Source organism: Leeuwenhoekiella polynyae (assembly GCF_004104075.1).
GTDB lineage: Bacteria > Bacteroidota > Bacteroidia > Flavobacteriales > Flavobacteriaceae > Leeuwenhoekiella > Leeuwenhoekiella polynyae.
In genome coordinates, this window is sequence record NZ_QOVK01000007.1 from 115344 (window position 1) to 173014 (window position 57671).

Sequence of the window (57671 nt, forward strand, 5' to 3'; positions counted from 1 at the left end):
GTTTTGATACCCTTAAGATTTGTACACAATACAAATACAAGGGCGAAGTTATAGATCACTTACCTTATAATATTGAGCCTGAAAACGTAGAGCCTGTTTATTCAGAAATGAAAGGCTGGGAAGAAGATCTTACTAAAATGAAAGGTGATGAACAATTACCTAAAGAGCTCAATGCTTATATTGAGTTTTTAGAAAAAGAGCTGAATGTGCCTATTAAAATTGTTTCTGTTGGTCCAGACCGTACACAAACAATTCACAGATAGTCTGACAATTCTTATTGGAATATTTAAAAACCGAAGCAAAATGCTTCGGTTTTTTTATGCTTTATTTCTGAATTAATTATAATACTCGCAAACTCTTAAACCCTACATTTACAAAGTCTTAACAACGACAAATTATGAAACTTTTTCAGTGCTCCAACTGCAACAACCCAGTCTATTTTGAAAATACTTCTTGCGAAAAATGTGGTAACGATCTAGGCTACCTTTATGAAGATGAAAAAATCATTTCGTTCCCGATGAATAGCCTTCCGGTTGCTAATCCCGTAAATAAGGAACAAGTTCTGTTGTATTGCGCAAATTATGAGTTAGACGCTTGTAACTGGTTAGTCCCTGCTAAAAGTGATAATCCTTATTGCGAAGCTTGTAGTACCAATCATATTATTCCAGATTTGAGTTATCCTGAAAATAAACTCGACTGGCAAAAAATTGAAGCAGCAAAGCGCCGGTTATTTTACAGTTTACATAAGTTGAAACTTCCGGTGAAATTCATCATAGACGATGCTCCTTTTAACCTCTCCTTCGATTTTTTAGCTTCAGATCCTAATGATCCTAACGGTGTTAAGACTGGTCATAATAACGGACTCATAACCTTAAATATTCAGGAAGCAAATGCTGCTCACAGAGAATATATTAAAGAACAACTTTCTGAACGCTATCGTACTTTATTAGGCCATTTCAGACATGAAGTTGGTCACTTTTATTGGGATGTTTTGATAAAAAATAATCCACAGAACTTGAAAGAATTCAGAGCGCTTTTTGGTGACGACCGAGAAGATTATGGTGAAGCGTTGCAAAAACATTATAAAAACGGAGCCCCAGATAATTGGCGAGATAATTACATCAGCAGTTATGCCACAATGCACGCCTGGGAAGATTGGGCAGAAACCTGGGCACATTACTTACATTTGATGGACGTGCTTGAGACTTCGTTTAATTTCGGTCTTACACTAGACCCTGAAATTTCAAAAGTTCCCAACCTGAGGGTTGCTTGTGATTTTGATCCATATGATGGTGCAGATATGCGTAAGATCATTAAGCACTACTTACCACTCACCTACTCGATCAATTCTCTAAACAGAAGTATGGGCCACGCAGATGCTTATCCCTTTATTTTGTCAGAACCCGTGATCAAAAAGTTAAACTTCATTCATAAAGTTGTGCATTTATAAGTGTGAGGCTTGCTTGCAAAGCATTAATTTTAAGCTTAAAAGTGCTTAACTATGTATGAAGTAGAACTTACGGCTCGTCTTAAAAATTATGATCAAACCCGAGAGATAATTCAGAAATTGAATCCTATTTCTCAGTTTCAATTGGACTACGATGATCGCTATTTTGATAAGAACAATAAGCTAACAGCAGAAGATCAGGAGTTTCGCTTGCGCACTAAAACCAATTTAGATTCCGGCGAATCTAAACATTATTTAACTTTTAAAGACAAACCTTTTGATAAGGTCACACGTTCTAAACCTGAATACGAAACCATCGTTTTAGATCATCACAATTCTGAGCAAATACTGTTTCATTTAGGATATACAAAAACCGCTCACTACACCAAGCACTGTGAAGTTTTCAACCTAAATTATGAGGGCGCTGCTGTTGAAATTGCGCTTGTTCAATTTGATGAACTGCAAGATTCTTTTATAGAGATCGAAACTACAACTGCTAAACATGCTGAAACTGATGCACTTTTTGAAAAACTCTATCGCTTACTGGCAGACTTAGAACTCTCTAAAGATGACCTAACCGAAGATTTTTATATTGAAATGATAAAAGAAGCGCAATCGGTTTAAAAATAATAGCTTTCATATTTGACTAAAGGGAATACTTTAACCGCTGCTTTTTCCGTTATATTTGCATCAAATTATATTATGCCTGATTTTTTAAAAAACAGCCTCTTTTTTTTAATGTTTTTTCTCACTGCAAGCTCTTTTGCACAGGAAGGGAAAGAATTAGATATCACCTCAGATATTTCGCAAATAGATGAAGTAAAATATCCGGGAGCTCTGGTGATGTATAAAAATACCAATCAGGTTTACATTCAGCATGAAGGTATAGAAATGTGGTGTGATCTGGCGTTTCATTATAAAAATGAAAATTTCGTCCGCGCCATTGGTAATGTCCGTATGAAACAAGGCGACACCATAAGTATGCGCAGTAACTATGGGGAGTACAACGGTAATACCCAATTTGCCTGGGCATCAGGAGGAGTGAATTTAAAAACACCAACCGCCACTTTAGATACCGATACGCTCTATTTTGACAGAATCAAACAACAAGCCTATTACCGCACCGGCGGAACCCTACGCGATACCGCAAGTGTAATCAACAGTAAAATAGGTAGATATTTTTTAGACCAAGACAAGTATTCGTTTATTCAGGATGTGGTGGTCACCAACCCGGAATATGTTATTGAAAGTGACCAACTCGATTTTTATTCAGAAAGTGGTGTGGCATACCTGTATGGACCTTCAACCATTACCAGTGAAGCTAGCACTGTTTATTGTGAACGGGGTTACTATGATACCCGCAATGATAATGGATATTTTGTAAAAAATTCCCGAATAGATTATGACAACCGTACTGTTTTTGGAGACAGTTTATATTTTGACCGGCCTACCAATTTTGCTTCAGCAACTAATAATATTAAGGTTCTAGATACTGCTAACAATAGTGTCATTAAAGGGCATTATGCTGAAGTTTACAAGGATAAGGATTCGGTTTTTATTACTAAAAAAGCGGTTGCAATAACCGTTCAGGATAACGATTCGATTTACATTCACGGAGACCGCCTTGTTGTTACCGGAATTCCCGAAAAACGTATTGTTCGCGGTTATTACAATGTACGCCTTTTTAAAAGTGATCTAAGCGGAAAGTCAGATTCTATACACATCAATCAGCAAACTGGATTGACACAAATGATTGGTAAACCTATTCTATGGAGCGGACTCAGCCAGATGACCGGTGATTCTATCCATTTAAAAAGCAATACCAAAACTGAGCAGCTCGATTCACTAAAAGTCTTTGAGAATGCATTTATGGCGCAGCAAGATACCATTCCGCTATTTGATCAGAAGGAAAAAACAGGATTCAACCAAGTAAAAGGCGATGTGCTTTACGGTACATTTCTAGACAATGCGTTGCATCAAATAGATATTGTGAAAAATGCTGAGAGCATTAATTATATGCGTGGAGATGATGGTGTTTTACAAGGTATAGACAAAAGCAAATCGGCTTCAATCACCGCAATTTTAGAAGAAAATGAATTAGTTGAAATCACAAAATGGAAACAAGTTGACGGTGAGGTTTACCCGCTTTCTAAATTCCCAATCGAGTCTAGAGAGTTCCCGGGATTGAACTGGCGTGGTGATGAACGTTTGCTGACCAAAGAAGATATCTTTAAAGGAGAAGCTCCGTTTACACTCACTAAAATTGAAGGCATTCCACTACCGGAGATTGATGAAGATTTCTTTGACAATAGCATCCCTGATGAAGAACTCGATATTCCTGAGGCTTCAAAATTAAATCCTTCAGACTTTAAAAACCGGGAAGAAGATGCACCTTCGATAGGTGTCCCTGTTAATGACAAAGCAACGATTCAAGAAGGAACAGATTCCATAAAAACCCAAAAACCTCAACTCAAAGAACTACCCAAGCCAAAAGTTAAAGATTCAACAACTACAAATAATGAAGGCTGATTTCCTAAAATATCAAGCACAGACGAGTCCGCACCCTTTAGCAGTTGAAGTATCTCACGCAAAAGGCTCCTATATCTATGATATTTCGGGTAAGGCGTATCTAGATTTTGTAGCAGGTGTTTCAGCAGCAAGTTTAGGTCACTGCCATCCGGCAGTTGTTAATGCTATAAAAACGCAAAGCGAAAAGTATTTGCATGTGATGGTTTATGGAGAATATGCTCAAGATCCTGCTGTTCAACTAACCCGTTTATTAGCAGAAAATTTACCCGAACCCTTAGAGCAAACTTATTTAGTAAATAGCGGTACAGAAGCTATAGATGGCGCGATGAAACTGGCGAGAAGAGTTACTGGCAGAAGCGCAATCATTTCTGCTAATCAAGCTTATCATGGTAACACCTTTGGCGCATTAAGCTTAATGAACTACGAAGAGCGTGTGGCTCCTTTTAGACCGGTTGTAGGAGATATTTCGCATATAAACTTCAATAGTTTTGAAGATTTAAATAAAATTACAGAAAATACAGCCGGAGTTGTTTTAGAAACAATTCAAGGCGGAGCAGGATTTATTCAACCCGAACACGGCTGGCTTGCAGCAGTAAGAAAACGCTGTAAAGAAGTGGGTGCGCTTTTAATTCTTGATGAAATTCAGCCTGGCTTTGGCCGTACAGGGACATTTTTTGGTTTTCAAAATTATCAAGTAGTTCCAGATATTGTTGTAATGGGAAAAGGTATGGGAGGCGGTATGCCTATTGGTGCTTTTACTGCTTCAAAAGCACATATGCAACTCTTGTCAAATAACCCAAAAATGGGACACATTACAACCTTTGGTGGTCACCCTGTCATTGCGGCAGCTGCTTTAGCAACAGCAAAAACTATTTTAGAAAGTAATCTCATGGCGCAAGCTTTAGAAAAAGAAAAATTATTTAGAAGCTTGCTTAAACATAAGCTCATTACCGAAGTTCGCGGAAAAGGTCTGATGCTGGTTGCAATTACCCCTTCAGCAGAAATAACTACTGAAGCAATTTTAATGGCTCAAGAAGAAAGCTTAATTTTATTTTGGTTACTTTTTGAAACCCGTGCAATACGCATCACTCCCCCTCTAACCATCTCTGCTAAAGAGATAAAAGAGGGCTGTGAGATCTTGCTTAAGGTTTTAAATAAAATTGCGACTAAAATGGCATAATTGCACTTTTGGGCGTAATTGTTGATTACTTTGTTAACAACAATATAAAAAGCACAGCTGTCTGCCTGCTATCCTTTTTAAATTTATAAAGGCAGAAATTTTTTAAAAGCAACGTGTATGAAATTTAATCAAGAACACGAAGAAGATAATTTCCCGCTCACCCGTTTTGAATCTATGTTAAAGACTAATGATGTCCTTTTCTTCGATTCGGATGACTTTGAGAATATTGTTAATCATTATTTAGAGAACGGCAAGATTGCTTTAGCAAAAAAAGCCGTGAAATTAGGACTAGACCAGCATCCTTCCTCTTCAAATTTGAAGCTTTTTAAGATTGAAATTTTAATCTTTGAGAACAAATTAGAAGAAGCAGATCGTCTTTTAGCTGAATTATACGAATTAGAGCCTCAAAACGAGGAAGTCTACATTCAAAAGGCAAACATCTACTCTAAACAAGATGATCACACTAAAGCTATTGAGCTGCTTGAAACCGCATTAGAACTTACCGATGCTGATGCAGATATCTATTCTTTAATAGGGATGGAATATTTGTTTATGGATGACTTTCAGAATGCGAAGTTCAATTTTATGAAATGTCTAGAAGTTGATGAAGATGATTATTCTGCACTATATAATGTGATTTATTGCTTCGACTTTTTAGAACAACACGAGGAAGCGATAGATTACCTCAATATGTTTTTAGATAAAAATCCGTATTGTGAAGTTGCCTGGCATCAGGTGGGTAAGCAATATTTTGATCTAAAAAAGTATAAAAAAGCTTTAGCAGCTTATGATTTTGCAATCATAAGTGATGATACATTTATTGGTGCTTATTTTGAAAAAGGTAAGGTGCTTGAAAAATTAGGTCGGTATAATGAAGCAATAGAGAATTACCAGATCACGTTAGGTCTTGACGACCCCACCTCTTTTGCCTATTTAAGAATGGGTAAATGTTACCAGAAATTGCATTGCGATGATCTTGCCATCACCTATTTTTTAAAAACAGTAAAAGAAGATCCGCTTTTAGACAAGGGCTGGATCGCAATTACTGATTATTACACTAAAAAGATGGACTATCAAAATGCGCTTTATTACATCAATAAAGCCATAAATATTGATGGGGATAATGTTTTATACTGGAAACGCTACGCTAAAATAAATAACCGCTTAAAGTTTTATGAAGAAGCAGAACGGGGGTATAGCAAAACCTTAGAGCTGGGTAATTATGAGCTAGAAACCTGGCTAACACGTTGTGACATTTTAATTAACCTTGGTGAGTTAGAAGCAGCTATTACAAATTTATTTGAAGCGCTTGAATTCTACCCGGAGTCTGTACAAATAGAATTTAGGTTAGCTGGTTTATTCTTTACACAAGGTCAGGATGATAAAGGTCATTTTCATTTAGAAAATGCACTGCGATTAGAACCTGATTACGATATAATTTTAGAAGAATTATTTCCTTTTGTTTTCGCAAAACGCTCTGTAGTTCAAAAAATACAAAAGGCTAAAAAGAGCTAAATCAACTTTTATTTAAAATGAATTTAAAAGAGACTGTAAAAGCAGTCTCTTTTTGTTTTCTTACGAGTTTGAACTCCCAAGATTATAGATTTGTTTCTTACATTTGAAACCTAACCAAAATCAGCCAATGTCTGAAAAAAGATCACTTGCAAATTACGCACTCGTTACTTTAAAAGGTTTAGCAATGGGAGCTGCTGATGTGGTTCCGGGAGTGTCTGGAGGAACCATCGCTTTTATCGCAGGTATTTATGAAGAACTTATTGCTACGATAGACAAATTAGACATTGCGCTATTTAAAGTCTGGAAGAAAGACGGATTCAGTACGATGATAGAATCGTACAATCTTAAGTTTCTGGGAGCTTTATTTTTAGGTATAGGTCTTAGTATTTTGTCTCTTGCAAAACTCATTACTTTTCTTTTAGACGAGCATCCGCTTTTACTTTGGGGATTTTTTTTCGGTCTTATAATCGCTAGTATCGTTTACGTAGGAGGTCAAATTAAAAGTTGGAATTTTGGCGTTGTTCTCGCTGGATTTATTGGTATAGTCATTTCTTATTTTATCACAATCGCAGAACCTTTGAGTACAGGCGCAAGTTATTGGTTTATATTTTTGTCAGGTTTCGTTGCAATCATAGCTATGATACTTCCGGGGATATCAGGGTCTTTTATATTACTGCTTTTAGGTTCTTACAGCATTGTATTAGGTACCGTGCGTAATTTTGTAGATGCGTTGCTAGCTTTTGATTTTTCAGCATTAAAAAATGCAGCTATTAAGTTGCTGCTATTTATGTTAGGTTGTGTTGTAGGTCTTAAAGTATTCTCTAAGGTATTGACCTATCTTTTTAAGAATTACCAGAACCTAACACTGGCGCTACTTACTGGTTTTATGATAGGGGCACTCAACAAAGTTTGGCCCTGGAAAGAAGTCTTAAGCTTCCGAACCAATTCTGAAGGGCATCAGGTTCCGCTTTTAGAAAAGAGTATCTTACCACAAAATTATGAGGGAGATCCAAAAATCATTTTAGTTATCGTTTTGGCAGTGATAGGCTTTTTGACTATTTTCCTACTTGAACGCTTCGCGAATTCTAAGCAAAAAAATGGAATCTAAACCCCGCTCCTTTTCAGATAAAATCTGGCTGGTGCTTAAAGGTCTCGCAATGGGCGCGGCCAACAAAGTACCCGGTGTATCTGGTGGTGTGGTTGCTTATGTAGCGGGATTTTATGAAGAGTTTATATATTCGCTTCAGAAGGTTAATAAAAATGCATTTAAGCTGCTTATAAGCGGCAGGTTTAGAAGTTTTACCCGTTATGTAAATGGGAGATTCTTATTCCTTTTGATTTTGGGGATGATAATCAGCTATTTTAGTGTTTCAAAACTGCTGGATATTGCTATTATTCACTTTCCACTTTATGTGTGGAGTGCTTTTTTTGGAATGATTATTGGCAGTATTTACTATATCGCAAAAGACTTTAGCGATTGGTCTCAAAGAAATATCGTCATTCTTGCTTTAGGCATTATCAGCGGTATAGGAATAAGTCTGCTAGAACCCGCAACACAAAATGATAATCTTATTTTTGTTTTTTTCTGCGGAATAATCGGTGTTTCCGGGATGACACTTCCGGGATTATCGGGCTCTTTTATATTAATCCTACTGGGCAATTATGTATTACTCCTTGTAGATTCGGTAAACGCACTTTACGATACACTTTCAGATCTATTTCAGGCAGACTTTTCATTCATCAACGACCCCCATAGAATACGTTTGCTTAAAGTAATGCTCGTTTTCACATTAGGATCGGTTACTGGTTTAGTAACCTTATCTAATTTTTTAGGCTATCTGCTTAAACGCTATAAAAACCAAACCAATGCTGCAATTATAGGTTTTATAACCGGTTCACTGGGTGTGGTTTGGCCGTGGAAAACACCTGTTTTTGAGCGTAATAGTTTAGGTGAAATTAACTACGACCGGGTAGGTGATCCTATACTCACCAATTACGACCGGTTTTGGCCAGAAAGCTTTTCCATAGAAAACTGTTTAGCTACTATATTTGTTGTTTTAGGGATTTTAAGTGTTGTTGCTTTAGGCAAATACGGGGAAAAAACCCGTGCATAATTGCTTTGTAAGTCGCACTTTTACTTCTTATTAATTAAATGTTTAGCTGAACTAAACCAATTTTTCAACACTTCCCTAAAATTATGATTAAGCTAGGACTAATAGGAAAAAATATAGAATACTCTTTTTCTCGAAAATATTTTACCGAAAAGTTTAAGAACGAATCAATTGAAGGCTCTTATGTAAACTTTGACTGCGCTAACAAACAAGATGTCGCAAAATTACTAGAAGAACAAAATGATTGTTTAGGCTTTAATGTCACCATCCCATACAAACAGGATGTTATACCACTTTTAGATGAACTCAACAAACATGCGAGTTCTATTGGAGCTATTAATACGATAAAACGATTACCTAGCGGAAAGTTGAAAGGTTTCAATACTGATTACATTGGTTTTAGAAAATCGTTAAAGCCTTTTCTATCGCGTCAAACACATACAAATGCCCTTGTTTTAGGCACAGGTGGGGCATCTAAAGCAATTGCTTATGCTTTAGAATTAGAAGATATATCTTTCAAATTTGTTTCTCGCAACCCTAAAAAAGGTCAACTTTCTTATGATGATATTAATGGGGCTGTTTTAGCAAAACATACTTTAGTAATAAATACTACACCTTTAGGCACCTTCCCTAATGTAACTGACTGCCCTAAAATACCTTACCGCTTACTTACGCGCGGTCACCTACTCTACGATCTGGTCTATAATCCCGAAGAAACCCAATTTTTAAAGAACGGAAAACTTCACGGAGCGACAATTTCTAACGGATATGAAATGTTAAAACTACAGGCCGAAGCCGCCTGGACGATCTGGAACTAAAACGCCTTATTTCTTACAGCTCTTGTTAATTGCTCAGTTAATAGTATCTTTAACTACTTAATAACGCACCATAACATTGAAAGAAATGTCCGAAGAAAATAAAGCATCTAAAACTGATAATAAACCAGAAGAAACTGTAGAAAATCCTCAACAAAAGGAAACTGAAAAAGCTGCAGAAAGTACTCCAGTTAGTCAGGATCAGGAAGAAGTACAAGAAAATGAACTCACAACAGAATCTATTGAAGTAATTCAAAATGCAAAGACAGATGATAGTGATGATGATGACTTTATTGAAGAAGATACAGATGAAGAAGACGATGCTGACCCCGCTGATCTAGATGCTGCCTTAAATGAAGATAGCGAAGATGAAAGCGCTGCAGAGCGCCACAGTATTCCTAAAAAAGAATATGAAACGCTGAGCAAAGAGGATCTTATCAAAGAGCTCAAAAATCTTTTAAGCAATCATAAAGTGCAGGCGATCAAAGAACATGTTACTGAAATACGTGCTGCATTTATCGCTAAGTTTGAAGAAGAACAGGAAGAAGCCAAAGAAAAATTCTTAGAAGAAGGTGGTAATATTATCGACTTTAGATATTACAGTCCTTTAAAGAAAGAATTCAACTCTCTTTATTTTGAATACCGAGACAAACGCAACCATTACTACCAGAATCTCAGAAAAGATCTCAATGCAAATCTCGAAACCCGCAATGCACTAATTGAAGAATTAAAAGAACTTAAGAACGAGTTAGGTGGTGAAGAAAGCATCAATGCAACTTTTGACAAGTTTAAAGATATTCAAGAGCGCTGGCGCAATGCAGGTAATATTCCAAGAGATCGCTATAATTTAGTATGGAATAATTATCACCATCACATTGAGAATTTCTACGATTTCTTGCATCTGAACCGGGAGTTTAGAGACAAAGATTTTAAAGAGAACCTAGATAAAAAACTGAAACTCATCGAGCAGGCAGAAGAACTTGCACAAGAGTCTGATGTGAACAGAGCTTTCAAAGAGCTTCAAATGCTTCACAAGATCTGGAAAGAAGAAGTAGGCCCTGTATCAAGAGAATATCGTGAAGAGATCTGGGAAAAATTCAGCGCTGCAACACACAAAATTCATGAAGCTCGTCAAGAATATTTCAAAAATATAGACAAGATTTATGAGCAAAATCTTGAGAAAAAAGAAGAAGTAATTGCAGCTATCGAGAAAATTGCTGCGAACCCTGCTATTTCTCACAACGGCTGGCAAAAGCAAATGAAAGAAGTAAATGCACTACGCGAAAACTTCTTTAAAATAGGTAAAGTGCCGCGCAATGCAAACGAGCCTACTTGGAAAAGCTTTAAACAGGTTACTCGTGAATTCAATCACAATAAAAATGGTTTTTATAAAAACCAGAAAAAAGAACAATACGAGAATCTTCAGAAAAAGATGAAACTCGTTATGATCGCAGAAGACAACAAAGACAATGAAGATATAAAAGTTACCATTGATCTTATGAAGCGCATTCAGTCTGATTGGAAGAAAATCGGTCACGTTCCTCGTAAGGACAGTGATAAGATCTGGAAACGCTTTAAAAAAGCTTGTAATCACTTCTTTGACCGTCTTCACGCTGAGAAAAAAGAAGTTCTTGAAGAAGAAAAAGGTAATCTTGAAGAAAAGGTGGCTCTTCTAGATAAAGTAAAAGCTATTGAGCTTAGTGGCAAACACGAAGATGATTTAAAAACGATCAAGGAGCTTATAAAAGAATGGAAAGATACCGGTCGTGTACCGCATTCTAAGAAGAGTATTGAGCAAGACTTTAATAAGGTTTTAGACGGGTTGTTTAAAAAACTAGACCTTACCCGCAAAGAATCTGAATTGATCAAGTACGATAATCGTGTGGCTGCAATGGCAGATGAAGATAACAACCAGGCTTTAAACAAAGAGCGTTACTTTATCACTAAGAAAATTGACGAGGTAAAAGCAGAAATCAATCAACTTGAAAATAACCTTGGCTTTTTTCAGCACGTACCAGATGATAATCCCATGGTTAAGGAAGTACATAAAAATATAGCCGAACACAAGAAAACTCTGGAGATCTGGAAGGCTAAACTGAAGAAGTTAAAATCATTGTATTAATCCTTAAACTATGCAGTGCCCACTTTGTAACAGTACGGCTGCTTATTTTAAAACATATAATGATAGACTATATAACAGATGCACCTCGTGTGCATCTGTTTTTTTAGATACACGTGACTTACCACATCCTCAAGATGAAAAGCAACGTTATGATCTACACGAGAATACGCTACAAAATAAAGGGTACTTAGATTTTCTTTCTCCTTTGATTCAGGCTGTAATTGAACAAGAAGACATTTCAAAAATAGGTTTAGACTACGGAAGCGGTCCCAACCCGGTGCTCTCTAAAATTTTAAAAAGCAAAGGATATTCTTTATCTCAATACGACACTTTTTATTGTAAAGAAGAAGATAACTTAAATCAAAAATATGATTTCATTATCTGCTGTGAAGTCATAGAACACTTTCATAATCCTGCTGAAGAATTCAAACGTTTAAAAGCACTTCTAAAAGCAAACGGAAGCATATATTGTAAAACTGCTTTACTTGATAAGACTATAAACTTTGAGAACTGGTCTTATAAAAATGACTTTACGCATAGTTTCTTCTACACTAAGAAAGCATTAAACTACATTAAACAATTTTTAGGCTTTGTAGATCTAGTAGTACACAAGAATTTATTTATTTTAAAAGCATAAAAAAAGCGCAGCTTGCGCTGCGCTTCCTATCTATCTAAAACTAATATTCTATTAATTAGTCCTTGTATAGGTATAAAGAAGATACACCAGAAAGTACAGCACTTGAAGTAGGCGCTACATTACCTCCGTTTGAAGAAGATACATTTCCGTAAACATTTATCTTACCACCACCATTAGCAAGTTCTGCAATGTATACAGCATCTGTTTCGGCGTCATAAACTACATTTACAGGGTTACCTAGTAACGTTGCGTCACCTGCAAAGCGGATTTGATCTTCAACTGCTAAAGTTCCGCCATTTTCAACAGCATCAAATTTAGAATCAAAGTTTGTGATCACGTGAAAACCACCATCTGTATCAAAATCTCCTCCAGAAGCTGCAGCAATATCAGTCATAATCATAGTATCACCATCAAAATCTAAACCATGTGTACGTACGATACCTTCTACAGTGATACGCTTAGTAGGTGCTACTGTTGCGTCTGTCATATTGCTAGACGTAAAATTTGTAAATACCGAAAGATCACTGCTACTATCAACTACAGCATATAAATCATTACCTACAAATTCAATTCCCCATACTGCAAATTCAACTGTTACTGTGTTTCTTAGGGTAAATGAAGTTCCATCCTTTTCAAAAACAAAAAAGCGTCCGTTATCATTTGCATTATCAGAAACTACATAAATATTACCATTAACGGCAAGATCACGAGGACTTTGCAAAGCTGCAGGACTTGAGAAATCTAAAGTAAGATCAAGACTTGCATCTATCAGATCACTAATACTCAAATATGTCTGTAAAGAGGTTTGAGTTGCACCACGAGCAGCAATGGTAAAACTATCATCATCTGGAGAATAGTAAATACCTTCTGCATCTGTTGCTTCAGTAGAGTAAGTAGTTATTCCACCACGTAATAAATCATATTTAGTTACACTACCGTCTGTATGACTTGTAGCATAAAGATCCGCAGTGCCGTCAACAACTACAGTTGAGTCATCGTCATCATCACTACAAGATGTTAATGCAAAAAGGCCAATTGCCCCAACATAAAGAAATTTTGAAATGTTCATAAATTGAAAATTTTAGTTTATTATTTTGTTCACTCAAATAAACGTAAATGTTCAACACGTAATTTTAAACGTTTTCTTAATGAAAATCCTACAATTTTTTATTACAATGAAAATCAGCTTGTTAAAAACATTCAATTCTTAATTTTAACTCAGGTTTAGTAGAAGATTAGCATATTTTAATATATTGAAACAGCCTTTGATATTTAATTATTTAAGAATTTTCTGGGATTTTACCTTTTACTCCTTTGAAAAAATCAATTAAAGAAGCTAAATCTGCTTCACTATTTCCTGTAGGATAGAATAAATTACCTATATAATGCTCTTTTTTTCCAAAATCCATGGTAATGGGAAGAATAGGCACTCCGGCTTTTAGAGCTATATAATAGAACCCTGTTTTCCATTTTTCTACCTTTTTGCGTGTTCCTTCAGGAGAGAGTGCTAGACGGAATATATCATGTTCCTGAAACATTTCAGCAATTCGATCTACTTTATTCTGCTTATTGAAACGATCTAGTGGTATGCCTCCCACTTTTCTAAAATACCAGCCAAATGGCCATTTAAAAAGTTCTTTCTTTCCTAAAAAATTAATTTGAACCCCAATAATGCTTCTAAAAAGTAAACCCATATAGAAGTCGTGCCAACTGGTATGTGGCACTGCAATAACCACCATTTTCTTTACCTCCTCAGGAAATCGGCCACGTATTGACCAGCCTAAGGATTTATAGATGATTTTTGCAATAGAACGCATTAAGACCGCTGTTGTTTTTTTATAATTAGGCGTGCTTCCTCAAGATCTTGAGGAGTATCTATGCCAATTGCAGGTGAATCTGAATACACCATTTTAATACGCTTACCATATTCTAAATAGCGAATAGCTTCTATTTTTTCTGCAGCTTCAAGTCCGCGCATAGGTAGTTTTGCAAAATCAAGTACTGCTTGTTTCCTAAATGCATAAATACCTTTATGCTTATAATATGTTATATCAATATCTTGATCTCTAGGAAACGGTATTGGCGCTCTTGAAAAGTATAAGGCGAAATTTGCTTCATCAACAATCACCTTCACATTATTGGGGTTTTCAATCTCTGCTTTTACCGCAATCGGAGTCATTAATGAAGCTAAATCAATAGCCTCTGCACCGTTCTCATAAAATACCTGAAGTACATTACGCATATCGTCTTCGTTAGTAAATGGCTCATCTCCTTGTACATTCACTACTATATCTACATCAAGGTCTGCAACAGCTTCTGCAATGCGATCACTGCCGCAACTGTGTTCTTTTTGACTCATAATAACTTCCCCACCTGCAGCTTTGACTGTATTATAAATAAGGTCACTGTCTGTGACTACATAAACGGTATCAAACAACTGGGTTTTTACCGCAGCCTCATAAGTTCTTATGATGACTGGTTTACCTTCTAAATCTTGCATTAATTTCCCGGGAAAACGTGAAGCCTCATATCGAGCCGGAATCATTGCTATAGTTTTTAACTTAGGAGTCATTAGTGCTTTAATTTATGTTCTGCTTCAGTTTTCGCTTTTTGAACCATTTAACAATTCGGTAACTTAAATAGAAGACCAAAAGCGCTGCAAGAATAGGAATAAAAATAGCAAGTATAGAAAGTATGGTAGAAACTATCGCTTCTAGAGTTGAAAAAATAGGATTTGCAAAACCTAGTGTTGTCGCTGATGAAGCTGCTCTTACTGTCGCGGTAGACCCTGCTATAAGACCGGCAGTGCCACCACCACCTATAATAGCTAGCGACCATGACACCCAAGGCTCAAAATCACCTAAAGTGACAAAAAACAAAATCGTACCTGCAAAACTTGCTAGCGGTACAGAGATAGTATCTAATGCATTATCAAACCAAGGTATATAATATGCCAGAATTTCAAAAACTGAAGCAACCCCCAAAAGGATCAGGGTTTGTAAACTACCCAACCACGCCCAACCTTCGGTGAGATCTAGAACGTCAAAATATGCAGCTATGCTCAATGCTAGAAGCGGTAAAAAAACTCTAAAACCGGCTGCAGCAGCCAAACCAATTCCTAAGCAAATACTGAAAACGATTTCCATTATTCTTAATTTTCGATAAACATATCGTCTTTAAAACCTATAAGATACAGCTTTTTACGAGCTCTTGTAATTGCAGTATATAGCCAGCGTAGATAATCTTTATCCATCCCATTAGGCAAATAAGGTTGCTCTACCATAATAGTTTCCCATTGTCCACCTTGTGATTTATGACAGGTAATCGCATACGAGAACTTAACCTGAAGTGCGTTAAAGAATTTATTGTTTTTAACCTTCATAAACTTTTTATACTTTGAAGTCTCATCTGCATAATCTTTCATCACTTCCTGATACAACTGATTAGATTCCTCATAAGATAAAGAAGGTGTTTCAGAGGTAAGCGTATCTAATAATAAAACTGTTTCAAAAGGAGCCAGATTGGGATAATCTGTCATTTGAATTTTCACTTCCGCAAAGCGAAAACCATATAATTCTTTAATACTGAAAATTTCAAGAATTTCTACTATATCACCATTAGCTATAAAGCCTGCTTCACTTTTTGTATCAAGCCAGAAATAATTGTTTTTTACAACCATAAAATAGTCGCCGGCACTCACTTCTTCTTCTTTAAAAAGAATTCTGGAGCGTATCTGCTGGTTATAAAGATTGGCACGTTTATTAGAGCGAACGATTATAGCAGTACCTTCATTCCCATATTCTTGATAAGAATCGCTAAGAGAATCCATAATCTCGTTACCATCTATTAACCGCACCACATCATCCTGGTTGCTCAAATCAAACCGAAAATCTTCGTAAAGTTCATCATTCAAAAACTCTCGTATTCGGGTTGCATTTTTGAGAATACCACTGGTTTCAGCTTGTCGCATTACTTCATCAAGCTCAATACTCTTAACGGTTTTATCAAACTGCAGTTCCAAATTGCGTTCGTCAAGGGCAGGGCTAATATCCATCTTAACAGGAGGCAGCTGCGCTTGATCACCTATTAATAAAAGCTTACAATTGTTGCCGCTATATACATAAGACATTAAATCATCTAATAAAGAACCGTTTTCAAAAAGTTTAGACTCGGCTGCATTATCTGATATCATTGATGCTTCGTCAACAATAAAAATGGTATTGCGGTGTTTGTTGCGCTGTAAAGTAAAAGAAATACCTCCTCCACTTTGTTTTTTAGGATAATATATTATTCTATGAATGGTATGTGCCGGTTTGTCGCTGTAGTTTGAGATGACTTTTGCAGCCCTTCCTGTGGGTGCTAATTGCACGGAAGACATTTTAATTTTCCACAAGTTTTTAACAATTGTTCCTATAACCGTTGTTTTACCGGTACCTGCATAACCTTTTAAAACATAAATAGAATTGTTTTTGGATTCAAACAAGAAACCGCTAAGTTGTTGTAATAGAATATCTTGTTTCTGAGTAGGGCTATGCGGAAAATCTTTAAGTAAAAGTTTGTAAAATGCGTGCTGGTCCAGCTCCATAAATAATTGTTGAATGTGTAAAGATACTAATGAATTTAAGGGGATATCCTTTAACGATTAAAAAAAAATTGTAGATTTGCTTATAACCTTAATTAAAATCTAAAAACCACACATCGAATGAAAATAGTAATTCAGTTAGTACTTTGGGTTGTCATCGGAGTATTAGGATATTTGCTTTTTGACGCTGTTTACGGCGAAGTAAAATTTAATGATCTTAAAGTTGTACGTTACCAGAAAGCCGTTGATAAACTTATCGATATTCAAAAAGGTCAAATGGCATACAAACAAATCAATGGAAAGTTTGCTAACAACTTTGACGAATTAGTTAAATTCATCGATACTGCTGAGTTTACGCTTACTGAGCGTCGCGATACGTTAGTTCTTGATGAAGAAGCTACACGTCGTTACCGAGTAGACACAAATAAAGAAATTACTATTATTGATACATTAGGATACACACCTGTTCGTGATTCACTTTATCAAAGTACTGATCGTTATAAAACGATGATGAATGTTCCGGGTACAGATAAGCAATTTGAGATGGAAGCAGGTACTATTCTTAAAAGTGATATGCCAATCCCGGTATTTGAAGCAAAAGTTTCTAAAGATGTTTTATTATATGACCAGCCAAAAGACTATGTAAACAAAGAGAAGCAAGTTCTTTCTGTAGATGGTGTCAATGGTGCGTATCTTTCTGTAGGTTCTATGACCAAAGTTAGTACCGCTGGAAACTGGCCACAGAGTTACGGCGACAATGATGAATAAAAATCTGGTAAATCCAGAAAATCTTATAGTATCCATCCAAGTTAGCTTGGATGGATTTTCTTTTTATATAAAAGATACTGATGCAAATACTCTAGTAGATAGTCAAGAGTATTTTTTTGAAAACTCAAGTACTCCTCAAAAGTCTTTAGAAAGGATTCAAAATGTATTTACCTCTACTCCTTCGCTCAATCAAGCATTTAAAGAAGTAGTTGTGGTTTATGCAAATGAACTTTTTGCAATGGTTCCTAAAGTATTATTCAATGAGCAGAATCTCACAGATTACCTCAAATTCAACACAAAGATTTTAAAGACAGATTTTATAGTATATGATGAGATTGAAGAATTGAACCTTATCAATGTATATGTTCCCTATGCTAACATTAATAACTTCTTTTTTGATCATTTTGGTACGTTTACCTACTATCATAGTCAGTCAATTCTAATAAAAAATATACTTAACCAAACGCGCTCAACAGAAAATCCTGAAGTTTTTATTCAGGTAAGTCCACAAGCCATTGATTTAGTTTGTTATCAGGGTCAAAAACTTTTGCTTAACAACCATTTTAAATATGAAACCCCAGAAGATTTTGTGTACTATATACTCTTTTGTTTTGAGCAAGTACAACTCAATACCGAAAAAACAAAGCTTTGGTTAAATGGTGCTATAGCTGAAGAGGATGCCACTTACAAGCTTATTTTCGAATATATAAGGGATATCAAGTTTTATTCTTCTGAAAGCAACAGCATACTTAAAAATTCATTTTTACAATACGATTTAAGTTTATGAGAATTATTAGTGGAAGCCTAAAAGGAAGGCGCATAACAGCCCCTAAAAAATTACCGGTACGCCCTACTACAGATATGGCTAAAGAAGCGCTGTTTAATATTCTCAGAAACAGATACAGCCTGACCAGGATCAATATTCTAGACTTATTTTCTGGTACAGGTAATATAAGTTATGAGTTTGCTTCACGCGGCGCTGAAGCGGTAACTGCGGTAGATACGCACGCGGGATGTACAAAATTTATAGACCAAACTGCTACTGATTTAGAACTGAATATCACTACCATAAAATCTGATGTTTATAGCTATCTGTCTCGTGCCGGCGGTCAATATGACGTGATATTTGCAGATCCTCCTTATGATTTTGATACAGCTGAATTTCTAAAAATTGTAGATCTTGTTTTTGAAAATGATTTACTTCTTGCTGATGGATGCCTTGTAATCGAGCATAGTAAACATACGGATCTAAATGAACACGCCAACTTCACCGAAATCAGAAAATATGGCGGAAGTGCTTTTAGCTTTTTTAACGCATAATTAACTCTAATTACCTGACTTTTAGATACTTTTACCATCTAAATAAACCCAACTTGAATTCACTTAAAACACAAAAGCTTAGCTTTTGTATTTTGACTTTTTACCCAAATTTTGTTATTTCTGAAATAAATGAAGGCATTAGTTTGAATGCAAAACAAATCGCTGAAGCCCACGAGACTATTACAAATTTCTTCGGAAAAGGTAATTATTACGGATATATATCATTGAGGGTAAACGATTACAACGTTAACCCTACAGACTATTTAACCTGTAAATTTTATAAATACATAACCGGGATGGCCGTAGTAAGCGATCAATCATTAAAAAGAGAAACCGCAAATTTTGAAAAGGCATTCTTTAAAAAACCACTTGAAGTATTTTTTACTTTAGAAGAAGCTATATATTGGATTAATAATTCGCTCAATAAAAAGTTAAATAAAAAAGCAGACCTGTAAGCCGGATTCTGTTCTTACTGCACGCAGTAATACCTTATCATTTATCTAGACAAATAATTACTTATTTGCTCAATCTGTCTACCCTCCGGCATCGCACGAGACGCACTTAATTGCCGGTATACATGACATTGCACCGCATAGAGTTTACCTGGTTTCACTACAGCATTATCTGTACATTCTTTCTGTTGCACTGGTCCTGACCTTAATTTGCATTATGGCCGACGGCCGTTAGCCGCTATGCTTCCCTATAGTGTCCGGACTTTCCTCTTTCTTTAAAAACAAGTTTTAATAAAAGCGATAAGGCGGTCTGCTTGCCGCAAAAATACACTTTTATTACTTAGTCCTGATTAAATACTATGCATTCTAAAAATGCAAAAATTGTTGATAACAAAATGGCAAAAATCATTAGTATTAGACCTTAAATGGACTAGCTATTTTTATATTTGTTCACTCAGATAACAAATTGTTTTCTGAAATTATTTATTTAAAAAAACAGTGGAGCAATTTATCGTATCAGCCCGTAAGTACAGACCCGCAACGTTTAAAGACGTAGTAGGTCAACAGGCTATTACCAATACGTTAGAGAATGCCATTGCAAACAATCATCTTGCACAAGCTTTATTATTTACGGGGCCTCGAGGCGTAGGGAAAACTACCTGTGCCCGAATTCTGGCTAAAAAAATAAACCAGGAAGCAGATGATCAAGTTGATGAGAATGAAGATTATGCATTCAATATTTTTGAACTGGATGCTGCTTCAAACAACTCGGTAGACGATATACGTAACCTTATAGATCAGGTACGAATCGCTCCACAGGTAGGTAATTATAAAGTGTATATTATTGATGAAGTTCACATGCTTTCATCTGCAGCTTTTAACGCTTTTCTAAAAACTTTAGAAGAGCCACCAAAGCACGCTATCTTTATTCTTGCCACTACCGAAAAGCACAAAATTATCCCTACCATCTTATCAAGATGTCAGATTTTTGACTTTAAGCGTATTACGGTTAAAGATATTCGCGAGCATCTGGTTGATATAGCAAAACAAGAAGGTATAACTGCTGATGAAGAAGGTTTACACATCATTGCTCAGAAGGCTGATGGAGCCTTACGTGATGCACTTTCTACCTTTGACCGTGTTGTTAGTTTTTCGGGTGATAACCTTACAAGAGCTGCGGTTACTGAGAACCTCAATGTTTTAGATTACGATACGTATTTTGAAACTACAGATTTAATTCTTGAGAATAATATTCCGCAACTTCTATTGAACTTTAATGAAATCTTATCCAGAGGTTTTGACGGTCATCATTTTATAGCTGGGTTGGCTTCACATTACAGGGACCTTATGGTTTGCAAAAACCCATCAACGATTCCATTGTTAGAAGTAGGAGATCAAACTAAAAAGAAATACCACGAGCAGGCTCAGAAAACCAGTTTCAGCTTTTTGATGCAAGCGTTAGAATCAGCAAACGAGTGTGATTTAAAATACAGAACCAGTCGCAACGCACGATTGCTCGTAGAACTTTGTCTGATGCAAATGGCCTCTATCACTTTTGATGGAGAAAAAAAAAAGGCCGTAATTTCATAATCCCTGCTTCTTATTTCAAGAATGCACAACCGGCTGCTTCACAAAACAAAGTAGCAACAGCCGTTACTAAAGATGTTGATTCAGCTAAAACAGAGACAAAACCTGAAGCTATTCAGCCTCAGGAAAAAGAAATTCAGCCTACATCTCCGGAAAAACCTACTATTCCTCAGCCGCGAATAAAACCAGACTTATCTCAAAAAACAAATCAAGTTTCTGGACTTTCTCTAAAAGGTCTAAAGCGTAAAAAGGAAATCCTTGAAAAGAAGACTGAAAAGGAAATTGATGTAAGCCAATTGCCTCGGAAGCCATTTACAGAAATTGCTATGCAGGCAGTATGGAAAGAATATGTCGCAAGACTTCAGAAAAAAGGGGAAAAGATTTTAGCTTCAAATTTAGAGACCGATACTCCTACCTTAAAAGGAACTGCAATTCAACTTGAGTTTCCTAATGATACGATGCGCGTAGAGCTCGAGCGTGCCCAACACAATCTTTTAGAATACCTTAAAAGGAAACTTGAAAACTATGACATTACCATAGATGTTACTGTTAACGAGGCTGCAGAGAAAAAATATGCGTATACAACGCGTGAAAAATATGAGAAATTGAAGGATAAAAATCCTGATCTTGAATTATTGCGTAAAACTTTTGATCTTGATATCTAATGCTAGGACTTAAATTACCCACAGACCCGCGTTGGGTCAATATTGTAGAAATGAATATTGATGATATTCTTACTGATCATGCTTTTTGTGAGCAGAAAGCTACATCAACGGCGATTTCCTTAATTGTTTCGTTCCCAGAATATACAGAGTTAGTACAAGAAATGATTGCTTTGGTTAAAGAAGAAATCAGTCATTTTAAACTGGTTCATGATAAAATTATTGCACGCGGAAACACTTTAGGTTACGATCGCAAAGATGCCTATGTAAATCAATTATTAAAATTTTTTCCTAAAGGCGGAAGCAGAACCACTCAACTTGTTCACCGTTTGCTTTACGCAGCTCTTATCGAAGCCAGAAGCTGTGAACGATTCAGGTTATTATCACAAGAATTGAAAGACGAAGAACTGCGTCTCTTTTACCACAATCTAATGGTAAGTGAAGCCAATCACTATACAATGTTTTTAGGCTTTGCACGGAAATATGGTGATGAAAAAGAAGTCAATGAAAAATGGCAGGACCTTCTAGATTTTGAAGCTGAAATAATGAAGAACCTCAGCAAAGACCAGACGATACACGGTTAAACTGAAACGTTACTAATATAGTATTTAATAAAAAAACCGACTTAAATAAGTCGGTTTTTTATTGGGGATATGGTTAAGCGATTAGAGCCTGTAAGCAGCCATAATTGCAAAATATTGATTTTTACCTTCTAAATTATATTGATCTTCAATGATATTTCTAAAGCCCATTGAGTACCGTGCTTCAAGAAGAACACCGTCTAAGACTTGTACGCCAATTCCTGCAAGACCAGAATAATCAAAGTTCTTATAAATACCATTATTGTCTGAATTCCAAATGGCAACTCCTACCTGAGGCCCTATATGAACATTGAACTTTCCAAAATTTTTCTTTACCAAAAGTGGTATTTGCAAATAATCTAATTCTGCTCGCTCATCAAAAGGCCTGTTTGGTAAACCATCTGTTCCAAAACCGTAATTACCCTCTGGGCCAGTATTAGGCTTTATTCCCTGACCAGAATATAAAAGTTCAGGTTGAAAAATCAATGAATTTCCCATTGTAATTTCTGCAAAAACACCTGCCGCAAAGCCTAAGCGACTACTCGAGTCTTCAAAATCATCACCGCTGAGTGTTGAGATATTAACTCCCATTTTTGCACCGTAGCGCACTCCCTGAGCAAATGTATTTAGTGTCGTTAAAAGTAAAATACCTAGTAAAATTCTCTTCATAATTTGTTATAATTTCATTGAAGTTCAGTGTTGTAGCAAAAACAATATTACTACTATTTTTAATTTCAGCCTAAACAGGTTGCTTTTTATCGTTGTAAAGCGATTTTATTATACCATCAGACAATCCAATCTTAGGAACATGTATGTTTTTTGAGCGGCTCCATTTCATCGCTGAAAGATAAATACGTGTCGCTGGGATGATTACATCAGCGCGATCCAGGTTCAGACCCAATTCAGTTACGCGTTCTTCGTAGGTATAAGACTGCAGGAATTCGTAAAAACTTACCATATAAAAGTATGTAAGAGGTTTCCCATCTTTTTTACCACTTAACTTAAAAATCTTATTGATGTTCCCGCCTGAACCAATTAAATCAATCTTAGCATGCCCTTTAGTCACTTCTTTAATCCAGTTTTCAACCTCATCCCAAGTACTGTGCCCCACCAGTCCTTCCAGTAAACGTACAGTTCCCAATTTAAACGATCTTGAGTTTACTACTTCGCCTCCACTATACAGTGTAAACTCTGTACTACCTCCTCCTACATCAACATACAAATACGATCGATCTGTAGCAATTAGCGATTTTAAATCTGTATTAGCAATTATTGCAGCTTCATCTTTCCCATCTATAATATTGATCTGTACTCCGGTTTTTTTCTTGATGATTTTTACAACTTCTTCTCCATTTTCTGCTTCTCGCATAGCGGAAGTTGCACACGCTTTATGGTCTACAACTTTATGAGCACGCATAAGGAGCTTAAAAGCTTCCATTGTATCTATCATACGCTCTATATTCTCTTCTGATATGCGTTTAGCTTTAAAAACGTCTGCACCTAAACGAATAGGAACCCGCACTAATGAACTCTTTCTGAAAATAGGGTCTCTACCTTCAACCTCTATAACATTGGCTACTAAAAGTCTAATTGCATTAGAACCTATATCTATGGCTCCATATTTTTTTAACTCAATCATCTTAATTCAATTTATTCAGATAGTAATCGTAGGTAGCAAATTGAGAGCGTAGCGGGGCCTCATCATTTCTACGGTAAGCGTTATCTTGTTTAGCCGATATTACACGGGCCTTTACGTTATCATTCCAGCAAATTGTATAGGTTTCTATAATCTCTTTTTTGATATCCTCGTCATAAATAGGACAAGTAACCTCTACCCTATTATCCAAATTACGCGTCATCCAGTCTGAAGAAGAAATAAACACTTTTTCCTCGCCTTCCTTTCCAAAGATCAAAACACGTGGATGCTCTAAAAATTTATCTACGATACTAATCATTTTAATATTTTCACTCATCCCTTCAACTCCGGGAATCAGACAACATACACCACGTATGATCATATCGATCTGTACTCCTGCTTGGCTAGCTTCGTACAGTTTGTCTATGATGGCGTAATTAGACATACTATTCAGCTTTAACCGAATATAGCCTCGCCCGCCATTCTTGACTTTTTTAATTTCAGCATCAATTAATTTATAAAACGTATTTTTTGCATAATGTGGTGAAATGATTAAATGCTGATAGGTATTTACGATATAGTTGGTATCAAAGAAATTAAACAGTTTGCTCAAATCTTTAAGTATTTGCTTATTAGCAGTAAACAGAGTATAATCTGTATAAATTTTTGCAGTCATTCCATTAAAATTCCCCGTACTAATAAAGCCATAACGCTTTAACCGTGAACCTTCCTGTCGCTCAATTACACATACTTTGCTGTGCACTTTAAGCCCCGGAACACCAAAAATAAGTTTTACGCCTTCATCTTGCATTTTGTTAGCATAACGCATATTGCTTTCTTCATCAAAGCGAGCTCTTAATTCAATTTGTACAGTTACTTCTTTCCCATTCTTCGCGGCATTGATGAGGGCACTGGCAACATGGCTCAGTTTAGCCAAGCGATAAATCGTAATCTTAATCGTTCTAACTTTTGGATCAAGTGCAGCTTCCCGTAAAAATTTGATCACATAAGCAAAGGTGTGATATGGTGTATATTGAAGGAAATCTTTCTCCGCGACCTTTTTAAACATGCTATCATTAAGACTGATGTTTTTTATAGGTAAAGGCTTTTGCTTTGCATACAGAAGATCAGTACGCCCCAGACTCGGGAAATCCATATAATCTTTACGGTTGTGGTAACGCCCGCCTGGTATGATACTATCGTTATTTTCGATACCTAATTTTTGAAGTAAGAAGGCTAATGTATCAGTATCGATCGTCTGATCGTGAACAAAACGCACTGGCTCTGCATCTTCTCTGCCCTTGACGCTTTTTGAAAGTTTTTCTATAAAGCTTTTACCTAGGTCAGAATCTAAGTCTAATTCTGCATCACGGGTAATCTTGATCATATGTGCCGAAATATCATCGTACTCAAAAATACTGAATACAGATTCTAGATTATACCGAATCAAATCATCGAGAATCATAATATAATCATTACCATCTACCTGAGGCAAGACTACAAAGCGATCTAATTCACTAGGAATTTCGACCAATGCATAAATAGGTTTTTTAGAACCTTTCTTTTTCATCGTAATGGTCAAGTAGGCTTCTAAATCCTGAATACGCGGTAATTCTAAATCTTCATTAAGAACAATAGTTACCAATGCCGGACTTACCTTTTCAGTAAAAAAAGTCTTGATAAACTCACTATGCTCAGGGAAATGAACTTCATTTTCCTTAATCACATAAATACCTTCATCTTTTAGCTGGTGATGAATATCATCTATGATATTCATACTCTCTTCTTGCTGTTGTATAACTATACGCGTGATCTTTTCAAGAAGCTCATCTGCCGCATAAACACCCAGTGCCTTTCGGCCTTTCTTACCTGCTTCTACGATACGCTTTACAGTAGCATAACGTACCTTAAAGAACTCGTCAAGATTGTTTGAAAATATACCTACAAACCGAAGACGCTCAATCAATGGAACGCTTTCATCTGCAGATTCTTGTAAAACTCTGGCATTAAACTGTAGCCAACTAATTTCTCTATTTATATATCGAGATTCATCTGCTCCCAGTGTTGCCATATTTAATCTGTTATCCATTTATTTAAGTTGCTTGGGTTTAACGTATAGAGTCGTTTTTCCCTGGTCTACATCTTCCCAACGTTCTACATCAAAATTGATTTGAGTAAAAGCTGCTGTAGCCACATTATCTATTGCTTTATCTCCATATTGATTCACCCAATGGGTCAGTGCATTATTATGCCCAAAAACCATTAATTTATTTACAGAATCCTCACAGGATCTTATAAAATTATCTAAGCCCGTACCGTTGAAATCATACAATTCATTGCTCAATTCTAATTGTTCTTCCGGGATTCCCAAAGCCTTTAAATACAACAACGCTGTTGTTTTTGCCCGAACGGCATCGCTACTTACAATACGCTGAGGCATTGTTATTTTTTCTCTAACGAAAGTACCCATCTTAGGCGCATCAACAAGACCGCGATCATTTAAAGGCCGCTCATGATCATCTAAATCAAACTCCCATGAAGACTTTGCATGACGTATAAGGTATAGTGTTTTCATGATTCAAATAATTTAAGGAGCAAGTCTATCTAACTTCCAATGTACTCCTCCGGGTGTATAACGCAATCTGTCGTGAAGTCGGTTAGGTCTGCCCTGCCAAAATTCAAATTCAACAGGTATAACTTTATAACCTCCCCAATAGTCTGGCTTTGGAATTTCGTTTTCAGAAAATTCTTTTTCTAAATCCTTCAGCCGTTTTTCAAGAAATTCTCTGTCTGGTATAACATCACTTTGAGGAGAAACCCAAGCACCTAATCTGCTTCCTTCGGGTCTTGAATTAAAATACGTTTTTGATGTCTCTTCTGAAACTTTTTCGGCTTTGCCTTTAATAATTACCTGACGTTCTAGATTGGGCCAAAAAAAAGATAAACATACATCAGGGTTGGCGGCTATTGCTTTCCCTTTTTCACTTTCATAATTGGTATAAAAAACAAAACCTTCTTCATCATAACTTTTGAGCAAAACAACCCTGCTTTTGGGAAAACCATCTAAACCTATGGTTGAAACCGTCATCGCATTTACCTCATCAACACCAGCGACTTCTTCAACTTCTTCAAACCATTTTTTAAATTGTTTAAATGGGTCTTGATCACTCTGAGTAATGGTTAATTCACTTTTTTCATATGACTTTCTATAGTCACTTAAATCTTCTGCCATATCCTAATTTTAAAGCAAGTTACATCAATGCGGTATAAAGTTAAAAAGCCCAAACATATCTTTTACGTTAATTTAAAATTAAATGGAAAAAGAAAAGCTTCAACTCTAAAACGATAGCTGAATTAAATAAAAAAGGGTATTAATCATTAGGAAACCAACTCATCAAAGTCAAAGACCTTACCGTCATCTGCTGTGAGTACATTTTCAAATTCGGATTTTGCCTCATTAGCAAAAAGCGTCAGATCTGGATAGCGCGTGCTATAATGCCCCAAAATAAGATACGCAGCGTTCGCCTGTTTAGCCATCAAGCCGGCTTCTCTAGCTGTTGAATGCCCAGTAGGCAGTGCCAGCTTTGCGTGTGCTTCTAAAAAAGTAGACTCGTGATATAAGAATGTAACACCTTTTAACTGTGGTAAATTATCTGGCTTGTAAATCGTATCACTACAAAATGCATAACTACGCGGCGGATCGGGATCAAAAGTCAGTTTCTCATTAGGTATTATCGTGCCATCGTCTAACCTAGCATCTCCTCCGGCTTTAATTTTTCGATAATAAACAACATCTATCTCATGCTTAAGACAGGCGCTCATATTCAGTTTACGTTCTCCAGACTTTTCTTTAAATAAAAAACCGTTCGTGTAAATACGATGTTTTAGAGGAATGGTTTCTACGGAAACTTTCTCATCTTCAAAAAGTACTTGCGGCTCTTTACTTTCTAATTCATGAAAATACAGTGGATAATTGGTCCAGGAATTAGACAATTTTAACTGAAGCGTGATCGCTTGCTTTATTCCTTTAGGTCCATAAACGTGCAATTCATTTTCTCTGTTGAGTAGCCTGAAAGTTGAAATTAAACCAACCAAACCAAAAAAATGATCTCCGTGAAGATGCGAGATAAAAATATGTTTGATCTTTGAAAACTTAACCTTGTTGCGACGTAATTCTACCTGAGTTCCCTCACCACAGTCTATTAAAAACAAATGATTTTTAATCTGAAGAACCTGTGAAGTTGGGTTTGTGAACGTACGAGGTGTTGCTGCATAACAGCCTAAAATGGTAAGCTTCATTAAAATTAAATAACAATTTTTATTCTGCTGTAAGTTACAGCTTATTCAGCTAAAAATAGAAAAAGGAAAATTTAAAGAAAAACAGGTCGACAAAAACCTAGAAAACAAGGAAACAAAGCCAGATTACTTTAAAACCCCAGATCCCGTTGAATCTCTTCAAGTTCAATAACATCTTTTGCCTCACCTAAAGTAGGCACAACCATAACCTCCTCTGGAACACCGTCTATGTGCACACCTTTATTTGCAATAACAAAAGATTTCTGAGCTGCCCGTTGCTGATTAGAAATGGGTAAAAAATACAAGAGTTCTTCTAGATTTAACTTCTCGTATTTTAATAAATCTATAACCAGATTTTTATCAGAATGCGCTTTAGGAATTATAAAATCTAAAAAAGAGGCAAAACTTTTAACACCATCTTCTTCATCAGCAAGAATGGTATAATTTTCTTTTTCGGTTACAATCATTGTTGTTTAATTTTTGATGCCAGAAGGTAAATGACAGCCATACGTATTGCAACTCCGTTTTCTACCTGATTTAATATTATTGACTGGCCGCTGTCTGCCACGTCACTGGTGATCTCAACCCCACGGTTAATGGGACCCGGGTGCATTACTACAATTTCTTTATCTAAAGAATCTAGTAATTCTTTATTAAGACCGTACTGCTGCGTATACTCTCGTGTTGAAGGGAAATAGCTAATATCCATACGTTCATTTTGTACACGTAACATATTAGCTACATCACACCACTCTAATGCTTTGCGAAGATTTAGTTCTACCTCAACACCAAGAGATTCAATATACTTTGGCATTAAAGTTTTTGGTCCACAAACCTTCACTTCTGCTCCTAAAAGTTTCAGTGCAAAAATATTAGAAAGTGCAACCCTGCTGTGCAAAATATCTCCTACAATAACGACTTTTTTTCCGCCTACATCACCCAGTTTTTTTGAGATTGAGTAGCTATCTAATAGCGCTTGCGTAGGATGCTCGTGCGCACCGTCACCTGCATTAACAATACTAGCCTTTATATTTTTTGAAAGAAAAACTCCTGCACCTGGATTGGGATGACGCATCACAACCATATCTACTTTCATAGACAAAATGTTGTTTACTGTATCTATCAACGTTTCTCCTTTTTTTACTGAAGAAGCCCCTGCCGAAAAGTTAATTACATCTGCACTGAGGCGTTTTTCTGCAAGTTCAAAAGAAAGTTTGGTTCGAGTACTGTTTTCAAAAAAGAGATTGGCAATAGTAATATCTCGTAACGAAGGAACTTTTTTAATCGGCCTATTGATTATTTCCTTAAAATGATCTGCAGTTTCAAAAATGAGATCGATATCCGCTTTTGTGATATACTTAATCCCTAATAAGTGGTTTACACTTAACTCGCTCATTCTGGTACTTTATAATTATTTATTTACAAGATAGACTACATCTTCTCCTCCGTTTTCTACCCATTTCACTAATACTTTCTCATCGTTTATCGCATCTACCTGCCTCCCTCTATAATTGGGCTGAATCGGTAAATGCCTGCTAAAACGACGATCTATAAGTGTGAAAAGTTCTACGTTTTTAGGACGTCCAAAACTCTGTACAGCAGTTAGCGCAGCATTGATGCTACGACCGGTATATAAGACGTCGTCTATAAAAACCACATTCTTATCTTCTACAACAAAATTTATCTTGGTTTTATTAGCTTCAAGTGGTTTGTCACTTCGTCTAAAATCGTCTCTAAAAAAAGTAATATCAAGATACCCTAATTTAATGTCAGGGATATTATAATCGTCTTCAAGCAACTTTTTAATACGTTCTGCAACATATATCCCTCGGGGCTGTATGCCAATCAGAACAGTATCTTTAAAATCTCTATGATTTTCAATAAGTTGACAAGCCAGACGGTTTAGAATGATGTTTATTTCTTTTGCATTAAGCAAGACTTTCTGGCTCATAATGGGAGAAACGCTAGTTTGGTAGACAAAGGTACATATTTTTTTAAACGAAGTTTTTCAGGAAACAGGTTTTATTCTTCCTTCTTGCTTTTAAACCAGTTGAACCCAAAAGGAATTGCAAAGAATAAGAAAAAATACTTCCCGGTAATTAAACCTACGAGCGTAATCAGGGCTGCTATTATATAAACCCAATTCATCTTAGAGATTTTCATTATTTAATCCCTTTTGAAGGCTTACGCCATTTATTTTCCAACTCCAGAAAATTGAGTTCTATAGCCGGTTCTTGTTTCTCTAAAACCTTAGCCTGAAACGAACGTTGTAAAATATCTTCGATCAGATAATCTTCTTGTACATCTTCAGGGTCATAAATTTCCTTGAGCGAAATATCAAAAAAGCTCGCCGTAGTATTTAGCAGAAAAGCCTTTAGACCACTACGATAGTTTTTAATGAGCTCAAAGGTGGTTTGCCCTGTTTGACGGTACATCAATTTCACCAGGATTTGCCCTTCAGTTCTTGTTAACTTTTTGAGCTCTTCTTTAAACTCATTTTCAACGTAGCGCTGTATGATTTTAGTGTATCGCTTACGGTCTCGTTTAGACTGCATAGAATCTAAACGCTCATTGAGCTCCACCAACCGTTCTCCTGCTAGCTTGGCATATGGCCATACTTTACGGGTTTTTCTACGTAGAATCAAATACCGACGACGGGCAGCATTATCATCAAACTTCAACCTTCCTAAAACAATAACATCTTCCAGAAAAATTGCAGACCGTGCAATACTGTCACCCTCTACAAAAAAATATTCTGCATCAGTAGTATCTGTTTCCTTTTCAGGCTCTTCGTTTGTCTGAGCCCTTAGAAACAGTGAATAAAGCAGCACAAAAAGGAGTGTATAATTCTTCAATTTAATTTTTAATTGATGTAACGCTAAAACTGTTCCAAAAGTACACAATCGGTAAGATTGCCTTATGGTTTTGGTATTAATATTCTTACTTTCGTACAAAAATAGAATTATGTCAAAAAGCATTTTAAATGAGAAGTCTCTGGACTTTTTAGAAACATATTTAAATAACGCTGCTCCTACCGGTTATGAGTGGGAAGGTCAGAAAATCTGGATGGAATACTTAAAACCGTATGTTGATACATTTATCACAGACAACTACGGTACAGCAGTAGGTGTTATCAATCCGGATGCAAAATATAAAGTAGTGATAGAAGGTCACGCCGATGAGATTTCTTGGTATGTGAATTACATTACAGATGATGGTTTGATCTACGTTATACGAAATGGTGGTAGCGATCATCAGATTGCTCCATCTAAGTTGGTAAATATTCACACCAAAAACGGGATCGTAAAAGGTGTTTTTGGGTGGCCCGCAATTCACACGCGTGATAAAAGCAATGAGAAAGCACCAAGTTTAGACAATATTTTTATAGACACGGGCTGCAAGACCAAAGAAGAAGTTGAGAAATTAGGAGTACACGTAGGTTGCGTAATTACCTACCCAGATACATTCACCGTGCTCAATGGTGATAAATTTGTGTGCCGTGCATTAGATAACCGTATGGGCGGATTTATGATTGCTGAAGTCGCACGTTTGCTTAAAGAAAATAGCAACAAGTTAGACTTTGGCCTTTATATTGTAAACTCGGTTCAAGAAGAAATAGGTCTACGCGGAGCCGAAATGATTACACATACCATTCAACCCAACGTTGCTATCGTTACTGACGTTACCCACGATACAACCACACCAATGATCGAAAAGAAAACGAATGGTCACGCGGCAATAGGCGAAGGACCGGTAATTTCATATGCACCGGCTATTCAACAGAAATTGCGCGATTTGATCATTGATACGGCAGAAGAAAAGAAAATTCCGTTTCAACGAGCAGCCAGCAGTCGTGCTACAGGTACAGATACAGATGCTTTTGCATACAGCAATGGCGGAGTGCCTTCGGCATTAATTAGTTTACCATTGCGTTATATGCACACAACCGTAGAAATGGTGCATCGTGATGATGTAGAAAATGTAATTAAAATGATCTACGAGAGCGTTTTAAAAATAAAAGATGGACAGAGTTTTAGTTATTTTGACTAAATTTAAATTCTTACTAGCCATCAATAATGAATGTCCGGGACTACTTCTTAGTTACCGGACATTTTTATTTAGTAATTTTCAGAGAAGGTCAACTTCCTAAATCTTAATATTTCATAATTTTCTTTCAGTTTTTTTGTACAGATATTTCACATTTCGTTAGTACACTTCAGCTCAGATTGCCATTAAATTTGAGGAATGACGATCACTGAAGCAAAACTCAAAACCATTCTCAATAGCCCTGAAGAGGCTGCACATGTAGCCAATTTAATCTATGTTACAGATGAGCACTTAACCATCTGCCGTAAGAAACATGGCAAAGGCTTTACCTATTGTCAAAACGATAAAACCATAAAGTCTAAAGCTCTTTTAAAACGAATCAAAAAGCTGGTAATACCGCCTGCCTGGGAAGACGTTCTCATTGCAGAACCCGAAAACGGGCATTTGCAAGCGGTAGGTCGCGACGACAAAGACCGCAAAGTCTATCTCTACCATGAAACATGGAATAAATTACGTAACGAAACTAAATTTTTGAAGCAAGCTTCTTTTGCAAATATTTTACCTGCATTGAGAAAACAAGTTGATCAGGATCTGGATGCAGAAGAAATGACAAAACGTAAAGTTTTAGCGCTGGTAATTCGCTTATTGGAAGAAACTCATATTCGAGTTGGCAATGACTTTTACGCAAAACGCAACAAGACTTATGGTCTTTCTACCTTGCGTACGCGTCATATAAAAACTACAGAAAGTGATATAAGGTTTCAGTTTGTAGGTAAAAAAGGAAAAGAACATAATATCGCAGTTACAGATCCGCAGTTGATAGAATTGATTAATGAGTGTGAAGAAATACCCGGCTGGGATTTATTTCAGTTTTACGATAGTGATGGAACCAAAGATCATATTGATAGCGGCATGGTGAATGATTATATTCACGAATTGAGTGGCGATCTTTTTTCCGCAAAAGACTTTAGAACCTGGGCTGCTTCAAAAATTTTCTTTGAAACCCTGCGCGATATCGGTTATGAAAAAGAAGAAAACCAAAATGCTAAAAATATTCTTACTGCGTACGATACAACAGCAAAAGAGTTAGGAAATACGCGAAGTGTTTGCAGAGATTACTATGTTCATCCCGTAATGCCAGAAGCTTATCAAGACGGTAGCATTGTTAAGTATTTTAATATGGTAGACGCTATACAACTTAAGAGAGACGCTTACTTATCACAAACTGAAGAAGTCATTAAAGAAATGCTGGGCAATTATCAAATCAGTATCTAAACCAGCACCTTCAACTTCTAAAACTTCTATTTTTAAAACTGTAATTAACGGGTTTAGAGATAGACACTTCCTTCAGTTTTTCACCCAATTACAGTACCTTTGCACACTTGAAAAAGAAAATGGCAGAAACACAAGAATACATTGAAGTTTATGGCGCGCGAGCCCATAACTTAAAAAATATAGACGTTAATATTCCCCGCGAGAAACTCGTGGTTATCACCGGACTTTCAGGTAGTGGTAAAAGCTCACTCGCTTTTGATACCATTTATGCTGAGGGACAACGGCGGTATATAGAAACCTTTTCGGCTTATGCCCGTCAGTTTTTGGGAGGTCTAGAGCGTCCTGATGTAGATAAAATTCAAGGGCTTTCTCCAGTAATTGCTATAGAACAAAAAACTACGAGTAAGAGTCCGCGGTCTACAGTAGGTACTATCACCGAAATTTATGACTTTTTACGCCTTTTGTATGCACGTGCTAGTGATGCATACAGCTATGAGACGGGCGAAAAAATGGTGAGTTACAGTGATGAGCAGATTAAAGATCTGATCAAAACTGAATATCTTGGAAAACGTGTAAACGTGCTCGCCCCGGTTATTCGAAGCCGTAAAGGACATTACCGCGAACTTTTTGAGCAGATCGCAAAACAAGGTTTTGTAAAAGTTCGTGTAGATGGGGAAGTACGGGATATCGAAAAAGGTATGAAAATAGACCGTTACAAAACTCACGACATTGAGATTGTAATAGACCGGCTAAAGATTGAAGATGATCAAGATATAGATAAACGCATTCTGGAAACAATCAATACCGCGATGTATCACGGCGAAGATGTGATGATGATTTTAGATCACGACACTAACGAAGCACGGTACTTCAGCCGTAGTTTGATGTGTCCAACTTCCGGGATCTCTTACCCCAATCCCGAACCTAACAATTTCTCATTCAATTCGCCAAAAGGTGCTTGCCCCAAATGCAACGGTATCGGAGAATTACGCGTTGTGAACGTTGACAAGATCATTCCAGACCCTAAACTTTCAATAAAAGCCGGAGGACTCGCTCCCCACGGAAATCAAAAAAGCAACTGGATTTTTAAGCAATTGGAGATCATCGCCCAACGCTTTGATTTTAAATTGACAGACCCTATAAAAGATATTCCGAAGGAAGCTATAGAAATGATTTTATATGGTGGTAATGAAAAATTCACCGTAGAATCTAAAACTTTAGGCGTAAGCCGAAACTATAAAATTGACTTTGAAGGTGTTGCCAACTTTATTGAAAGTACGTATCATAAAAATGATTCGGCTTCTTTAAAAAGATGGGCTAAAGAGTACATGGAAAAAGTTCAATGCCCGGAATGTGATGGGTCGCGACTGCGCAAAGAATCGTTATACTTCCGCGTACGCGAAAAAAGTATTGCTGATCTGGCTCATATGGATATTTTAGAGCTGGCTGCATGGTTTAAAAAATTACCAAAGCATTTAAGCGAAAAGCAAACCGCAATTGCAACAGAAATTTTAAAAGAGATTACTGCCAGAATCCAGTTTCTGGTTGACGTAGGGCTTACCTACCTTTCTTTAAACCGAAGTTCAAAATCACTTTCTGGAGGTGAAGCGCAGCGTATTAGATTAGCGACTCAAATAGGTTCACAACTCGTAGGCGTTTTATACATTTTAGATGAGCCCAGTATTGGACTGCATCAGCGCGATAATGAGAAACTCATCAACTCTCTGGAATCTTTAAGGGATTTAGGAAACTCCGTTTTGGTTGTAGAACACGATAAAGATATGATAGAGCGTGCCGATTATGTTATAGATATCGGTCCGTTTGCAGGTAAACACGGAGGAGAAATCATTAGCGAAGGTACTCCAAAGCAATTGCTGAAGCAACATACGCTTACCGCGCAATACCTTAACGGTGAAAAAGAAATTGCTGTTCCTAAAAAGCGCCGGAAAGGTAACGGTAAAAAAATCGTGCTTAAAGGCGCTACAGGAAACAATCTTAAAAAAGTAAATGTTGAATTTCCACTAGGAAAAATGATTGTGGTTACTGGAGTTTCGGGCAGTGGTAAATCTACATTGATCAACGAGACCCTCTACCCTATTATGAACGCCCATTATTTTAATGGTGTTAAAAAACCTGCTCCATACACAAGTATTAAAGGTCTTGACGAGTGTGATAAAGTTATAGACATCAATCAATCACCTATAGGTCGTACTCCACGTTCAAACCCGGCAACCTATACCGGTGTTTTTAGCGAAATACGCAGTTTATTTGCTAAAATCCCTGAAGCTTTGATACGCGGTTATAAACCGGGGCGTTTCAGTTTTAACGTTGCTGGCGGACGCTGTGAGACGTGTAAAGGTGGTGGTTTACGCGTGATCGAGATGAACTTTCTACCCGATGTTTATGTGGAATGTGAGACCTGTCAGGGCAAGCGTTTCAATAGAGAAACTTTAGAGATCAGATACAAAGGAAAAAGCATCGCCGATGTTCTTGAAATGACCATTGATGAAGCAGTACCATTTTTTGAACATATTCCTAAAATCTACAGAAAAGTAAAAACCATACAGGATGTCGGCTTAGGGTATATCTCTTTAGGTCAGCAATCTACAACACTTTCTGGGGGTGAAGCACAGCGTATCAAACTCGCTACAGAACTATCTAAACGTGATACCGGGAATACTTTTTATATTTTGGACGAGCCTACTACCGGTTTGCATTTTGAAGATGTACGTATACTGATGGATGTTCTGAACAAACTCACCGATAAAGGAAATACGATGCTTATTATTGAGCACAATATGGATGTTATTAAAATGGCAGATCATATAATCGATATAGGTTATGAAGGCGGGAAAGACGGAGGTCAACTGGTCGCAAAAGGTACTCCTGAAGAAGTAGCTAAAGATAAAAAAAGCTATACCGCTAAGTTTTTACGAAATGAACTAAATTAGGCACCCATCTAATTTTAGACAAACTATTATATACATATGAGAAACGAGAATAAGCCCAAAGGCTGGAATGAAAATAAAACAAATGACTCTTGGGCCATTTTTAAAATAATGGGCGAATTTGTAAGCGGATTTGAGAAATTGAGCCGTATAGGACCTTGCGTATCTATCTTTGGTAGTGCCCGTACAAAACCCGACGAAAAATATTACAAGCTGTCTGTTGCTATTGCAGAGAAAATTGTAGAAAATGGATATGGCGTGATCACAGGCGGTGGACCTGGTATTATGGAAGCCGGTAATAAAGGTGCGCATCTTGCCGGAGGAACTTCTGTGGGATTGAATATTGACCTTCCTTTTGAACAACATGATAATCCATATATAGATGGCGATAAAAGCATAGATTTTGATTACTTCTTTGTACGTAAAGTAATGTTCGTAAAATACTCTCAGGGGTTTGTGGTGCTTCCGGGTGGTTTTGGGACCTTAGATGAATTATTTGAATCTATCACTCTGATTCAAACCCATAAAATTGATAAGTTTCCAATTATTCTGGTAGGTACCGAATACTGGCAAGGTCTTTTTGAATGGATAAAAAACACCCTACTTGATCAATTCAATACAATTAGTGCCGGAGATATAGATTTGCTTCATTTAGTAGATACCGAAGATGAAGTACTTGAGGTTTTAAATAATTTCTACAATGAGTATGAGTTGAGTCCTAATTTTTAGAACTAAAAAACCAAAACCCCACTTATTGCGTTAGGTATGGTAATTGATTCATTCTAACAAAAATTGACATCTCGGTGCAAATCTTGCTAAATATCATCACAAACTTATGTACCCACCTATGAAGAAGTTATTGATTATGCTTCTTCTGGGTTTTCTAACACTTCCTCTTACGAGCGAAGCGCAAAATCGTATTGATATAACTGCAAGACTTCTTGAGGAGTCTAAAATGCTCTTAATCCAACAGGATGTTTATTTTGAGAACACTACAAATGATACATTAACAGCAATCTATTTTAACGATTGGGCGCATAGCTTTTCTTCTAAACAGTCTAAACTGGGCAAACGTTTTGCAGAAAATTACGACCGTAAATTTCACCTAGCTAAAAATGATAAAAGAGGTTCTTCAAAAATAAATTCTATTCTAGGCGATAGTTTTAACAATCTTACTTTTAAACGCCTTAAAGATGCTGAAGATGTAATCGAAGTCACGCTAAATAATGCGCTTTTACCGGGAGAAACTAAACATATTAAGCTCAATTATAACATTCGCATTCCCGACGCGAAATTTACGGGATACGGAGCGCTTGATAATGGTGATTTTAATTTAAAGTATTGGTTTATTGCTCCTGCAGTTTACGACGGAACCTGGCATTATTACAGTAACAAAAATCTGGATGACCTGTTTATGGCTCCTACAGATTTTTCAATAGACTTTTCATATAAAAAAAATTATCGATTTGTAAATGAACTGAAACAAACAGCTGCAGCGGTCAATAAGGATAACAAGTACCGAACGGTTCATTTAGAAGGTAAAGATCGAAACAACACCACTATTTATTTGCGTCAGATTTCAGAATTTCAGATTACTGAAACAGATAATCTTACCGTTGTCACAAACATTACTGATGACAAAGTAATCCCCGATCGCGAGGCAATTATTATTGATAAAATAACTGGATTTCTTACTCAAGAATTGGGTGCTTATCCTTTTGAAAAATTAGTAATTAGCAACATCGATTATGCCGAAAATCCTGTTTACGGTTTAAATCAATTACCCGATTTTTTGAGTCCGTTCCCACAGGATTTCAAGTATGAGCTGAAAATTCTTAAAACAGCTATAGACAATTTTGTAGACCGTACACTATTTATAAATCCGCGCGATGATCGCTGGATTGCTGACGGAATCAAGACCTACACAATGATGAAATATATGGATCATTATTATCCTAAACTTAAAGTCGTAGGTACACTAAACAGGTATTGGCTTGCACGTCAGTTTCACCTTTCAGAAATGGAATTCAACGAGCAGTATAATTTGCTGTATATGCATATGGCGCGTATGAATCTCGATCAGCCGCTCACCACACCTTATGACAGCCTGATTAAGTTCAATAAAAACATTGCAAATTCTTACAAAGCAGCGAGCGGTATGAATTACCTCTCAGAATATCTGTCTGATGAGATTATAGACGAAAGCATTGATGATTTTTATGTAGCTAATAAACTTAAAATCACATCTTCTAAAACGTATGATTCTATTTTAAGAAGCAAAACCTCAAAAAACCTTGATTGGTTTTTTAAAGACTTTGTTGATTCTAGAAAACGCATAGATTACAAATTTAACGAAGTAAAAAAAGAAGGTGACTCAATCAAAATAGAGCTTAGAAACAAGACAAAAAGTCAAATGCCTATCCCGGTTTATGGAATGAATGGCGATAAAGTGGTCTCAAAAACCTGGGTCGAAGGATTTGAAAAAGAGAAGCAAATACGTATTGCGGCAGATAGTATAGACAGAGTTGTAATTAATGCTAAAGGATTTGTACCAGAATTCAACCGAAGAAATAACTATAAAAAGGTAAATCCATTTTTAGGAGTTAATAAACCGTTTCAATTTAAACTACTTCAGGACCTTGAAGACCCTTCTCGTAATCAGGTTTTCTTTATGCCTGTAGCAGAATACAACTTTTACGATGGTTTTAAAATAGGGGCTAAAATGTATAACAAAACTTTGTTATCAAAACCATTTAACTACAAGATAGAACCTCAGTATGGGTTAAAATCAAATAAGTTGACCGGTAGTGCCGGTTTCTCATACACTCAGAATCTTGATGAAGATAACTTATTTGCGATTCGGTTTGGGATGTCTGGTTCACTCTCGTCTTACGCTCCAGACGCGATGTATAAAACCTACAGTCCATTTGTGACGTTTGCTTTTCGTACTGATGATTTCAGATCAGATAAAAGACAATATCTTACTATTAGCAACATCAACGTATACCGTGATGAATCTAATGTGATTGTCAACGACGATCCAAATTACAGCGTGTTTAATGTACGATACATAAACAGCAACCCGGGTGTCATAAATTCCTTTAGCTGGAATACAGATTTTGAATTATCTCAAAAATTCAGCAAGTTTTCTATTACTGCAAAATACCGCCGGGTATTTTTAAATAACCGTCAGTTTGATCTGAGATTCTTTGGCGGAACATTTTTATACAACGACACCCGTTCCCGCGGTGATTACTTCAGTTTTGCGTTAGATAGACCTACAGATTATCTGTTTAGATACAATTATTATGGACGTTCAGAAAACTCAGGACTTTTTAGCCAGCAGCTTATACTTGCAGAAGGTGGTTTTAAATCTAAGTTAGATACCCCTTTCGGAAACGAATGGCTTACATCGGTAAATACCAGTACAACAATCTGGAATTTTATTCATGGCTATGCAGACATCGGTTTAATAAAAAATCATGGAGCTCCTGCGCGTTTCTTATACGATAGCGGTATTCGCACCGTACTTGTAGAAGACTATTTTGAAATTTTCTTACCCATTTATTCTTCTAATGGCTGGGAAGTAGGACAACCCAATTATGATCAAAAAATACGTTTTATTGTAACCCTAGATATTGGTACAATGCTCAGTTTATTTACCCGCAAGTGGTACTAAGAATTTTAAGACTTAAAAAATAAGTTTTATTTAACTTTCTATATCAAAACCTCGATTTATCTTTATTTAATTGAATTATTTTCAACAGAATTAATTTTTATTGAAAATTTATCATTTTATTAAAAAATTATTGAATTGTATGTAAGATGAATTTTCCGTATTTTTACCGAAACCGTTTGAAATATTATGCACACAAAATCTGAGCCTACTTCTGAACTTTCTTTTGATGATTTTAAAGCTACTGTTATCAATGACTATAAAATTGCGGTTACAAGCCGAGAATGTAGTTTATTAGGCCGCAGAGAAGTTTTAACCGGAAAAGCAAAATTCGGGATATTTGGCGATGGTAAAGAAGTGCCACAATTAGCAATGGCTAAAGCTTTCAGAAAAGGCGATTGGCGATCGGGATATTATCGCGACCAGACCTTTATGATGGCAATTGGTCATTTTTCAATAGAAAATTTCTTCGCGGGTCTTTATGCGCATACCAGTATAGAAAATGACCCGATGAGTGCCGGAAAACAAATGGGTGGGCACTTTGGCACACACAGTTTGGATGAAAATGGCGAACTCAAAAATTTATTAGAACAGTATAACAGTAGTGCAGATATCTCTCCTACTGCCGGCCAGATGCCACGCCTTTTAGGGCTAGCTCAAGCCTCTAAAATATTCAGAAACGTACCTGAAACTGAAACCGACGGTTTATCTGATCAGGGTAATGAAGTTGCCTGGGGAACTATTGGTAACGCCAGCACTTCTGAAGGTATGTTTTTTGAAACTATAAATGCTGCAGGTGTTCTGCAAGTACCTATGGTTATTAGTATTTGGGATGATGACTATGGGATTTCCGTTCACGCAAAACACCAGACAACTAAAGAAAATATTTCTGAAATTCTAAGTGGTTTTCAGCGTAATGAAGAAGAGACAGGTTATGAAATCATTCGGGTAAAAGGTTGGGATTATCCTGCTCTTATGGATGCTTTTGAAAAAGCCGGAAAAATTGCAAGAGAAAATCATGTTCCGGTAATTCTACATGTCACAGAATTGACTCAACCCCAAGGGCACTCTACCTCTGGTTCTCACGAGCGCTATAAAAGCAAAGATCGTTTGCAATGGGAGCGCGAGAACGACTGTAATGTAAAAATGCGTGAATGGATGATCAATAACCAGATCGCTACTGATGAAGAACTTCAGGAGGTTGAAAAAGACATAAAAAGGGAGGTGCGCGAAGGCAAGCGTAAAGCCTGGGAAGCATTTTTAAATCCTATAAAGAAAGAGAAAAAAACTGTTTTAAACCTGATCAATAAAATCAGTGCTCAGAGTGAAAACGGAAGCTTTATAAACTCGATCGGTCAGAATCTGATTGATGAGAAAGATGCACTGAAGAACGATGTAATAATTGCAGCACGTAAAACGTTGCGTTATGTGGCCAAAGAAACTAGTGATGATATCACAGCACTTAAAAATTGGGTCACTGATTATATTACAAAAGAACAGCCTAATTATAGCAGTCACGTTTTTAGTGAATTTGACACTAAAGCTACTAACATACCAGAGGTCGCTCCTGAATATAAAGACGATTCTGAAACAGTAGATGCGCGCGTAGTTTTACGAGATAACTTTGATGCTATGTTCACAAAGTATCCTAACAGTGTTATTTTTGGTGAAGATGCAGGTACCATTGGTGACGTAAATCAAGGCCTTGAAGGTTTACAGGAAAAATATGGCGAACTTCGAGTTGCTGATGCTGGTATTCGTGAAACTACGATCATAGGTCAAGGTATAGGTCTTGCATTGCGCGGTTTGCGCCCCATTGCTGAAATTCAATATCTGGATTACATCTTGTATGCTATGGCAACCTTGAGTGATGATCTCGCAACCTTACGTTACAGAACACACGGAAAACAAACCGCACCGGTAATCGTAAGAACTCGTGGTCACCGTCTAGAAGGTATCTGGCATAGTGGCTCACAAATGGGATCTCTGTTAGGTCTTTTGAGAGGAATCTACATTCTTACACCTCGCAATATGACTAAAGCGGCAGGCTTTTACAATACCCTGATGCAAAGTGATGAACCGGCGGTTATCATAGAATGTCTTAACGGTTATCGTCTTAAAGAAAAATTACCGGAAAATCTAGGGGATTTCACAACACCTATTGGTAAAGTTGAAGTGGTACGAGAAGGTACAGATATCACAATTCTTTCATACGGTAGCACGCTGCGTTTAGTTCAGCAAGCAGCTCAGGAGCTTCAAGCTTTGGGGATAAGTGCTGAAGTTATTGATGCGCAATCTTTATTACCTTTTGACCTCAATCATGATACCGTAAAAAGTATTGCAAAAACTAATCGCATTCTGGTTGTTGATGAAGATATGCCAGGTGGAGCTTCGGCTTATTTAATGCAGCATTTGCTTGACAAGCAAAAAGCATTCAAACATTTAGACAGTGCACCACAAACCCTTACCGCTAAACCCCACAGACCGGCTTATGGTACAGATGGTGATTATTTCTCAAAACCTTCAGCAGAAGATATTTTTGAAAAAGTTTACAGTATTATGCACGAGGCAAAACCAAAAGATTTTCCTGCAATTCGCTAAGAAATAAACTGATCAGTTTTTATTTTAATTATAAGATAAGCAAGCCTACATCCAGGCTTGCTTATTTATTTCTACCCGATACAACGCATAGTTGATATACTGTTGCATTTTATGTGAAGTTAATGGAAAAGAAATAGCTCCACCGGCTGTATGAAATGTATAGTTATACAATTGGCGTTTTTTGTACCAAACCGGTTGATCTACCGTAACTGCCTGTAACTTAAAAAGTTCTATAATTTCAGTTTTTTGATTCCATACACCTTTGCGCCTAATGATAAACTCTGGTGTGATCTCTAAAGAAAGTGCTCGATACCAATAATATTGATAAGGAATGATAAGCATACCGAAAATAATAAAAAGTATACTCAGAATTTCTACCATATAGTTAGCCACTAAAAATGAAGCTACTACGGCTGTCAAGATAAGGGGTAAACTTGCTAAAATAAGCAAGCGAATGTATAAGATAAATGCTGGCTTAAAAACCCGCCCCGGCCGCATAGGACTGCTGAATAAAAATCGCTTAACGCGTTCAATTTGCATACGTTCTAAGCCCGGAATACTGATTTTTGTTTTGCTCAGATTATCCTGACTACTAGCTAAAGCAATTTGTGTTTCCTGAAGATTCAGGCGTTTTTGTATCGGGTTAGTGACTACGCGCAAAAGCTGTACCCGCTTGGGTTTGAGACTGATTTTAGTATTGGTTTTAAGCCCCATTTCAAGTTCTAAACTTTCTTTGGTTTGGGTAAGATTTAGATCAAAATACTTTATAAATATCTCTACACAGGAGATAATCATACCAATTACAAATACGCCAACAAATACCAGAGCAGTTAGAATGAATAGTTCTATCGGCTTACTGTACGCATCTAAATAGCCTTTTAAACCTTCTTTGTATTGATCGCTTTGTACCAAATCAAAATCACCCATCTGCTGATAAATAGAACCAACGAAAATTAAAATCAGCCAGACACCTCTAAAATAATTACTGGTAAGCCCCAGTTTCAATAGCGCTAGAGGCGATAATTTATAATTCCATAGTGTAGAAGAAATCTTTTTTTCTTCTGTAAGTTCGTCTGAATTTGCAGCTTCTGTATGCTGATTAGTTTCATTTACAGCATCCATCAATACGTGCTGCAAATCTTTTGCTTTTGATTCAGATAAAGCTTTAATATTAATCTCCTGCCCACTACTTCCGGCAGTATCTATAACCACACTGTAAACACCTATCACCCGTTGTAATAGCGAGCGCTTAAAATAAACCTGTTGAATTTTTGAAAAAGGAATGCTTATCGACTCTGTTGAAAAAACTCCTTTTTGTAAAACAAATTCACTGTTTTTATAATCGATATGAAATTTAAATCTATAGAAAGAAAGCACACTAAAACCCAGAAGCAGCAAAAGTGTTGCAGCTATTCCAAATATTATCTGTGCAGTATAGTCTGTTTTAGGTCCTTTGATTATAAAATACAGCAATACCGGCCCAAGCGCTCTTAAGAATTTATAAAATTGAGAGAAAAAGATGAAAAGCACTCCCGGTTTTGACTGCAATTGTGGTTCTGAAAAGGATCTATTCATCTGCTTCAGTAAGATGATTAGCTACTTTATCTTTAAGTCTTGCTGCGAGTTCAGGTGGCAATCCGGGAATATTGATATCACTTCCTGCACCTCCCGCTGTAAAAATATTGAGGTTTGCGATCTTAAATATTTTATCTAGTGCCCCTGCAGAGGTAGAAATATGCTGAATTCGGTTAAAGGGTATAACTGTTATTTTTTCAAAAAGAAAGCCTCTTTTATAAGCTATATCATGCTCCCGCAACGCATAGCCTATTTTTTTCTGAAGCATAAACTGATAGAGAAAAAGCAATGTAAAGACTACAAGGGCTCCAGTAGTCAAACCGGGAATAAGCATAGGTACATCGGTTGCTTCACGTAAAAAATACAGCCCTACAGCAATAAGAACAAAGAAAATTGCCAGAACAGCCCATACTTTATAGAGTCTCTTTTTTGAAACCGAAGTATAAGTTAATTGCTGGTAATCTGGTAAGGTCTCTAAGTCTACCGGGGCATTTGTAAACGTATATTCCATATGAGCTTTTTGATAGGATTGCTAATAAAAATACTAGAACCTGTTCAATTTACCGACTATGGAATCCATTTTTTCTCAAAATTAGGCTTTCTCTTCTCTAAAAATGCGTTTCTACCTTCTTTGGCTTCTTCAGTCATATACGCCAAACGCGTGGCTTCACCGGCAAAAACCTGCTGCCCAACCATACCGTCATCAGTAAGGTTCATTGCAAATTTTAGCATTTTGATAGAAGTTGGTGATTTTGCAAGAATCTCCTGTGCCCATTCATAAGCGGTAGCTTCTAATTCCTCATGGGGAATCACAGCATTTACCATTCCCATTTCATAAGCTTCCTGAGCAGAGTAATTTCGACCTAAAAAGAAAATCTCACGAGCGCGTTTTTGTCCTACCATTTTAGCTAAATATGCAGACCCGTAACCACCGTCAAAGCTGGTTACATCAGCATCAGTTTGTTTAAAAATAGCGTGCTCTTTACTCGCCAGTGTCAAATCACATACAACGTGTAAACTATGACCTCCACCTACAGCCCATCCGGGAACAACTGCAATAACTGCCTTTGGCATAAACCTGATCAAACGCTGTACATCAAGAATATTCAAACGGTGATAGCCGTCGTCTCCAACATAACCCTGATCGCCACGAGCTTTCTGATCGCCACCGCTACAAAAACTATATACTCCATCTTTAGGAGAAGGTCCTTCTGCAGATAATAAAACCACACCTATCGAAGTGTCTTCTTGTGCAATATGAAAAGCATCCAATAATTCTGCAGTGGTTCTGGGTCTAAAAGCGTTACGCACTTCGGGACGGTTGAACGCGATACGCGCTACACCATCTGCTTTTTTAAAGGTGATATCTTGGTATTCTTTAACAATTTTCCAATCAGGTTCTTGCATGGTATATTCTTTATAAATTTTCGCAAAAGCGAAACAATCCTACTAAAGTTTAATCTTCTTGATTTTTAAGTTCAATACTGTTCTCTGTAATATTGATCTGACGATCGCGATACAAAGCACCAATTGCCTTTTTGAAAAGCTTTTTGCTAATCCCAAAATACGCATTAATATCTTCTGGCGAACTTTTATCGTGAACGGGTAAACTACCTCCGTTACGCTTTAATTCTTCATAAATAAACTGCGCATTAGGCTCTACACTCTTATAACCTTCAGGCTGAAGCAATACATCTATCTTTTTATCTTCTCGCACACGCTTAATGTAACCAGGAAGCCTATCACCTACACGTATATCTTCAAAAATAGTGTCTTTATGAACCAAACCTTGATAAGTCTCATTAATAATCACGTGCGCTCCATGTTCTGAAAAATGAGAAACCAAAAGATTTACTTTATCAAATTTCTGAACGTCAATATCCTCATTTTTTAAATAGGTATTGAATTTTGAAGAACCTACTAAACGATTGGTTCGCTCATCAAGATACATATAGACAAGATACCAACTGCCTTCGCGCATTTCGGTTACCTGATTAGAAAACGGAACAAATAATTCTTTATCCAATCCCCAGTCTACAAAGGCACCTATTTTTGTTACCGAAGTACATTTTAAATAAGCAAACCCATTTTTTAAAATAAACGGTTTTAGCGTAGTTGCCACAGGACGTTCTTCATTATCCAGATATACAAAAACCTCGATCTCATCTTCAAGTTGAAAACCTTCTGGAGCATATTTACCGGGAAGTAACACCTCATTTTCATCTTCATCACGCAAGTAAAGACCGGGACTTACATCACGATCTATAGTCATTTTATGGTATTCGCCTAGTGCCAGCATAGTTTTTATTTAAGGTGTTCAAAATTAGGAAAAATAAGAGGATCAACCTCCTTATTTAGACATTATAGCGTGTAAGCAGTAAACGAGCTTGCGACAGATCTGCAAAGCCTTAAAAGAAAGAGCATAAGACATAGAAGGAACACTTAGCGCGTTTAAATCTCGATCATCTAGTTAAGCGAACTGAACAGCAATACAGTAAATTACCTCGGGGCAAGCCCATCTGCCGACAATGACAGGCCCTGAGGCATTGTTTAAAAGAAATTCCCTATTTCGAGTCAAGCTTCGGGGGTAGTATATCTTTTGGCGGTGCCAATAAAAAACCGCCTCAGTGTTTGAGGCGGTTTTTCAATATTTTAAATACAGTAATTACTAACTGTAAACTTCTTCTTTACTAAAATGCTTAGTCAGTAAATAATACACGACTGCACGGTATTTATTACGGTTAGAAGTACCATAGTCTTCTAATACTTTCTTGATACCTTCCATCAATGCCGGACCGTCACTTAAACCTAATTTTTTGATTAGAAAGTTATTTTTTACAGTTTCTAATTCTGATTCACTTCCTCCGGAAACTGTTGAAGAATCTTTGTTATAAATTGAAGGACCACAACCAATGGTTACCTTGGTTAACAAATCCAAATCTGCATCGACACCTAATTTTTCTTTAAGGTCTGCTGCATATTTAGCAATCATTTCATCTCTTTTACTCATGAGGATACTTAATTTTTAGTGGATTAAATTATTTAACTTCTTTAAAGATACATAAAATTAAAAAAAAGTTATCTGATGTAATCAAAGTAACTCAACAAGATACGGTCATTTTCTAGTCTAGGTGTTTTGATTTCAAGAAGACAGGGCTTGCTCTTTTCAGCATAAAAATCCTGCTGTGCCTGTATGAGCTCTTCTTCAGTTGCTGCGGTAAAATAACGCAAGCCAAACATCTTACAAAGATGAGATGCATCAAGGTTATGAGTGGTTTCAAAATAGGTTTCAAAAGCCTGAGATTCTTTATCTCCCGGAAGAATTCTAAAAATCCCACCTCCACTATTATTAATCACGATTATCTTAAAATCGTTCGATAAATAAGCATTCCAGAGCCCGTTACTGTCATAAAAGAAACTGAGGTCTCCGGTGATTAAGGTTGTGGGCAATCGAGCTGCAATTGCCGCACCTACCGCTGTAGAAGTGCTTCCGTCTATACCGCTAGTTCCACGATTACAATAAACCTTTAGGGATTTATCAATATCAAAAAGTTGCACATAACGCACGGTAGAACTGTTCCCCAGTTGCAATAAACTATTGGGCCTGAGCTCTTTTAAAACCAAATCAAAAGCTTTAAAATCACACCAGGTCATTTGATCTGTATAGGCTTTATGCATCGCATCTCTGCGTTCTCGAACTTCAAGCCAATCTGATTGATAATTACTTGCTACCGGCTGTGCCTGCTCTAAGAATCTGGACCAGAAAAAATTAACCGGCATTTTAAAATGCTTATTGAGACAGAAATAAGTATCGTAAGCTTTCTTGGGATCTATATGCCAATGCTCTTGCGGCTGATAATTGCGTAAAAAAGCTTTTATCTTTTTTGAGATTACCATTCCGCCTAAAGTCACAAGAATTTCAGGTTGCAGATCTTTAAAACCGGCATCGTCTAGCGAACCAATTATATTATCTGTTCGGGTAAAGAAATTAGGATGATGGAGATTAGACGTTGTTTCAGTAAAAACCAAAACACTTGGATCTTCGCCTAACCGATTCAAAAATTCCTGCTCAATGGTATTGGGGTGCAATACACCTATCAACACCAGTTTCCGCTTGGCTTTATTCCATTTAGAAAGAAAAGGCACTAATTGATCATCGGTAAGTTCAATGGCTTTGGGTTGCTGATCTACCAGAATAGGATTTACCAATTTTTCTTCGGTCGTATTATAGAGCGGCTCATAAAACGGAACATTGATATGAATCGGCCCCTTTCCTACTAATGCTTCATTGAGCGCTTTATTGATTTCTTGCTGATTGTGCTTGGTGACCTCCCGCTGCTTCTGAATTAACTTCGGATCTGTCAACGGAGTATCTGGCACAGATTCAGAATATAAATTAGCCGAATATAAAATGTGATTTTCAAATACATTACGCTGACGAATGGTCTGACCATCTCCTATATCTATACGCTCAATTGGACGATCTGCTGAAATAACCACAAGCGGAATATCGCTGTAAAAAGCCTCTGAAATTGCAGGATAATAATTTAAAACTGCACTACCGGAAGTACAGCAAACGGCTACCGGTTTTTGCAATTGCTGCGCGAGACCTAATGCAAAAAATGCTGCAGAGCGCTCGTCAACTATACTGTAAGTATAAATGTCAGGATGGTGTGTAAAACCTATGGTGAGTGGAGCATTACGCGATCCCGGAGATATAACGACATGGTTGATGCCTTTTTCTAAACAAAGCAAAACCACAGACTGTGCGATGGGTATACTAGAATATTTCATTTAATCACAAAAATACAACAAAGCAAAAGCCTTACAGAGCACTCGCAATAGTTTGTGCTTTATTTACCGTTTCTTGCCATTCAAGCTTAGGGTTTGAAGCCGCGGTGATGCCGCCACCTATATAAATAAGCGCCTTAGAATCTGTGTATTGCATACACCTTAGATTTACAAAAAGCTTGGTTTCGTTTTTTAAAGTCTTATAGGCCAGATTTTCAACATTACGTCGCGATCTTTTCTTTGAAGTGTCTCTAAGAATATTGAGTTCGCCCAGAAAACCGGTGTAAAACGCTCTATCATAGTTTTCCTCCTGTATAATAAAGTCTTTAGCTAAATCTCGTGGTAAACCACAAACAGCCGGTGTGGGATGCAAAGCTTTTAATAAAGACTTTAGATTTTGACCTTCGGTATTAAATGTTCCTGAGATCAACGTGCGCAAATGCAATAAAGTTCCGGCTTGGTGAGTTTCCAGATCACCTACATGTAAGGAGCGTAAATCAAAAGCTTGCAAATTGGTCACAATCTCATCAGTGACTAGTTGTTGCTCGTGAATTTCTTTATCACCCCAATTTACAGCTAAAGAACCTGTAAATTTTTGAGTTCCCGCGAGTGCCATGGTTTCAAATTTTCTTCCCTTTAACGACAACAACGTTTCAGGTGTTGCGCCTAGCCAGGTTCCCACATGAGGGTGATGCCATATATAGACAAAGGCTGTCTTATAATTAAACAGAAGTCTTTTAAATATAGTGATGGGATTTACGTTTTCAATTTCCTGACTTTGCTCCCGCGAAAGCACCACTTTTTGAAGCGTTGAATTTTGTATAGCCGCTACAGCTTTTTTTACTAATTGTATATGATCAGCTTCTGCTGCACTTTCGGTTTTAATAGTAGTGCTTTTTAAAGAAGCTCTTTCTTCTTTAAAATCTGTGGTTACTTCAGGGATCCCCGGAATCAGAATACCAGTTTGATCCTTATCAAAAGGTGAAAAAACAAAACCTGTTTCTTCAAAGGTCTCTACTTTATGCAAAAAATTATCTTCCTGAAACAAACCATTGAGTAAGTCTGCTTCGGGTTTTCTATAAAGCACAAACGGCAAATTTTTGGCATACTGCGCATTAGCCTTGCTAAACAAGTCTTCTGTAGTCATGCTATTTTTTAGACAAAGCTATGGTAGTTAATTTTACAAGCGAAATCAATTCTTGATTTTCATTGGTGATTCGTATTTCCCACAATTGTGTGGTGCGCCCTTTATGTAAATAGATAGCTTTAGCATAAACCAAACCTTCAGAAATACTTTTTACATGATTTGCAGAGATCTCGATTCCTCTAACAAAAACTTTTTCAACATCAAGAAACATCATACTTGCTGCACTGCCTACACTTTCAGCTAAGGCAACAGAGGCACCCCCATGTAATACACCATCAGGCTGATGCACTTTTGAACTTACCGGCATAGACGCAGTTAAAAAGTTATCACCTATATCTATAAACTCAATATCTAAAGTTTCCATCAACGTGTTTTTGCAAATGGCGTTGCAACGCTTCAGGGCTTGCTCTTTTTGTTCTTGATTCATCATAAGTCTTAAAAAAAATTCTTTATTATTAGGACAATCACCAGTACTTGCTCCAAGCTTGTATTGACTATTGTTTATTTTGCAGTTGTAAAAAATAGTACAACCTATCTACTTCCATCGAATTCAGAATACTGTAAAAATTCTAATGCTACATGGCCGATAAAGATACTAAACCTAAAAGATGCGTGAAGAAAAAAAGGTGAGTTATCAAACTACCAATACTTATCAAACCCTCAACGAGTTTACTGAAAAAACAAAAAATGTCTGGCTCGTTTGCCACGGTCTGGGTCATTTGAGTTCTTATTTTTTAAATCATTTTGAAAACTTGAATGCTGAGGAGAATTATATCGTAGCACCGCAAGCTCCCAGCAAATACTATCAAGACAAGCTTTATAAATATGTAGGAGCTTCTTGGATCACCCGCATTAATACTGAAGATGAAATAGAAAATGTCCTCAACTATCTGGATGCTGTTTATAAATCTGAATTAGAGCCTAAACTTAACAGTCGTATAAATTTTGTGGTATTGGGCTTTTCGCAAGGAGTTTCAGTTGTAACACGTTGGCTGGCTTATAGAAAACAAATCTGCAATACACTCGTGCTGCATTCCGGGAGTGTGCCTAAAAACTTAAATACGGCGGATTTTAGTAAAATCAAAGACCTACAAACTTTTATTACGTATGGATTAGAAGATGAATTCCTCACACCAAATAAACTGAAGTACGAACTTGAATTTGTTCAAAAAACATTCGGTGAAAATATTGAAAAGATTCCTTTTGAGGGAAAACATAAAGTAAGTGGAAAAGCTATTTTACAAATAGCTGACAAATTCAAGTCTAGCACTTAATCGTGTTTACTTATCTACAAAAAACTTAAATCCCTATATTAGAAACGAATAACTCTTTCCTTTTAAAAAATGCAATACATAATAAATAGGAATAAGACTTAGAATCTAGTTTGTTTTTTCATTAGTTTTTAGTTGATAAAAGGAATCTGATTACTTAGACTCTTTCTCACTTAGCACACTCTATTTATGTAGGAAAATACTTTAAATAGCTGTTTATAAATCAGCTTAAAATGTATTTAATCTAGTATATCTTTAGATTAAAAACAATGAAACATTCTTTTTTATCATTTTTTATACAAGTAAAATACATTTAATTAATGTACTTGTAAAAAATTAAGTGTATTTCATCGAATATAATTGCATTTAAAGGTTGAAATACGCTATATTTACGATGTTAAACAAATAAATTAACCCTCTATGAAATCAATCTTTACTTTTTTAGTAGCAGCTTTCTTAAGTTTTTCAGCTTTGGCAGAAGTTTCAAGTACACAGAAACAGGCTTTGATTGATTTATATTACGCTACTAATGGTGCTGAGTGGAACAACACATGGGACCTTAATGCTGATGTTGCAACTTGGCACGGTGTTAAAGTTGTAAACGACAATGTTGTAGGACTTAACTTAAGTATGAATAACTTAAATGGTCAATTACCAGAAAGTTTAGGTAATCTTGACGCTTTAATTTCTTTAGAATTATTTTTTAACAAAATACAAGGTTCTATTCCTGCTACTATAGGAAACCTAAAAAAATTAAAAGTATTAGTTCTTAACGGTAATATGCTAGATGGTAAATTACCTAATACAATCTACAATCTTACAAACCTTGAGCAATTGTTACTTACTAGTAATAACCTAAGCGGTTCTTTAAGTGATGATTTAGCTAACCTTAAAAATCTTCAAGTATTAAATCTTTTTGATAATAACCTGAATGGTCAATTTCCTATGGCTGTGTTACAGTTAGATAACCTTAAAGAATTAAACTTGTCAAGCAACAAGCTTGTTGGTTTTATTCCTGACGGTCTTCATCAAATGCAAAACTTAGAAACGCTTGCATTAGCATCTAATAATTTTGAAAATCATAACGAGGGTATTGCAATCATTGAACATCTTGAAAATAATTCCAAAGTTGCTTCTAACGAATAAAGATTTCCCCAAATCATAATAAATTAGTTTTAAGTTGGAAAAAGACCTGTTACGCAAGTACAGGTCTTTTTATTTATTATAGCTCTCTCGTTTCAAAAGCCGCTCCTACCCTTTTGCAAAAGCTAAGACTAACTTAAGATGCTCTCCTGACATTATCTATCTAAAATGAGCTTATATTCCATACTGCTCTTCATTTACGAACTGAACAGATGTTCTAACTTATATTGAAGTATTAACTCATTAGAAAAGCCTTTGGAATACTGCAAGGCTTTTCTAATTATAAATGTGCTGGACTATTTAAACAGTACTCGCAAATAACAAATCACGCGTACTGAGTGATTTATTCTCGTTCTTTGGGAACCTGCAGTTTTCTAGGTTTAACCACAAATGGCGTAAACCAATCCCATGTTAAGCCTATTGAAAATCTGGGATAATTATCTACAAAGCGATAATTGTAATCGTCATAGCCAAAATTAAAACGAGCCATAAAACCTAAATCAGTATCCCAAGGATACAAAGTTGCGCTGGTTTCAGAACGATATATAACAGCAGAAGGGTGCACATCAGGATGCAGAAAAACACGCTGCGATATGCTATAACGCATATTTTTAAAGTGTGCAGTAAACTCATACCAACCCTCTATCTGATGCCTGCCATAGATATCTATATCTTCTGGGTTGTAACCACCAAATTGAAAAGCACCTAAAAATCGGTTGTGATACAATTGATACGCCAGCGTAAAGGAATGCGAACGCAACGGATAATTAGCTTCATCAAAGGTATTGATCCGGTAATTTAAAGAAACACGCGTTAAATTGGTTGAAAAATTTCCAGAAGATCTATTGAGCAATGCTGCCAAATCTGTATCGTCTGTTATGGCATCATATAAAGCGCTACTTTCATCAGAATTATCTTCAAACTCCTCACTAAAAGCCGATTTACTTTGCCCGTTAGAATAATGGCCCGTTTCTATCGCTGCAGTAAGAAAATTATTGTTTTTGGTCTTTATTATAGATTGCCAACCAATAAATGCTTTGTAAGAAGGTGTTTTTACCGGTTTAGAGTTTTCGTCATAAATACGTAAATGCGGCTGAATACTCAGATAAACAGCATCACCTGCTACAATAGTATCTCTGTTAAGCGCATCGCGTATATCGTTATATATACTGTAATAAACCACAGGTTTAGCTTCAAGTAAAATTCTTTCGTAAGGATTATTTCCTGTACCGGCAGCAAGAAAAGGGCGCTCTGCGATGGGAAAATAATCTTTAAAACCGTTAGAAGAACGGTTATTTTGAGCCTTTGCCACACTTGTGATCAGCAAGACCAAAAGTGCTAAAGTGAGTTGTAAATTATTTTGCATAAAGTGAGGGTCTATAAATTATGGATAAACTACTTCCGGCAAGCCCGCGAAGCATTAAACTGAACAATACGTTTTTAAAACAAAACAAGTCTCGGAACAGTTAAATCTCGATTATCGAGTAAAGTTGCAAAGATCCATGTTCTTAGCATTTGTTTTTAAGATTAATTTGAGTAAACACTCCTTAGGGGCAAGCCCGCAAAACATTAAACTGAACAATACATTTTTAGATCGAGACAAGTCTCGGAGCATTTAAATCTCGATTATCGAGTAAACTCCACAGAATACAAGCTGTTTCATTAATACTAGCAGAAAAAGTATAGGTAATTCAGAACTAGATGAAACACTGTGTATCTCGAACAGTCTTTTACTATAAATAGCTGAAATAACTGTATTTTTGAATTTAAGCCCTACTTGAATAATTGGGCATCATATTTGAAAATAGATTATTTATATTCTTAGACACTCATTTTTTCATTATAAATACTGAAAATACCCCGTATGAAATTTAAACACATTGCTTGTATTCTTTTTATAACCCTTTCTATGACGCTTTCTGCTCAGGGAACTGTTGCGCATATTAATATGGAAGAAGTCATCAACAGTATGCCGCTAGGGGCTGAAGCTGATGCAGAACTCAACCGACTCAAGCAAGCGTACCAACGTGATTTTGAAACTTCGTACCGTGAATATCAGGCACAATTTGTAAAGTTTGAAGATGAGGCCTCTACTCTATCTCCTGAAGAAAAGGAAAAACGAAAAAGTGATCTCGAACTTATTGAGCGCAACTTAGCACAAACTCAGCAAAACATAGATAAACAACTCGCCGAAAAACGCGAACTCCTCTACGCTCCTGTAAAGCAAAAAGCCAAAGACCTAGTGACTAAGATCGCAGATAATCTGGGATTTTTATACGTGTTAGACTCTTCTAAAGATGCTGGTCTGGTTATGGCAAAGGGCAAAGATTTAATGCCTGAAGTTAAACGCGCATTGGGACTTAATTAGAGTACCTTCTAAAATAATTGGTTAGTTATACAATAGTGAACCAATTTTTGCGTCGATGAAAACTTTAGTATACTTAAGATACATTTCCTATTCCGGTATTTTACACGAAGTATAAAATCCTGAGGGCTCCGTAAAACTTTTGTAGTTCCCTAGCGCGCATATCTCCTAAAGATTAAGAATAAAGAAATAGCTCGTTGTTCTAGATTCTAACTTGACAAGACTTGAAAACTAGCTTATATTTACAATTAGTCATCCGCTTTTTAAATCCATAAAAGCTTCTAAAAAACTGAATTAAAAGGTTGTTTGCATTACCCCCCTACTTTCCCCATACTTCACTCAAGGTTCACCCGGGGTTCACCCGTAGATCACCCGAGGATAAGGCATACCTAAGGCTGGTAAAACACCTAGCTCACATAACCAAACTACTCAACAGCTCTAATAGAGGCTCCTACTTAAAGTACTAAATTGCAATGCCAAACAAACAGATAGTTTTGAATAGAAGTAAATGGATATAGCAAAGAGGATTTGGTAGATGGTAGGTATTTATCCAACTCCCCGAGTTTATCAGGATCTTATTAATGATTACTAATTAGCAACTCAAAATCAATTACAACTTCAACTTGATTATTTTTAAGCTTTTGCGGAAATCCTCAAGAGTGATATGTAATAATTTTTTACTTTTAGGTATCATGTATTTTTGAAAACTTCTAAAGGTTTGAAAGTATTATTAAAATTATAGGCTACGAAACTGAACATATTTCGGAATTAAATCCTAACCAAATTAAAACTGTTTGGGTTGGAATTACTGGAGATTGCTCGGTAGCTTTGGAATATTTGGATACCGGCGCACTAAAAAACAAAATGGTTGCTGGTGGAATCAAACAACTAATATGGACGGAAAAATAAGTTTAAAAGATGCCATTTCAATCGGAATTGGTGGAATGGTTGGGGGTGGAATTTTTGCAGTTTTAGGACTTGCGGTTTCACTGGCTAAAGGGGGCACTCCCATTGCCTTCCTGTTTGCTGGCTTAATCGCTTTGCTAACTGCATATTCTTACGCCAAACTTTCAAAAAAATATCCCGCAAACGGAGGAACTGTAAGTTTTATACATCAACAATATGGAAATGGGATTTTTGCTGGCGGAATAAACAACTTGCTTTGGATAAGCTATATTGTCATGTTAGCACTATATTCTTCTGCTTTTGGCTCCTATGGAGCAGAACTAATTTCCTTGACCGGGAATAAAGAAATTGATACTCGGATTTTTCAAAGCTCGATTATTGCAATCGCTTTACTCATAAACTACTTGAGTGTAACCCTTGTTGGAAAAATTGAGTCAATCGCAGTGATTGTTAAACTGGTTATTTTGGTTGGTTTCATCGGTGTAGGTTTTTATGGCTTTACAGTGCACCCTGAAAATCTTGATCAATTATCACCAACAAATTGGGAAAATCCACTTTTATTACTCTCTGGAGGTATGGTGATTTTTGTAGCGTATGAAGGATTTGAATTAATTGCCAATTCCATTTCTGATTTAAAGAATAAAGAAAAAAATACTGAAAAAGCCTATTTTGGAGCAGTTGGCTTTGTTGTTGTTTTATATATATTAATTGCAATTGTTACTGTTGGCGCTTTACCTTTTAAAGAAATTGCAAGCGCCCAAGATTATGTGCTATCAAAAGCTGCAGAACCAGTTCTGGGAAAAGTGGGTTTTACAATTATTTCAATAACCGCTCTAATATCTACATTTTCAGCAATAAACGCCACTGTTTTAGGGAGTGGAAGAGTGAATTATGATATTGCAGAGGATAATGAGTTGCCAAAATATTTTTGCCATAAATTCTGGGGTAAACCTATAGGTTTACTAATAACAGCTATTTTAGCTATTGCCTTAGTCAATTTGTTCAATTTACAAAGTATATCAACTGCCGGAAGCGCTGGATTTCTTTTAATCTTTTCCATAGTTAACTATATCGGCTATAAAAAACATCAAGAACTTGATTCGAAAAAATGGATTCATTTAACTGCAAGTTTGCTTTGCTTCGTTGCTTTTGTCACATTAAATATTCAACAATTTTCTACCAATAAAATGGGCGTTATTATTGCATTAGGAATAATAGCCTTTTGCTTTGTAATAGAATTAATATACAAAAAAACTTTGCTCGGAAAAGAACTGAGGTAAAAAGCAGCGCTGTATGTTTATTAAGCCTCTAATTAATATCAGTTACTTAAAAACAATATGAAATACCCAGGCTAATCTCAGACATACCAAATTGTGCATCAAAGGTTTTACTCTTAGAATAAAATTCTTGAAAATCTTCATTATCTTCTAGTTCAATGCTGGTATAGCCTATAAATCCAAAGGCACCTTTAAGAGCAAAGTGTGGGCTAAAGAAATAGGTTAACCCCGGTCTAAACCCCACTCTAAAAAGGGTTCCATCAGTATAGTCTTCTGATAGTGTGGAAAAACCATAATCTACTCCACCTCTACCGTTGATGAGAAAACGATTAGAGATGTTCCAATATTTTTTTGCATAAATTCCAAAACCATAAAAGCGCTCAATATTCTCTATCACACCGTTGCGGTA

50 protein-coding genes, 1 other RNA gene and 2 pseudogenes (2 of these 53 cut by a window edge) are annotated in these 57671 nt (G+C 36.4%); 26 read left to right on the top strand and 27 right to left on the bottom strand.

Features of this window, described 5'->3' with window-relative positions; translation table 11 throughout:
- The 11 genes from DSM02_RS10065 to DSM02_RS10115 all read left to right on the top strand — a co-directional run.
- Positions 1-263, top strand: partial view of an adenylosuccinate synthase gene (locus DSM02_RS10065; RefSeq protein WP_128765510.1) — the final stretch only. It extends 1009 nt beyond the left edge of the window; 263 of the gene's 1272 nt are visible here — the last part of the coding sequence; its start codon lies off the left edge, out of view; it ends in the stop codon at positions 261-263.
- 134 nt (positions 264-397) lie between these two features.
- Positions 398-1450 (top strand): zinc-binding metallopeptidase family protein, encoded by a 1053-nt coding sequence (locus DSM02_RS10070; protein ID WP_128765511.1) that lies wholly within the window; start codon positions 398-400, stop codon positions 1448-1450.
- 51 nt (positions 1451-1501) lie between these two features.
- The gene (locus DSM02_RS10075; protein ID WP_128765512.1) at positions 1502-2071 is read left to right on the top strand and encodes a class IV adenylate cyclase; all 570 of its coding nucleotides are present in this window, start codon (positions 1502-1504) and stop codon (positions 2069-2071) included.
- Between the two features lie 114 nt (positions 2072-2185).
- Entirely contained in the window at positions 2186-3976 is a 1791-nt protein-coding gene (locus tag DSM02_RS10080) for an OstA-like protein (RefSeq protein ID WP_240674028.1), read from the top strand.
- Positions 3966-5156: an aspartate aminotransferase family protein gene (locus DSM02_RS10085; protein WP_128765514.1), complete on the top strand. Its 1191-nt coding sequence runs from the start codon at positions 3966-3968 to the stop codon at positions 5154-5156. The genes DSM02_RS10080 and DSM02_RS10085 overlap by 11 nt, the downstream gene beginning before the upstream one ends.
- A 117-nt stretch (positions 5157-5273) precedes the next feature.
- On the top strand, positions 5274-6671 hold the full coding sequence (locus tag DSM02_RS10090) for a tetratricopeptide repeat protein (protein WP_128765515.1): 1398 nt from the start codon (positions 5274-5276) through the stop codon (positions 6669-6671).
- A gap of 127 nt (positions 6672-6798) precedes the next feature.
- Positions 6799-7779, top strand: a complete 981-nt coding sequence (locus DSM02_RS10095) for a DUF368 domain-containing protein (RefSeq protein WP_128765516.1) — start codon at positions 6799-6801, stop codon at positions 7777-7779.
- The gene (locus tag DSM02_RS10100; protein ID WP_128765517.1) at positions 7769-8785 is read left to right on the top strand and encodes a DUF368 domain-containing protein; all 1017 of its coding nucleotides are present in this window, start codon (positions 7769-7771) and stop codon (positions 8783-8785) included. Before DSM02_RS10095 ends, DSM02_RS10100 begins: the two co-directional genes overlap by 11 nt.
- Before the next feature lie 83 nt (positions 8786-8868).
- Positions 8869-9600, top strand: coding sequence for a shikimate dehydrogenase family protein (locus DSM02_RS10105; protein WP_128765518.1), 732 nt, complete (start codon positions 8869-8871; stop codon positions 9598-9600).
- Positions 9601-9685: 85 nt separating this feature from the next.
- Complete coding sequence (locus DSM02_RS10110; protein WP_128765519.1) at positions 9686-11719, top strand: DUF349 domain-containing protein; 2034 nt, start codon at positions 9686-9688, stop codon at positions 11717-11719.
- Positions 11720-11729: 10 nt separating this feature from the next.
- Positions 11730-12356, top strand: a complete 627-nt coding sequence (locus DSM02_RS10115; RefSeq protein WP_128765520.1) for a class I SAM-dependent methyltransferase — start codon at positions 11730-11732, stop codon at positions 12354-12356.
- A gap of 55 nt (positions 12357-12411) precedes the next feature.
- On the opposite strand, the gene DSM02_RS10120 is transcribed toward DSM02_RS10115, so the two are convergent.
- From DSM02_RS10120 to DSM02_RS10140, 5 genes are all read right to left on the bottom strand, one after another.
- Complete coding sequence (locus DSM02_RS10120; protein WP_128765521.1) at positions 12412-13425, bottom strand: hypothetical protein; 1014 nt, start codon at positions 13423-13425, stop codon at positions 12412-12414.
- Between the two features lie 211 nt (positions 13426-13636).
- On the bottom strand, positions 13637-14173 hold the full coding sequence (locus tag DSM02_RS10125; protein WP_128765522.1) for a 1-acyl-sn-glycerol-3-phosphate acyltransferase: 537 nt from the start codon (positions 14171-14173) through the stop codon (positions 13637-13639).
- Complete coding sequence (gene kdsB / locus DSM02_RS10130; protein ID WP_128765523.1) at positions 14173-14928, bottom strand: 3-deoxy-manno-octulosonate cytidylyltransferase; 756 nt, start codon at positions 14926-14928, stop codon at positions 14173-14175. The genes DSM02_RS10125 and kdsB overlap by 1 nt, the downstream gene beginning before the upstream one ends.
- A gap of 7 nt (positions 14929-14935) precedes the next feature.
- Complete coding sequence (locus tag DSM02_RS10135) at positions 14936-15502, bottom strand: DUF4126 domain-containing protein (protein ID WP_128765524.1); 567 nt, start codon at positions 15500-15502, stop codon at positions 14936-14938.
- A 5-nt stretch (positions 15503-15507) separates the two neighbouring features.
- On the bottom strand, positions 15508-16941 hold the full coding sequence (locus DSM02_RS10140; protein WP_128765525.1) for an ATP-dependent DNA helicase: 1434 nt from the start codon (positions 16939-16941) through the stop codon (positions 15508-15510).
- A 117-nt stretch (positions 16942-17058) separates the two neighbouring features.
- Between DSM02_RS10140 and DSM02_RS10145 the strand changes: the two genes are divergently transcribed.
- Genes DSM02_RS10145 through DSM02_RS10155 form a run of 3 tightly spaced genes read left to right on the top strand, consistent with a single transcriptional unit; the run spans position 17059 to position 19026 of the window.
- The gene (locus DSM02_RS10145; protein ID WP_128765526.1) at positions 17059-17706 is read left to right on the top strand and encodes a hypothetical protein; all 648 of its coding nucleotides are present in this window, start codon (positions 17059-17061) and stop codon (positions 17704-17706) included.
- Positions 17696-18493, top strand: a complete 798-nt coding sequence (locus DSM02_RS10150; RefSeq protein ID WP_128765527.1) for a DUF3822 family protein — start codon at positions 17696-17698, stop codon at positions 18491-18493. The genes DSM02_RS10145 and DSM02_RS10150 overlap by 11 nt, the downstream gene beginning before the upstream one ends.
- A complete protein-coding gene (locus tag DSM02_RS10155; protein WP_128765528.1) occupies positions 18490-19026 on the top strand; it encodes an RsmD family RNA methyltransferase in 537 nt (178 codons plus the stop codon). Before DSM02_RS10150 ends, DSM02_RS10155 begins: the two co-directional genes overlap by 4 nt.
- Before the next feature lie 436 nt (positions 19027-19462).
- Here DSM02_RS10155 and rnpB read toward each other — a convergent pair.
- Positions 19463-19795, bottom strand: an RNA gene (gene rnpB, locus DSM02_RS10160) — RNase P RNA component class A.
- Between the two features lie 181 nt (positions 19796-19976).
- Here rnpB and DSM02_RS20580 point away from each other — a divergent pair.
- Positions 19977-21730: pseudogene (locus DSM02_RS20580) on the top strand (DNA polymerase III subunit gamma/tau).
- On the top strand, positions 21730-22311 hold the full coding sequence (gene miaE / locus DSM02_RS10175; protein WP_128760618.1) for a tRNA-(ms[2]io[6]A)-hydroxylase: 582 nt from the start codon (positions 21730-21732) through the stop codon (positions 22309-22311). The pseudogene DSM02_RS20580 and the gene miaE overlap by 1 nt, the downstream one beginning before the upstream one ends.
- 81 nt (positions 22312-22392) lie before the next feature.
- Here miaE and DSM02_RS10180 read toward each other — a convergent pair whose 3' ends face one another.
- The 11 genes from DSM02_RS10180 to DSM02_RS10225 all read right to left on the bottom strand — a co-directional run bounded on the left by DSM02_RS10180 (position 22393) and on the right by DSM02_RS10225 (position 31095).
- Positions 22393-22977, bottom strand: coding sequence for a porin family protein (locus DSM02_RS10180; protein WP_128765530.1), 585 nt, complete (start codon positions 22975-22977; stop codon positions 22393-22395).
- 70 nt (positions 22978-23047) lie between these two features.
- Complete coding sequence (locus DSM02_RS10185) at positions 23048-23947, bottom strand: Ppx/GppA phosphatase family protein (protein ID WP_128765531.1); 900 nt, start codon at positions 23945-23947, stop codon at positions 23048-23050.
- 1 nt (position 23948) lies between these two features.
- The gene (ppk1, locus tag DSM02_RS10190; RefSeq protein ID WP_128765532.1) at positions 23949-26033 is read right to left on the bottom strand and encodes a polyphosphate kinase 1; all 2085 of its coding nucleotides are present in this window, start codon (positions 26031-26033) and stop codon (positions 23949-23951) included.
- On the bottom strand, positions 26034-26519 hold the full coding sequence (locus tag DSM02_RS10195) for a SixA phosphatase family protein (protein WP_128765533.1): 486 nt from the start codon (positions 26517-26519) through the stop codon (positions 26034-26036). It lies immediately after the preceding gene.
- Positions 26520-26531: 12 nt separating this feature from the next.
- On the bottom strand, positions 26532-27176 hold the full coding sequence (pdxH, locus tag DSM02_RS10200; protein ID WP_128765534.1) for a pyridoxamine 5'-phosphate oxidase: 645 nt from the start codon (positions 27174-27176) through the stop codon (positions 26532-26534).
- Positions 27177-27322: 146 nt separating this feature from the next.
- Complete coding sequence (locus DSM02_RS10205) at positions 27323-28243, bottom strand: ribonuclease Z (protein ID WP_128765535.1); 921 nt, start codon at positions 28241-28243, stop codon at positions 27323-27325.
- Positions 28244-28371: 128 nt separating this feature from the next.
- Positions 28372-28707, bottom strand: a complete 336-nt coding sequence (locus DSM02_RS10210; RefSeq protein WP_128765536.1) for a ribonuclease Z — start codon at positions 28705-28707, stop codon at positions 28372-28374.
- Positions 28704-29636, bottom strand: a complete 933-nt coding sequence (locus DSM02_RS10215; RefSeq protein WP_128760610.1) for an aspartate carbamoyltransferase catalytic subunit — start codon at positions 29634-29636, stop codon at positions 28704-28706. Before DSM02_RS10215 ends, DSM02_RS10210 begins: the two co-directional genes overlap by 4 nt.
- Before the next feature lie 15 nt (positions 29637-29651).
- Positions 29652-30191, bottom strand: coding sequence for a bifunctional pyr operon transcriptional regulator/uracil phosphoribosyltransferase PyrR (gene pyrR, locus DSM02_RS10220; RefSeq protein WP_128760609.1), 540 nt, complete (start codon positions 30189-30191; stop codon positions 29652-29654).
- 71 nt (positions 30192-30262) lie between these two features.
- On the bottom strand, positions 30263-30388 hold the full coding sequence (locus tag DSM02_RS20685) for a hypothetical protein (RefSeq protein WP_262707735.1): 126 nt from the start codon (positions 30386-30388) through the stop codon (positions 30263-30265).
- Between the two features lie 14 nt (positions 30389-30402).
- Positions 30403-31095 carry a DUF4294 domain-containing protein gene (locus DSM02_RS10225; RefSeq protein WP_240674029.1) on the bottom strand — a complete coding sequence of 231 codons (693 nt, stop codon included), beginning with the start codon at positions 31093-31095 and terminating at the stop codon, positions 30403-30405.
- Positions 31096-31204: 109 nt separating this feature from the next.
- On the opposite strand from DSM02_RS10225, the gene DSM02_RS10230 reads away from it, so the two are divergent.
- The 6 genes from DSM02_RS10230 (at position 31205) to DSM02_RS10255 (ending at position 42787) form a co-directional block, all read left to right on the top strand.
- Positions 31205-32290, top strand: a complete 1086-nt coding sequence (locus tag DSM02_RS10230) for a M42 family metallopeptidase (protein WP_382402989.1) — start codon at positions 31205-31207, stop codon at positions 32288-32290.
- 195 nt (positions 32291-32485) lie between these two features.
- Positions 32486-33562 carry a DNA topoisomerase IB gene (locus DSM02_RS10235; protein WP_128765538.1) on the top strand — a complete coding sequence of 359 codons (1077 nt, stop codon included), beginning with the start codon at positions 32486-32488 and terminating at the stop codon, positions 33560-33562.
- Between the two features lie 119 nt (positions 33563-33681).
- Positions 33682-36513, top strand: a complete 2832-nt coding sequence (uvrA, locus tag DSM02_RS10240) for an excinuclease ABC subunit UvrA (RefSeq protein ID WP_128765539.1) — start codon at positions 33682-33684, stop codon at positions 36511-36513.
- Positions 36514-36549: 36 nt separating this feature from the next.
- Positions 36550-37239, top strand: coding sequence for an LOG family protein (locus DSM02_RS10245; RefSeq protein ID WP_128765540.1), 690 nt, complete (start codon positions 36550-36552; stop codon positions 37237-37239).
- 118 nt (positions 37240-37357) lie between these two features.
- Positions 37358-40189 carry a gluzincin family metallopeptidase gene (locus DSM02_RS10250; RefSeq protein WP_128765541.1) on the top strand — a complete coding sequence of 944 codons (2832 nt, stop codon included), beginning with the start codon at positions 37358-37360 and terminating at the stop codon, positions 40187-40189.
- A gap of 186 nt (positions 40190-40375) precedes the next feature.
- Positions 40376-42787: an alpha-ketoacid dehydrogenase subunit alpha/beta gene (locus DSM02_RS10255; RefSeq protein ID WP_128765542.1), complete on the top strand. Its 2412-nt coding sequence runs from the start codon at positions 40376-40378 to the stop codon at positions 42785-42787.
- A 45-nt stretch (positions 42788-42832) separates the two neighbouring features.
- On the opposite strand, the gene DSM02_RS10260 is transcribed toward DSM02_RS10255, so the two are convergent.
- From DSM02_RS10260 to DSM02_RS10295, 8 genes are all read right to left on the bottom strand, one after another.
- The gene (locus DSM02_RS10260) at positions 42833-44362 is read right to left on the bottom strand and encodes a PH domain-containing protein (protein ID WP_128765543.1); all 1530 of its coding nucleotides are present in this window, start codon (positions 44360-44362) and stop codon (positions 42833-42835) included.
- On the bottom strand, positions 44355-44873 hold the full coding sequence (locus DSM02_RS10265; protein ID WP_128765544.1) for a PH domain-containing protein: 519 nt from the start codon (positions 44871-44873) through the stop codon (positions 44355-44357). Before DSM02_RS10265 ends, DSM02_RS10260 begins: the two co-directional genes overlap by 8 nt.
- A 56-nt stretch (positions 44874-44929) precedes the next feature.
- Positions 44930-45769, bottom strand: a complete 840-nt coding sequence (locus tag DSM02_RS10270; RefSeq protein ID WP_128765545.1) for a 1,4-dihydroxy-2-naphthoyl-CoA synthase — start codon at positions 45767-45769, stop codon at positions 44930-44932.
- 49 nt (positions 45770-45818) lie between these two features.
- A complete protein-coding gene (locus DSM02_RS10275; RefSeq protein WP_128765546.1) occupies positions 45819-46661 on the bottom strand; it encodes a CvfB family protein in 843 nt (280 codons plus the stop codon).
- A 369-nt stretch (positions 46662-47030) separates the two neighbouring features.
- Complete coding sequence (locus DSM02_RS10280) at positions 47031-47372, bottom strand: DUF2853 family protein (protein WP_128765547.1); 342 nt, start codon at positions 47370-47372, stop codon at positions 47031-47033.
- Between the two features lie 68 nt (positions 47373-47440).
- Positions 47441-49156: a 2-succinyl-5-enolpyruvyl-6-hydroxy-3-cyclohexene-1-carboxylic-acid synthase gene (gene menD, locus DSM02_RS10285; protein ID WP_128765548.1), complete on the bottom strand. Its 1716-nt coding sequence runs from the start codon at positions 49154-49156 to the stop codon at positions 47441-47443.
- Between the two features lie 31 nt (positions 49157-49187).
- On the bottom strand, positions 49188-50300 hold the full coding sequence (locus DSM02_RS10290) for a chorismate-binding protein (protein WP_128765549.1): 1113 nt from the start codon (positions 50298-50300) through the stop codon (positions 49188-49190).
- A gap of 1 nt (position 50301) precedes the next feature.
- Positions 50302-50727, bottom strand: a complete 426-nt coding sequence (locus tag DSM02_RS10295; protein ID WP_128765561.1) for a PaaI family thioesterase — start codon at positions 50725-50727, stop codon at positions 50302-50304.
- A 181-nt stretch (positions 50728-50908) separates the two neighbouring features.
- Here DSM02_RS10295 and DSM02_RS10300 point away from each other — a divergent pair, with 181 nt between their 5' ends.
- Positions 50909-51574: an alpha/beta hydrolase gene (locus DSM02_RS10300; protein ID WP_128765550.1), complete on the top strand. Its 666-nt coding sequence runs from the start codon at positions 50909-50911 to the stop codon at positions 51572-51574.
- Between the two features lie 417 nt (positions 51575-51991).
- Positions 51992-52717, top strand: a complete 726-nt coding sequence (locus DSM02_RS10305) for a leucine-rich repeat domain-containing protein (protein WP_128765551.1) — start codon at positions 51992-51994, stop codon at positions 52715-52717.
- A 340-nt stretch (positions 52718-53057) separates the two neighbouring features.
- Here the strand turns inward: DSM02_RS10305 and DSM02_RS10310 are convergent, their stop codons facing one another.
- Positions 53058-54080, bottom strand: a complete 1023-nt coding sequence (locus tag DSM02_RS10310; protein ID WP_164918285.1) for a hypothetical protein — start codon at positions 54078-54080, stop codon at positions 53058-53060.
- A 498-nt stretch (positions 54081-54578) separates the two neighbouring features.
- On the opposite strand from DSM02_RS10310, the gene DSM02_RS10315 reads away from it, so the two are divergent.
- Positions 54579-55082: an OmpH family outer membrane protein gene (locus DSM02_RS10315; protein WP_128765552.1), complete on the top strand. Its 504-nt coding sequence runs from the start codon at positions 54579-54581 to the stop codon at positions 55080-55082.
- Positions 55083-55972: 890 nt separating this feature from the next.
- Complete coding sequence (locus tag DSM02_RS10320) at positions 55973-57265, top strand: APC family permease (RefSeq protein ID WP_128765553.1); 1293 nt, start codon at positions 55973-55975, stop codon at positions 57263-57265.
- Positions 57266-57311: 46 nt separating this feature from the next.
- Here DSM02_RS10320 and DSM02_RS10325 read toward each other — a convergent pair.
- Positions 57312-57671: pseudogene (locus tag DSM02_RS10325) on the bottom strand (hypothetical protein); its annotated part runs 54 nt beyond the window's last position; the annotation flags it as partial.

Excerpts from the sequence above, each read along its gene's own strand:
- DSM02_RS10070 (WP_128765511.1), top strand. The coding sequence starts at position 398 with ATGAAACTTTTTCAGTGCTCCAACTGCAACAACCCAGTCTATTTTGAA.
- DSM02_RS10075 (WP_128765512.1), top strand. The coding sequence starts at position 1,502 with ATGTATGAAGTAGAACTTACGGCTCGTCTTAAAAATTATGATCAAACC.
- DSM02_RS10080 (WP_240674028.1), top strand. The coding sequence starts at position 2,186 with ATGTTTTTTCTCACTGCAAGCTCTTTTGCACAGGAAGGGAAAGAATTA.
- DSM02_RS10085 (WP_128765514.1), top strand. The coding sequence starts at position 3,966 with ATGAAGGCTGATTTCCTAAAATATCAAGCACAGACGAGTCCGCACCCT.
- DSM02_RS10090 (WP_128765515.1), top strand. The coding sequence starts at position 5,274 with ATGAAATTTAATCAAGAACACGAAGAAGATAATTTCCCGCTCACCCGT.
- DSM02_RS10095 (WP_128765516.1), top strand. The coding sequence starts at position 6,799 with ATGTCTGAAAAAAGATCACTTGCAAATTACGCACTCGTTACTTTAAAA.
- DSM02_RS10100 (WP_128765517.1), top strand. The coding sequence starts at position 7,769 with ATGGAATCTAAACCCCGCTCCTTTTCAGATAAAATCTGGCTGGTGCTT.
- DSM02_RS10105 (WP_128765518.1), top strand. The coding sequence starts at position 8,869 with ATGATTAAGCTAGGACTAATAGGAAAAAATATAGAATACTCTTTTTCT.
- DSM02_RS10110 (WP_128765519.1), top strand. The coding sequence starts at position 9,686 with ATGTCCGAAGAAAATAAAGCATCTAAAACTGATAATAAACCAGAAGAA.
- DSM02_RS10115 (WP_128765520.1), top strand. The coding sequence starts at position 11,730 with ATGCAGTGCCCACTTTGTAACAGTACGGCTGCTTATTTTAAAACATAT.
- DSM02_RS10120 (WP_128765521.1), bottom strand. The coding sequence starts at position 13,425 with ATGAACATTTCAAAATTTCTTTATGTTGGGGCAATTGGCCTTTTTGCA.
- DSM02_RS10125 (WP_128765522.1), bottom strand. The coding sequence starts at position 14,173 with ATGCGTTCTATTGCAAAAATCATCTATAAATCCTTAGGCTGGTCAATA.
- kdsB (WP_128765523.1), bottom strand. The coding sequence starts at position 14,928 with ATGACTCCTAAGTTAAAAACTATAGCAATGATTCCGGCTCGATATGAG.
- DSM02_RS10135 (WP_128765524.1), bottom strand. The coding sequence starts at position 15,502 with ATGGAAATCGTTTTCAGTATTTGCTTAGGAATTGGTTTGGCTGCTGCA.
- DSM02_RS10140 (WP_128765525.1), bottom strand. The coding sequence starts at position 16,941 with ATGGAGCTGGACCAGCACGCATTTTACAAACTTTTACTTAAAGATTTT.
- DSM02_RS10145 (WP_128765526.1), top strand. The coding sequence starts at position 17,059 with ATGAAAATAGTAATTCAGTTAGTACTTTGGGTTGTCATCGGAGTATTA.
- DSM02_RS10150 (WP_128765527.1), top strand. The coding sequence starts at position 17,696 with ATGATGAATAAAAATCTGGTAAATCCAGAAAATCTTATAGTATCCATC.
- DSM02_RS10155 (WP_128765528.1), top strand. The coding sequence starts at position 18,490 with ATGAGAATTATTAGTGGAAGCCTAAAAGGAAGGCGCATAACAGCCCCT.
- miaE (WP_128760618.1), top strand. The coding sequence starts at position 21,730 with ATGCTAGGACTTAAATTACCCACAGACCCGCGTTGGGTCAATATTGTA.
- DSM02_RS10180 (WP_128765530.1), bottom strand. The coding sequence starts at position 22,977 with ATGAAGAGAATTTTACTAGGTATTTTACTTTTAACGACACTAAATACA.
- DSM02_RS10185 (WP_128765531.1), bottom strand. The coding sequence starts at position 23,947 with ATGATTGAGTTAAAAAAATATGGAGCCATAGATATAGGTTCTAATGCA.
- ppk1 (WP_128765532.1), bottom strand. The coding sequence starts at position 26,033 with ATGGATAACAGATTAAATATGGCAACACTGGGAGCAGATGAATCTCGA.
- DSM02_RS10195 (WP_128765533.1), bottom strand. The coding sequence starts at position 26,519 with ATGAAAACACTATACCTTATACGTCATGCAAAGTCTTCATGGGAGTTT.
- pdxH (WP_128765534.1), bottom strand. The coding sequence starts at position 27,176 with ATGGCAGAAGATTTAAGTGACTATAGAAAGTCATATGAAAAAAGTGAA.
- DSM02_RS10205 (WP_128765535.1), bottom strand. The coding sequence starts at position 28,243 with ATGAAGCTTACCATTTTAGGCTGTTATGCAGCAACACCTCGTACGTTC.
- DSM02_RS10210 (WP_128765536.1), bottom strand. The coding sequence starts at position 28,707 with ATGATTGTAACCGAAAAAGAAAATTATACCATTCTTGCTGATGAAGAA.
- DSM02_RS10215 (WP_128760610.1), bottom strand. The coding sequence starts at position 29,636 with ATGAGCGAGTTAAGTGTAAACCACTTATTAGGGATTAAGTATATCACA.
- pyrR (WP_128760609.1), bottom strand. The coding sequence starts at position 30,191 with ATGAGCCAGAAAGTCTTGCTTAATGCAAAAGAAATAAACATCATTCTA.
- DSM02_RS20685 (WP_262707735.1), bottom strand. The coding sequence starts at position 30,388 with ATGAATTGGGTTTATATAATAGCAGCCCTGATTACGCTCGTAGGTTTA.
- DSM02_RS10230 (WP_382402989.1), top strand. The coding sequence starts at position 31,205 with ATGTCAAAAAGCATTTTAAATGAGAAGTCTCTGGACTTTTTAGAAACA.
- DSM02_RS10235 (WP_128765538.1), top strand. The coding sequence starts at position 32,486 with ATGACGATCACTGAAGCAAAACTCAAAACCATTCTCAATAGCCCTGAA.
- uvrA (WP_128765539.1), top strand. The coding sequence starts at position 33,682 with ATGGCAGAAACACAAGAATACATTGAAGTTTATGGCGCGCGAGCCCAT.
- DSM02_RS10245 (WP_128765540.1), top strand. The coding sequence starts at position 36,550 with ATGAGAAACGAGAATAAGCCCAAAGGCTGGAATGAAAATAAAACAAAT.
- DSM02_RS10250 (WP_128765541.1), top strand. The coding sequence starts at position 37,358 with ATGAAGAAGTTATTGATTATGCTTCTTCTGGGTTTTCTAACACTTCCT.
- DSM02_RS10255 (WP_128765542.1), top strand. The coding sequence starts at position 40,376 with ATGCACACAAAATCTGAGCCTACTTCTGAACTTTCTTTTGATGATTTT.
- DSM02_RS10260 (WP_128765543.1), bottom strand. The coding sequence starts at position 44,362 with ATGAATAGATCCTTTTCAGAACCACAATTGCAGTCAAAACCGGGAGTG.
- DSM02_RS10265 (WP_128765544.1), bottom strand. The coding sequence starts at position 44,873 with ATGGAATATACGTTTACAAATGCCCCGGTAGACTTAGAGACCTTACCA.
- DSM02_RS10270 (WP_128765545.1), bottom strand. The coding sequence starts at position 45,769 with ATGCAAGAACCTGATTGGAAAATTGTTAAAGAATACCAAGATATCACC.
- DSM02_RS10275 (WP_128765546.1), bottom strand. The coding sequence starts at position 46,661 with ATGCTGGCACTAGGCGAATACCATAAAATGACTATAGATCGTGATGTA.
- DSM02_RS10280 (WP_128765547.1), bottom strand. The coding sequence starts at position 47,372 with ATGAGTAAAAGAGATGAAATGATTGCTAAATATGCAGCAGACCTTAAA.
- menD (WP_128765548.1), bottom strand. The coding sequence starts at position 49,156 with ATGAAATATTCTAGTATACCCATCGCACAGTCTGTGGTTTTGCTTTGT.
- DSM02_RS10290 (WP_128765549.1), bottom strand. The coding sequence starts at position 50,300 with ATGACTACAGAAGACTTGTTTAGCAAGGCTAATGCGCAGTATGCCAAA.
- DSM02_RS10295 (WP_128765561.1), bottom strand. The coding sequence starts at position 50,727 with ATGAATCAAGAACAAAAAGAGCAAGCCCTGAAGCGTTGCAACGCCATT.
- DSM02_RS10300 (WP_128765550.1), top strand. The coding sequence starts at position 50,909 with ATGCGTGAAGAAAAAAAGGTGAGTTATCAAACTACCAATACTTATCAA.
- DSM02_RS10305 (WP_128765551.1), top strand. The coding sequence starts at position 51,992 with ATGAAATCAATCTTTACTTTTTTAGTAGCAGCTTTCTTAAGTTTTTCA.
- DSM02_RS10310 (WP_164918285.1), bottom strand. The coding sequence starts at position 54,080 with ATGCAAAATAATTTACAACTCACTTTAGCACTTTTGGTCTTGCTGATC.
- DSM02_RS10315 (WP_128765552.1), top strand. The coding sequence starts at position 54,579 with ATGAAATTTAAACACATTGCTTGTATTCTTTTTATAACCCTTTCTATG.
- DSM02_RS10320 (WP_128765553.1), top strand. The coding sequence starts at position 55,973 with ATGGACGGAAAAATAAGTTTAAAAGATGCCATTTCAATCGGAATTGGT.